Here is a 57,671-nt window from a genome sequence, read left to right as displayed (position 1 = left end):
ATGGGATGCCCTATTTGGTGGCATGCTGGTTGGTGCAGCCTGTCTGGCACTATTAGCGTTCAATGGCCGTATTGCCGGGATCAGTGGTATTGCCTCAGGCGCATTGTCATCGAATGTCCATGAAGCAAAATGGCGAGGTCTGTTTTTGCTGGGAATGGTCAGTGCTGGCATCTTGATGCCATTTATCGGTTTTGAATTACCTAACGACACAAGCCTTGCGCTTACACCTATGATTGCCGTACTCGCGGGGTTGCTGGTCGGGATAGGCACTCAATTAGGTAACGGCTGTACCAGTGGTCATGGCATTTGTGGCATGGGTCGCTTATCGAAACGGTCAATCGTGGCAACGCTCACGTTTATTAGTGCTGCCTTTGTCACTGTTTTTGTTCGTTTACATCTTTAAGGACCTTATCGCTTATGTTCCGCCTTGTTGCTTTACTCTCTGGCTTTATCTTCGGTATGGGTATGATGGTGTCAGGCATGGTCAATCCCGCGAAAGTGATTGGCTTTCTGGATGTGTTCGGCCAATGGGATCCCAGCCTCGCGTTTGTGATGGGCGGTGCACTGCTGATCTTTGTTCCTGGTTACTTTTTGGCCATACGCCAGCAGCAACAACCCATACTGGCCGATCAATTTTGCCTGCCCCAAACGCGAAAGATTGATAAAAAGCTCATCAGCGGTGCATTACTCTTTGGCATCGGCTGGGGACTCGCCGGACTTTGTCCAGGCCCGGCAGTCACGGCTATTGGCTCCGGTGCACTACCGATAAGCTTGTTTGTGATTAGCATGCTAGTCGGGATGCGGCTAGTAAACCTGTTCAATACCAGCTCAAACCGCACTGTCGCGGCTGAACGTTAAAAAACAACAGATGATTCCGAGCAGGCGGCGCAATCGCCACCTGCCTTCGGTTTATCTTCGTTCTACGAAAACAGTCCCGACGACAAATACCGATCGCGGCGATCGCAAACAATAGCCACCACGACCAAGACGAAGCACTGGAGCTATCGGATCGCGTGGTGGTGATGAGTAATGGGCAAATTGAACAAGTCGACAGTCCGGTCGATCTATATGCTGCGCCAAAAAGCCGCTTTGTGTTTGATTTTTTGGGGAGTGTAAATGTCTTTTCCGGCGCCTATCAACAAGGCGATACCGTGTATGCGATGCCGCACCGCGGATACTTTTTCAACGGTACAGACACTGAGCCACATCGCCTTAATTGGCCATTCTTGGCAGCAGATAGCTTGGTGTATGATATTTAGATGATTTAGCGAGTGGGTATTGGCGGTGCGCTATCAGTTATCAATTCAGCGTTTGCCTTTCAGACAGACATCGCCACTTTCAAGTCGGAGAGTGAAGCAGGGTAGCCTAGGTAATACCCTTGCGCATATTCGCAATCAAAGCTTTTCAATAGTGCAAGCTGAGTGGCGGTTTCCACGCCTTCAGCGACCACATTGATTTCTAGGCGTTTAGCAATATCGATAATGCCGGCTGTGATTGCTTTAGTACGGCTATCGCTTTCCATCGATTGGATGAAGCTACGGTCAATCTTGATTTCATCGACATTAATTCGATTAAACATTCCTAAAGAAGTATAACCCACACCAAAATCATCAATGGAAAAGGTCACGCCATGGCGTTTAAGGATATCAACCACTCGCGCGCACTCAAGAATATCATCAAGTGCCGCGGTTTCGGTTATTTCTAGGCAAAGGTAACGTGCGAATTTTGGGTTCAGTTGCAAGTAATCATCAATACGCCGAATCGCACTCTCACTATTAAACTCTACCGCAGAAATATTAACCGACACACGCTGAATGACACTTCCCAACAGATCATTATCGTGTAACCGCTTGGCGGCTTTTTCGAGTACGAGCGCCGTTAGGTCTTCGCAAAAGCCCTGTTCTTCTGCGAGAGGAATAAATATACTCGGTGGCACCACACCATAGGTTTCATGGGTCCATCTCGCTAAGACTTCTAAGCCAGTGAGCTCGCCTGATGCCAAGCGATATTGCGGCTGAAAAACAACCTCAATCTCTTTGTTATTGATTGCAACTCTGAGTGCTGAAACGAGCTGCCTACGCTTTTGCGCTTGTTCGGTCAAGTGAGCATCATGGTAGGTAACCGCTCCCTTGCGCTTTTTGGCATCATTAAGCGCACGTGTCGCCGCCGTCATCAGGCGTGCGGCACTATCACCATCTGGACCAAATAAAGCGACACCTATCGAACATGTCGCCTGTTGTTCATATCGTTGCAGATGCCGATTACATTCACGGTGTAGCCTATCAATATAAAGCGCCATATCACTGGCACTATCCAACTCAACGAGACATGCAAAGCGATCGGCATGGACGCGCGACGTGACTTTATCGAATAGCGTTGATACCTCAATGGCATGCGCCATGTCAGACAGCAGGTGATTGGTACGTTCAAACCCAAGTTTATTGGTGAGTGATGTAAACCCATCAATGTCGACAATCACCAAAACATACGAGGTTTGTTGATCCTGCGAGGCAAGCAAAGTATCCACATGACGCATAAACACCGAGGGGCTGTGCAACCCTGTGACACTATCAATGTCACTCGCTCGCTCCAGATCGAGGTTATTCTTTCTCGCCAAGCGCCAGAGCATAATCGATGTCACCACCACAAAGAAGTGCCCTTTGAATGATTGCGCTAATTCATGCATCTCTAGATTCGTGGATAAAGCAGTCACCACGCAATCGGAGAATAAGATCCACAAGGTCGCAAAAAAGAAATAGATAAACGCCAGCTTAAGTGCGTAGTAGTTCGTTTTTTCATTGTGGTTCCTGTACGATGACGCCCATTCAACCTTCTTGTCGACACCCTAACTCACGCCCACCGTGACGGAGGGAAAGCAGCAGCCATTAAATCCGCCTCTTTCAAACCATTATTAAAAATGAGACAGCGATTTTAAATTGTGTAGCTGCATATTAGGTCTAATGTTAGTTGTTCGCCAGAAAAAACGACAATAAACAACCTACTAATTGATAAACGCCTTCCATGTATATCAACCATCGCATCACTGATTAGGCGTTAAACCGACTAGCATCAATCCAACACAATCCGGCACAGCACCATACATTACCCCGCCGCGCCATCTGCGCGTGCCTGGCTCAGCATAGGGCCAAATCGCACCACAAACCAGCCATAGCTTATCGTCCAAAGTAGTGCCGATGCGGCAACCAGCTCTAGGGTATACACCGGCCAAAACCACATGCCAAATACGCGGACGAGTGCTGATATCAGTAAGGCATAAAAGAGCCAAGACACAGCGGGGCCCTGATAGACATTGCACCCAGTATGGCCAAGCGTGACTCGCGCAATCATGGCTAAAATCACTCCGCCAAGTGTGGCTATCGCAAAAAGGTGCCAAATGAGGTTTGATGCCCAAGGATTAATGACCACCGCTTTTAATATTAACCCCAGAGGTAAAAAGAGGTAGAACATGTGTAACGAGAACAGCATGGGTACCTGGTATGCTTTCCAGCCTTTCCAACAGTAGAGCCGAAAACATTGAGCAATACCCGCTATGAGCAACAGCCCTCTCGCGACCAAGTTGTCAGTGCCGGACACTAAAGTCACCCCAATCAGCAGCACAAACAGAGCGATAAGCGCTCGCTCTAGCCATACAGGTGTGCTGGACACTTGTATACCCAACTTCTTCTCCGTGAAAAACGGGATCACACGGCCACCCATTACGCTAATAAGCAGCATGAACCACAACAAGGTACTGTGCCAAACTTGATTAATAGGTAGTGAGACTTCCCCTAGCAGTACGCCGTAAGACAATGCGTTAAGTAAGGCCGCCACCGCTAAAATAGGAATAAACAGGTAATTGCGCTGACGCTTAGCCACCACCACGCGATAACCCAACGACCATGCCACACAGCCTATAAACAGGGTATCAAGTACAAGGCTCGACCAAATTGGGACATCCACCCAGAAGCTCGATCGCGCCAACAGCCATAATGAAAAAATAGCGAAAAGCTTCAGCCCACGTGTGCCCGGTACGCTGGTCCAATTTTGTACCGCTGTGATTAAGAACCCACCGACAATGGCCATCGAAAAGCCAAACAACATCTCGTGAGCATGCCACCAAAGCGAAGGAACCGTGAGTGAGACCATTCCCGGATGAGTATAAAGCCCACTCCATATAATAATGACCAGACAGGAGTAAAGCGCACCAAAAAGGAAGAAGGGCCGAAAGCCTAGTCGGAACAGCGGTGGGATCTTATCTTCTTTTTGTTTGTCGGTGACATTCAGTAGCATGGTAAAGCGCTCTACAGGAGAATTTCGATGATGTCACCCTAGCACACACGAAAACACTACCTTTGATATTAAACAAATCCAAACCACTTTAATGTGCTACAAAAAATAGGGTTATTATATCTATTGAGTAACCGATTTCCGTCTTGTCGTGTCAATCGGTCAAGGCCGTCGGCACTCCAAGATTGAGTTTATCGGTTGAAAGAATGGGACGATGACGTGATCGAGGACGCCGGCCTACAAGCTGCCTATGATCATCAGCTTCATGATGAAGAGGGTGAACCTTATCGTGGTGTGGAAATAGAAGAAGAGACCGAAATCGTTGAAGAAGACCATAACAATGAAATTTAATTACAAATATGTTATTTGAAACCGATGTAAATTTTAACATTGATCACGATTCAAACACGTACTATGATATAAGCAGACTAAAATGTAATTTAGTTACACATAAGGAGCGTGCTATGTTATCCGCGATTAAGGAACTTTTTACCCCTCATAAAGACTATGCAGGCCGAAATATCGACGCGGTTATCGATCGATTAGCGGCGCAAACCGGGACAGAGGCCCATGCCTGGTCTTACCTCCGCGAGCAAGCCGTGTATGAAAACACGCTCAATGGTATGCGGGTATATCCTCATGAGCTCAGAAAGTACGCGGCTTGATATTAACAAAAGGGGTAGCCGCCAATGATGAAAGCCGAAATGGTCAGCAGGTAAGCGCTATCGCTGCTTGTAGGAGCTCAAAACGCAAGAATGCGACTAGCGCGCATCCGGAAAAACAATCAGGCCTAAGCTTTCAAGTAGCTGAGATTGTTGCCAATCGGCGATTTTCACGCCCGACAGATCCACTTTGCGTGGGTCTAGGCCATCAATCTCAGCGTGACATAAATTCGCACCCTGTACACTAAACTGCCCCCATACATCGGACGAGAAAACACCGCCACTCAGATCAGCTTCTTTCAACGATGCCCCTAAAAGATGGGTTTCTATCCAACGGTTTTCAAACAGTTCGCACTTTTCTAAGCACGCTTGCGCAAGGTTGGCATAAGACAAGTTACAGCCGGTGATAAACGCTGAGCAAAAGTACACCCGATGGCTGACTTGATTGGCAAAGTTTGCGCGGGAAAAGTTCGCGCCCTTCAGATCGCATTCTCTCATCTCAATGCCGTAACAATTGGCAAAACTAAAATTAGCCATCGCCAATAGGCATTGCTGAAAACTGGCATCACGAAGGTTAGCAGCGGTAAAGTGGCACCCTTCGATATCACCCTGTTCGATAAATTTGCAACGCTTGAACGTCACATCGCGAAGGTTAGCGCGGGTAAAGTCACAACGGATAAAGGTACAGTCTTTAAATTCGAGCTCACTGAGGTCTTGGTGAGAAAAGTTCTCTTGGTGAAATGTCTGGTTATGTGTCTTCATATCATTCCCTCAATCAATGCGCCGCTAGGCTAACAACATAACCCTTTGAAATCACCAAAATAAAACCTTTCCCAACCAGGATCTTATAACCCCCTTATTTTGCCGATTTAAAGGGATAAACTAGCCTCAGAGAAAGCGCAAGAGACACAGTTAGATCGGCAACGATAAAAAAAGTTTTTCGCCTTACAAACCGGCTGACGAAGATAAAACCTGCTCCACAAACCTCGCTTTTCTTTCCCGATAGTCGTCTTGTTCAAACCCTTCACAGGCGCGTTTAAGCGCATTGTAGGAGTGAACCAGTTGTGGGTTAGCGCGCAGCGTGTCTCGAAAGGTCAGAAAGTCTTCGAACTCAGAGCCATTGGCCACCACTTGCAACGCAACATCGTCACCCTGTTTGGATTCCAACATACACAGCTCGGGCGTCCGTAACGTATCTTGCTTTTCTTGAAAGCCCAACTCAACTAGCCGCGCCACAGCCTCTTCATGCTGTAAGGCAGGTACACCAACAAAAATATCGAGATCGCCTTTCGATATTGCTGAAGGGATAGACGACGCGCCAATGTGCTCGACTCGCGCTTCAGGAAGTTGATGTTGGATAGCCACTCGCCATTGATTGAATAATCGCTCGCAAGCAGGTTGGTATTGGTCGGCAGCATAAAACTTCATCATGTCAGTGTTCCGATATCCTTTTCGAAAACGCATCATACCGCGGAAGGCCAGCGTACTCTTTACCGTGAACGTCTAACCCTCTCGAGATGTAAAAACTTTAATATATTGATAGAGCGAGCTTTTGTCACCAAACCCGCCAAGTGAAAAAATCAACGGGTCGCATCAAAGACGATTTCCCCTTGTAACAGGGTCATCAAAACTGACGTCTCTGGCACCTGCGCAATGGGCATGAGGGTAATGTCATCGCTGAGTATCACCAAGTCTGCGGACTTACCCACCGCAATAGAACCTGTGAGTGCCTCAAGCCCCAAGCTTTTCGCTGCATTAATGGTATACGCATCAATGGCAGCGTAAATATCAGGCAGCCCTGTCGCGTCCATAATGAGGCTGTTAGCGATGCCCACCAGCGGATTAATGCTGTGCACATTCCAATCGCTGCTTAACGTCACATTGGCGCCCGTTTTAAAAAGTGCATTCACGTTCATCAATGCTTTCGCTCGCTTGAGCCCCAAAAAGTATTCGGCCCACTGATGATCATGCGCGGCGACATAATCGGAGCCTACTTGAAAATCAGCTGTCACACTCAGCTGGCTAAACCGAGGTAGATCGCTGGGGGCAACCAACTCGACATGCGTTAATGTGTAAGGATGGCGACTGCCTTGGCGGCGCACGGAGTCAATCGCATTGAGCGAAGCATGCACTGCTGCGTCTCCAATCGCATGAATGTGTGCGCCGTAGCCTATATGCCGCAATGCACCCAACCAGTCGGCCATGGCTTGCGGCGGGATATAGTGAAGGCCATTAGGGTAAGTGGGCAGATAGGTGTTTAGATAGGGGGCCAGCGTTTTCGCCGTGCCATTAATGATAATGCCATCACTGTACATTTTCACTTGATCCACCCGCAGTAAGCGCTGTGGATCGCTGGATTGAATGCCTTTTAAGAACGCAAGCTGAGCTGACATCGGCTCTTGCGGGTAAATCCAAGGACGGAGCGACACACGCGCGGTGAGATCGCCATTTTGCTCGGCTTGCTGCCACACCTCAAACCAACCACGTTTCCAGTAAAGACGGCCATCGCCAATCGTGGTGATCCCATGCGCAGCAGCGGCATCCAAACCAGCGAGTAAACCAAGGTAGCTTTGTTCAAATTTTTCCTCGAGTTGGTTCCACGCAAGTTCCATGACGATGTCACCAGCATTATCGAGCAAAATACCATTGAGCTCGCCTGTTTTTTCATCTTTTAAAATCACGCCTCCTTGTGGGTTCGGCGACTGCTTATCGATGCCCGCCAGCGCTAATGCCGCCGAGTTCACCCACATGGAGTGCGACGTTTGCTCCATCAGAACAACCGGCCGTTTAGGAAAAATACTGTCTAGTACCTCTAATGGCGTGTGCGCTTGACCCGTGGTGAGAATTGCATCCAATGAAAATCCATACCCCATCAGCCAGCCATCCGACTGCGTTTGTTGACGGCAATAGGCCAGGTAGGGGATCTGCTCCATTAGGCCCGCATCTAGACTGAGCTCGCAATTTCCCCCAGCAGCTGATGCCGCTTCAAAAACATGATTGTGATTATCGATAAAGCCGGGCATCACAAATGCTTGTTCCACATCCAGCCAGACAGTATCAGGCGTGCGGTAGGTGCGGACCGCCTCCCCCTTTCCAATAAAGACTATCTTACCGTCATCGACGACGATGCTGTCGGCCTCATCGAGGCCATAAATCGTTGCATTGCTGATAATCAGATCCGCGGATTGCGCGGCAGCGCCGCCGGCGGCCAGAAAACAACATAACGGCAGAACAAAGCGTGCAAACCTGTTTATGAATCCATCCATGAGGGGGGCTATCCACGAATATGGGCCAGTACACTCAGTATAGGTGTTTTCATTTCCAATCTTTGTTCTGCTCATCATATCCATTACCCATTGTTGCCAAAGCCAAGAAAAAACCCGCCGACAGATTTTGCGTCGTGCTACTGTAAGGTTCGTGCTAGACTCCACGCCATTCAGTGTGTCTGGGCAGTAACACAGTCACACGCTTCTTGTTTGTTGAGTCTGTTATGCCATTTAAAAAACTAGGGTTAAGCGCCCCGCTTTGCCAAGCCATTGCCCAACGCGGCTTTACCACGCCAACGTCTATTCAAGCGAAAGCAATTCCGATCATCCAACAAGGGCATGATCTGATTGCCGCGGCACAAACGGGCACCGGGAAAACCTCGAGTTTTATCTGGCCTATCATCGATAAATTATCTGCCGGTGAAGCTGGGCGCAAAAAACGCGCTCGCGCACTCGTCATCGCCCCCACTCGCGAGCTCGCCCTGCAAGTGGCTGAGAGCGCACGTCAAGACAGCCAGTTTACGGAGCTAAAAATCTTGGCGATGGTGGGCGGCATGGACGAGCAAGCACAAAAACAAGCCTTAGTGGACGGCGTCGACATTTTGGTCGCCACCCCGGGACGTCTACGCGATTTACTCAGCCAACGTGCCGTCTATCTAGATGAAGTAGAAGTACTGGTTCTCGACGAAGCAGATCGCATGCTCGATATGGGCTTTATTGATGCCATTCAGAATATTCTTGACCGACTGCCTGCCAGCACACAGTGCTTACTGTTTTCGGCCACGCTGTCTAATAAAGTGCGCGATCTAGCTAAAGCCACCATTGGCGATGAAGGCAAAGAAATTAGCATTGCCGCACGAGATGCCTCGAAAGACAACATTACTCAGTGGTGTATTCCAGTCGATAAAGATAAGAAATCCGCACTGCTTAGTCATTTAATTAAAGAGAATGGCTGGACGCAGGCGCTAATTTTTATCGAAACCAAACACGGCGCTGCCAAACTCGCTACCCAGTTGGAAAAACGGGGCATTGCCGCTGAAGCGTTTCACAGTGGACGCAGCCAAGCCGTGCGGACCCAATTGCTGGAAGACTTTAAAAACGGTGACATCCAATTTTTAATTGCCACCGGTGTCGCTGCTCGTGGCATTGATATTGAGTCGCTTGAGCGCGTAGTCAATTATGATCTGCCCTTCCCAGCCGACGAGTACGTTCACCGGATTGGCCGTACCGGCCGTGCCAGTGCTCAAGGCGAAGCGATTTCATTGGTCTCAAAAGATAACACCAAAAACTTGCGTATGATTGAAGCACGTCTCGGGCATCCACTTGAACGTCACATCATCGAAGGCTTCGAGCCCAAAAAACCGGTGCCGCTGACTGCGCCCAAATAATTGTTACACATACAATGATCGCAATAAAAACGGCGAGCTTCATGCTCGCCGTTTTTGTTTGCTTTATGCCTGAGTCAGTGTTTGCCACAGCGCCTGCCATGCGTCTGGGCGGCGATAGTATTGGCTCACTGTGATGGCTTGCCATTGACCGTTTTGCTCCACCAGCATGGATGGAAAACCGCGTAAGCCATGCGCTGCCATCAATTGACGGGTTTGATTCACCGCGGGCATCACGTCATTTGCGGCGCGATTCATTGCCTGTTGCCAAGCCTCTGCCTCTATCCCCATCTCACTGGCAAGCTCTGCGAGCGTATCAGCTTCATAGACGGAGCGACCTTGCTGATAATGGCCACGCTGGATGCGTTTCAGCATCTCTGCCCCCTGACCATCAAGCTGCTGAGCAGCGAGGATGGCTTGCGCGGTCATAAAGGAGTCCAAAATTACCGGCTGGTTGCTTGCTACGCGGTCAAGATAAGCTTGACCAAATGTCTGTCCGGTTTGATCAGCAATGGTCTGATCTGCCGCCAAAATGTGTTGACGAAAGCTGTCTTCAATCGGCGCACGCTCACGCATACCACCTGGATGAAGCTGCAAGTTAATCTCAGGGTTGTTGCTCAGGCTTTCAATCAAGGTGGCGGCGCCGAAGCACCAGCCACACATTGGGTCAAAAATATAGTGGACGTTTACCATTCCATCTCTCCCATGTGCACTTTCGCACCAATTTCCAAAGCCATCGGCAGACCCGCTTTCGGATATTTCGCTTGCATGGTTTTAATCAGCTCAGCACTGTCTTTGCTGTTTGCTTTCGCCTCGGCAAAGTCTTGCAAGTACTGCTGGGCAAAGCTAATGGTGTCAGCGTTTAGTGCCGTCCCCGCGGTCATATGTCCTGGGATCACCACGTTAGGCTTCAGTGCTGCCATTTCTTCTAGTTGTGCGGCCCAACCTTCACGTGCTTGGTCAGATTGTGCGTCTGCCATCCAAAGGTGAACATTGCCATACACAGCGACGTTACCCAGGATCGCCTTGTTGGCTGGGATCCAAAGATACGGACGATGAGCCAACTCGCCTTTCGCGCCACGAATTTCAATCTTACGGCCGTCCAGTGTCAATGATGAACGAGTATAAGCAGCAGGAACTACAGGGTTTTGCGGAGCATTGTCACCCATTTTTGGGGCCCAAAATGCCATTTTTCCGTCCAGTTTTTCTGCAATCGTGGCGCGTACTGCCGGTGTGGTGATCACGTTTGCGTCAGGGAACATACCGTGCAGCACTTCCGCCCCAAAATAGTAGTCTGGGTCGGCTTGGCTAATAAAGATAGTGGTTAGCTCTTTCCCAGAGTCCAGCACCTTAGCGGCAATACGTAGCGCGTCTGCTTTAGTAAAGCCAGTATCAACCACCATGGCTTCGGTTTCGCCGTACACCACGGTTGAGTTTACGTAAAAGCTGTTACCATCCGCGTTATACACGTCTAGGTTCAAGGGTTCAGCATTGTTTGCTGCCATTGCGCTGCCGGTCAGTAATAAAGAGGCGGCTAGGGTTTTTATCAATTTCATCGTCGTGCTCCGTTGTTTTGCATTCGTTGTTGAGATGCTGTGCAGTTTACGGGCTCGACTTGTTCAGATATATAGCTAATAATTTACATCATTATTTCATAATTCGTGCATATTGATGCTTCGTCGCTATGCATCACACGATCGATATTGTTTATAGCCAACCTGGGAGCACACTCATGGACAAACTCACCGCGGCAAAAGTGATGATTGACGTTGCCCTTACACAAAGTTTTACCGCCACTGCCGAGCGGCTCGAGATGTCGCGCCCCATGGTGACTCGCCATGTGGAAGCACTGGAAGACTGGTTAGGCGTACGCTTATTGCAGCGCACCACGCGCAAAGTATCGTTAACCTCCGCCGGCGAGCAAAGCTTGCCACAACTGGAACAATGGGTTGAGCAAGCCAATGCCCTGACACAGCAATGGCAGCAAGAGACGGGCTTGACCGGCAAAGTACGGGTGGCGACCAGTATGTCGTTTGGTTTTGCGCAACTGATCCCCGCGGTAAAGCCCTTTATGGCCGCTCATCCCGGGGTAGACGTAGATATTGAGGTACAGGATAAAGCAGTCGACTTGATTGCGGAACGGGTTGATATTGCCATCCGCATTGCGTCTAACCCTGATCCTTCCCTAATTGGTCGTCCGATCGCCACGTGTGATTCCGTCTTGGTGGCGGCACCGGATTATTTAGCCGCCCATACACTCATCCTCTCACCGGAGGATCTCACCGCGCATAGCTGTCTCAGTTACAAACAGTTTGATCGGCCAATTTGGCATTTAGACAAAGGTGAGGAACACGCCGCTGTTGAGGTGCAAGGCAAGCTGTCTGCCAACGAGGCGACCACCTTACTCAGTGCCGCCATTCAGGGCATGGGCGTGAGCATGCAGCCGGTGTATTTGGCCCATAGTGCCATTGCGCGAGGTCAGCTGGAAGTGGTGCTCCCCGATTGGCAACCCAAAGCGATGGATATCTACGCCTTGTACCCGTCACGTCGCAATCAACCACCGGCGGTGCGAGCATTGCTAGATGCGCTGATTGCCCACTTCGCAGATAGCGAGTGGGCACCGGTTGCTATTTAGCCAGCAGAAAAAATTGAGTGATGAGAGAAAACGCGCGCCGGCTTAATCAGACGATTTTGCTTGCGCGGTATGATAACGCTGAGCTTTAACCAGCCATTTATCAAGCTGGTTAGCAAAGGCTTGTTTTTGCTGCGGACCAAGCGGAGCAGGCCCGCCGGTGTGCACGCCGCTACTGCGCATGGTTTCCATAAAGTCACGGATATTAAGCCGGGCACGGATGTTTTCTTTGGTCAGCAATTCGCCGCGGGTGTTAATCACCGTCACGCCCTTTTCAATCACTTCATCCGCGAGCGGAATGTCTTGGGTGATCACCAAATCGCCCGCTTCTGCCTCGGCAACAATTTGGTTGTCCGCCACATCAAAGCCTTTTTCGACCTGACGTGCGCTGGCATAGGGCGACGGCGGTATACGAATAAACTGGTTGGCAATAAAGGTGGCTTGAATGTGTGTTCGGTGTGCCGCGCGTACTATCATCTCGCGCATTGCGACCGGACAAGCGTCCGCATCTACCCATATTTGCATGCTGGTTCTCTTAGCGTTAGCGTCAATGCCTGCATTAAACCCCAATTCACCGCAAAATGAAACGTTACCCCTGCGTCGTATCCGCGTTTAGTGCTGGCTTTGAATCGCTTGCCCGCTCGGGCACGCAGATAGTTGTCGGCCTTGGTTGCCCACTCTTAAACTCTGCTAACCAAGCCGTTAAGCATGGCATCACACCATCGGCGAACGCTGCCTCCCCCTGCCACCAAATCCGTGCCAGCGTTAACCAGCGGTGATACTCATTGTGCGCATTGGCGATATTATCGGTGCGCAGTAGGCTGTGGTCGGCCTGTTCAAACACACGCACATGATAAAACGGCAGTGGCGCGTTAGCGAGCAGCTGGTGATAGGCTGAAGCGGTCTTATCCGAGTCGACATAAGCATCCCGAGCACCAAACAACGCTAACATGGGCACATCGAGATCGGTAAAATCCGCGGTCACATCCGAGGCCCAATTACATTGTACAAATTGCCAAAAGGCCTCGCTCATGGGCGCTTTGTCATCCTGATTTATATGGTCTAAATACTGCTGATACGACGCACCGGATTGGATCAAAGCATCCACTTTCTCTTCGGCAGCTTGCTCTGCCGCACTCTCTGACTCACTGTATCCGGTGGCTAATCGCCGTTGACGTCCAGAATACTGGGATTGCGCCATCCAGTTGACTGCCCCGCCGACACTGATCAAAAAGTCGATATCTTCCACTTGGTGCGCCACCTTGGGTATCACCCAGCCAGCTTGGCTAAAGCCCATCAAGCCCAACTTGCCATCCTTTAGCCCCAAAGTTTGGCGCAAATAGCGAATCGCCGCCGCGACTTCATCGGCCCGATCTTGCATCGATTGCGACCGCCAATCCCCGCTGGAATCCCCGACGCCCGGTTTATCCCAAGACAACGCACACCACCCATTCGCCGCTAACACTCGCCAAAGTGGGAGGTAATAACCAAACGCATCGGTCGGCACGTCACCCGAGCCATGCACAAACACCACACACTGATGTGGCGTCTCAGTACCCAAAGGTAAAATTAACTCACCGGCGAGCTGATTATCGCCAGCGTTAAAGTGAATGGCTTGACGCTTAAGCCCCGCATTTGGGTCATCCATGGCTATCACCACAAACGCGCCTATCAGCACCAGCGCTATCAAACCTCGCTTTAGCCACTTCATCCCCTTTATCCCTCCACCCAATTACCGCTAAAAGGTGTATAAATAGCCGGTATTGAACGACCAAAGATCGTCTCTATCAACAATCGGGCTGTCTGATACCTCATCGCCATAGTGGCGATAGCTTACCCCCAGCAACAGATGATGCGCGCGGCCAAGCGTGTAATAGAGGTTGAGATCAGATTGAAGCGTGCAGGTTTGATCAGGCTGATAAGTGGCTCGGCCGGCTTTAGCCTCTTGGGCTGACACGCCAACGTAATAACGACTCACCGCACTACCCACGCAAGTCAGTGACAATTGTGGGTCCACCACCCATTGGCCTTGCTCGATGGGGGCGCCATAGCGGGCCACTATCGCGCCGCTATTGTGGTTGTTCGAGATATCATGATGGTAGCCGAGCTCAAAATAGCCCACCGACGTTATCCAGCCGGTGGTTAGATTAGCGGTATATACCTTATCGAGGTTTTTCATATCCTTGAGGGTTTTGCTGTCACCGCGGGTGTGGTCGCCAAACACATCGTCGCCCACGCCCGCCGACACATACCAGCTGTCGCCCTCGGCGAGATACACTCCTAGGGTATCGTTACGATAAAAAATTCCCTCCCATTGCGCCTCAACAACCAGCTCAATGTCTTGGTCATCTTCACCGTCTATATAAATCGACGGCTCGGTATAGCCGACCAGACCGACGGTAAGATAATTATCCGCGGACATGCTGTCGGTTTTCGCATGCCCGGCCAAGGGCACCAAGGTCAAAAATAGACAGATAAGCGTAGCAAATGGCTTCACCGGCGATTCTCCATAATGGCGAGATAGTAACTGAGAGTTCGCCCTTATCTTGAAACAACCGGTATTAAGAAAACCTTAAGACTCTCCCGTCATTTTGTGCGCGGCTTCCCAATTGATAACCGCCCTCGCCATCTCAGCGTCGCACTGAAATTCAAAATGCCAGTTAAGCTGACCGGCAATGCGCTCAACAAGCTGCAGACCTAGACCAAATCCGATCTGATTCTCGTCGACGTCTGAATCAATAGGGTTGGCAATCGAAAACTGCCCGTTGGTGATCTCAATCTCAATCACGCCAGGCGCACTGTAGGTGAGCGCATTGCGAATCAGGTTGGCACTCGCAATGCGAAATAGGTCCCTCTCGATACAAATAGGATCACTGTGATTATCGATATGGACAGTCACTGGCTTATGCGCTGTAAGATACGCCAGCTCATCCACGAGGGTTGCGCAAAGCGATCCTAGGTCGACCTTTGATTGACGAACTTTATCCGGATGTTGCCGCGCCAGCCAAAGCAGTGATTCAGACAGCGCCATCATATTGGCGTTGGCACGCGAAGCGCGCTGCAAGGCCGGATAACTGGCATCCTTTTCACCGATGCGTAGTGACAAGGTATCCAAGGAAGCCTGCATAATCGCCAAGGGCGTGCGCAGTTCATGGCTGGCATGCTTTAAAAACTGCTGTTCTCGTTGGTTATGCTCACGCACCTGTTGCAGCGAGGCCATCAAGTGGTCGGCGATTTGGTTAACTTCACGGACCGAAAAGCGCACATCGATAGCTTGATCAGGGTGTGTTTTTACTCGCGCCGACCATGCCACCAACTCTTTCAGTGGCTTCAATGCATTGTTAAACAAAAGCCCAATCACGGTGACAAGCACCAGCATAAAAGCGGCAATTAACACGCTGGCATCGGCCAAAGAGCGCTCGACAATCATGGCGGCTAATGCCTCGATTTTTTCTGCCGCTTCAAATTCGACCAAGTACAGGCCTTGGGATAGATGATGGTCGGAGTACAACAAGTAGCCATATTCACGTGCTCCACTGTCATTAATACGCTGTATTTCAATTGGATCATCGGGTTGTATCGGCTCTGAGGAAAACAAATCACGCACCGATTTCGGGATAGCCTGCCAATCTCGATACGCACTGACAGTGTCGCTTTGGGGCAATGGATAGTTAGGATCGGCGGCCAGCTTTTGCTCGAGCTTGATAGCATCGAGCCGCATGTAGTTTTTGCCTGCCTGACTGATTTGATAAAAGCTAAACACGGTGACAAGCGCCAACAACCCAATAAAAATCGCCACCGCTATAGCGGCAAGCTGGCGACGCGATTGTGCCGCAAGGCTTCGAACAGGACTTTGGCTCATACTGGCGCGGCCTCAGAAAGAGACAAACCAATGCCGACATGGGTGTGGATCAGCGTTTTTGCAAAGGGCTTATCAACCACTTTACGCAAATGGTGAAGATGCACGTTAATGGTCCCTTGCCGCACATCCTCGCTAGCCCAAACCGCTTCTTCAATATCGCTTTTGGACACCACAGTGGGTGAGCGACGCGCTAACAACAATAAAATATTCCAGCCGATAGGGGTCAATTTAAGCGGCGTATCACCGCGCGACGCGATATGCTCTTTGGGGTAAATCGTCAGATCGGCAATGGTAATACACTCTCGCACCGGTTGATGACGCCGATGCAAGGCTTGTAAACGTGCGAGCAACAAGGGCATGGTACAAGGTTTGACCACATAATCATCCACACCAGCACGAAAACCCTCAAGCTGGTCGGTTTCTGCATCACACGCAGTCAGCATTAACACCGGGGTATCAATGCCCTGTTCGCGCAGCTCACGACAAACCGCCATACCCTGTGTTTTGGGCAGCATGTTATCGAGAATCACACAATCAAACGTCTGCTGGCTGGCAAGCTGAATACCCGTTTCGCCGTTATAAGCAAAATCACAGTCGATATTATGCAGCTCTAAGTATTCTGAAATCGCTAAGCTGAGATCGTGGTCATCTTCAATGATGAGTATTTTCATGCGACGTGCTCTTCTATCCATGTCGTTTTTAATCTACACGAATCCATTGGATAAAAAACACCCCTCTTAATCTCGTCCGATACAAAAAAAGCGCCCGCAGGCGCTTTCATTGAGATGCTTTCATGTGACTTACTTTAACAACGCCAATACCGCGTTAACACAGGCTTCAGATGACACCGGATTTTGCCCTGTCACTAAGTTGCCATCGGTGACCACATACGAGGTAAAGTCATCCGCTTTTTCATAAAGACCGCCGTTTTCTTTGAGCATATCTTCGACTAAAAAGGGAACTACCTCGGTTAAGCCAACGGCAGCTTCTTCACCATTGGTAAAGCCGGTGACACGTTTGCCTTTAACCAGTGGCTCGTCACGATCTGAACGCGTGTGACGGAACACGGCGGGACCGTGGCATACCGCACCAACGGGTTTGCCCTGATAATAGAAGGTCTCAATCAGCTGACGAGATGTTGGATCTTCCGCCAAGTCCCACAATGGGCCGTGTCCACCGGGATAGAAAATCGCGTCGTACTCGTACGCATTCACATCGCTCAGCTTGACGGTGTTATTAATCATATCTTGCAGCTCAGCATCGCCATCAAAGCGGCGAGTAGATTCCGATTGCGCATCTTCTGCTTCGCTGTTTGGGTCAATCGGTGCCGCGCCACCTTTAGGGCTCGCAACCACAACGGTTGCTCCTGCATCTTTAAACGCGTAATAAGGGGTGGTGAACTCTTCAAGCCAAAAGCCTGTCTTGTGTCCCGTATCGCCCATGGCATCGTGAGATGTCAGCACCATCAAAATTTTGTGTTGTTGCATCATCGCTCCTTATTGTCACGCGTTTGGGTAGTATTCACTTGGTTTTCATCGAGTAGACTAACAAGACATGACTACTAACGTAAAAGGAAGCCGATTAGATCACCATAATCTATTGACGGTTTCTTTACGTTGATTGTCTAACTCTGACTTAATGCTAGCGCAATAATGACACCCAAGCGCAACAAACACCTATCATGGAGCCATTCATCGCTGGTTCCCAGCACCAATTTAGCTTTAAACAATGATTCAACGAGGTAAACATGAAAAAAACCTATTTACTTGCACCACTGGCACTGGTTGTCGCACTTGTCGGCTGTGAACAGCAAACCAACGAACCCCAAGAAGCGCAGTCGCAAGTCGAATCTAGCTTAGACGATGCCCAAAATGCAGTGAAAGAAGGCACAGAGCAAGCGATGGATAGTGCAGAAAACGCCATCGATAGCGCAGAAAACACCGTTTCTGAAATGGTTGATCACCACAACGCTAAAACCTCACTAGACTGGAACGGTACTTACCAAGGTGTGGTGCCCTGCGCCGACTGTGAAGGTATTGATACCACACTAACACTGAACCCAGACAACACGTATACACTCACCAAAACCTACCTGGGGAAAGAGGGAGAAGCCCTTAAAGAATCAGGCACCTTTAAGTGGGATGAAACAGGCAGTGTCGTGATCCTTGAAGGCCTGACTGACAGCCCTAACCACTTCTTTGTGGCGGAAAACCAGGTGATCATGCAAGACATGAACGGCGAAACCATCAAAGGCGACCTTGCTGAGATGTATCACCTGAAAAAGCAGTAATCTATCAACCCAATCTTACTTAATAAGGGCCTGGCGCTTACGCCATAAACCAGCACCAGGCTCTTTTCGCGTATTTTATATCCCCTTCCCACGCTTTCCCGCTTCACTCCAACACTTGTCTATCTGCACAAATTGGCAGTTTAGTGACAAATTTGTTGCTAGTAAAACTTGACGGGGTTTCACTCTATGGTTTAACACTTAATTAGAGGCGAAACAAAATCTTATCCGGTGAGCAGGCCGAATGGGCTCACTGAGCAACAGTCGCACCAGACAGTAGAGTCGCCTAGACAGGACCGCGCAACACCAGCGCTTCCTCCGTTTGTTCGATAACAAGACCGAAAAACGGCACCTTTCTGCACCGGTAATCATACTTGATCCAAGTTTGATTACCGGTCAGTAGTACGTTTTATAAGCGCCACAGTCGTGGTATTGAACAGGAGTCATGCGTATGAGCGACGTTGTATTGAAGTTCTCTCACGAAGAATACAGCGCCCGTTTAGCCAAGGTTCGCTATGCCATGGAAGAACAAGAAATCGACACCTTGTTAGTGCACGATCCGTCCAACATGGCGTGGCTAACCGGTTACGATGGCTGGTCTTTCTATGTGCCTCAGTGCGTCGTTATTGGCGCAACGGGTGACCCGCTGTGGTTCGGCCGTATCCAAGACGCTAACGGTGCATTGCGCACTGTTTACATGAGCGCTGAATGCATTACTTACTATCCTGACCATTATGTGATGAACCCTCCCCTCCACCCCATGGAGTATTTGGCAAACTATGTGCTCGCCGAGCGCTATTGGGATCGCGGCCGCATTGGCGTTGAGAAAGATAACTACTATTTCAGTGCCACCGCGTTTGAATCGCTCAAAGAACATCTGCCCATGGCGACCTTGGTTGATACCACTGGACTGGTCAATTGGTGTCGCGCGGTCAAATCTGATCAAGAGCTGACCTACATGCATACCGCCGCGCGGATCGTGGAGAATATGCATCGTGTCGCCTTTGAGATGATTGAACCGGGTTTACCCAAGCACCTACTGGTAGCCGAAATCAATAAACACGCGGTGGTTGGCCACGATGGTCACTTTGGTGATTACGCGGCGATTGTTCCCATGCTCCCTTCGGGCGGTGATGCTGCTGCGCCTCATCTCACTTGGGATGATCGTCCCTTTAAACGTGGCGAAGGAACCTTCTTCGAAATCGCTGGGGTGCACCGTCGCTATCACTGCCCACTCTCTCGCACTATCTTCTTAGGAGAGCCGGGCTATGAATTTTTGCGTGCTGATGAGGCTTTACAGGCCGGTCTCGAAGCAGGTCTCGCGGTCGCCAAGCCTGGCAACACATGCGGAGACATTGCCAACGCCCTCAACGATGCCTTGTTACGCTATGGGTTTGATCGAGAAGGCGCGCGCTGTGGATATCCGATAGGATTAAGCTATCCACCCGATTGGGGCGAGCGCACCATGAGCTTGCGCCCAAGCGATCAGACGATGCTGCGTGAGGGAATGACCTTTCACTTTATGCCAGGGTTGTGGATGAAAGACTGGGGTATCGAAACCACAGAAAGCATTGTGATCACCCGTGATGGTGCGCAAACTTTGTGCGATCTACCGCGCCAATTGTTTGTCAAACATTAGCTTGGTACAACGAGTCAGAAACGGGGTACCCTGCTTGTGCCCTTTTCTGTTCAGCCTGATTATTGTTTTTAGCTACACTCATAAGGTGATGATTTAAAGATTAAACTTTACCCGTTTCCGCCGGATTGAGCGTCACAACAGATCACAAGGAGAGGTTATGGAACCCACCGCAATTGAAGCCACCGTCGATTTTCATGCCGATGGTGTACAGCATGGCTTTCTTAAACTGCCTCATTCACACGACCAATCCGCTTGGGGCTGTGTCACCATTCCGATCACTGTGATTAAAAACGGCGAGGGAAAAACGGCTCTACTCACAGGCGGCAATCATGGGGATGAATACGAGGGCATTACTGCATTACTCAATACCTGCCACCAACTGATGCCCAGTGATATCAAAGGCCGGGTGATTATATTGCCAATGATGAACGCGCCCGCAGTAACCGCAGGCACGCGTACCTCGCCTTGGGATCAAGGCAACATGAACCGCGCCTTTCCCGGCTCGCCCACTGGCAGTGTCACAGAGCAAATTGCCGATTACTTCACTCGATATTTGATCCCGCAATGTGATACCGCGCTTGATATTCATTCTGGGGGGAAAACCTTGGATCTGATTCCTTATGCCGCGTCTCATCGTTTAGAAAACCTGCAACAAGCAGAAGCCTGTGCGGAAGGCGCGCGCTTATTCGGTGCACCGTATCAAGTACAAACCACCGAAATGGATGCCACCAGCATGTACGACACAGCCGTGGAGCAGCAAGGGAAAGTGTTTGTGACTACCGAACTGGGAGGCGGTGGCACCAGTACACCTGATTCTATCGCCATTACTCAGCGCGGTATTCATAACTTTTTAGTGTTTTCGGGCATTCTACAAGACGATTATCGCCACCCACCGGCCGCGCCCGTCAAGCTCGAGCTACCCGACAAACACTGCTATGTGCAAAGTGAACACGCAGGCATTATTGAGTTCTGTGTGCACTTGGGCGATACCATCAAAAAAGGCGATTTGATTGGTAAAGTGCATAATATCGAGCGCACTGGCACCGAGCCTGTTCCCTACTATGCCGAACGCGACGGCATACTCCTGGCCAAACGTCACTTGGGACGGATTTATATCGGCGACACCTTTGCGGTGATTGCCGAACCTGTTTAGTTAACGGAGGTGCCATGAAGCTGGATAAATTTGATATCAAAATCTTGCAGATCTTGCAGCAAGATGGCCGTATAACCAAATCTAACCTTGCACAGGCCATCAATCTGTCTGTGAGCCCTTGTTGGGAGCGAGTCAAACGGCTCGAGCAAGCAGGTGTCATCGAAGGCTATGGCGCACGTATCAACCCAGACGCAGTGGTCAAACTTAACACCGTGCTGGTCGAAATCACTCTTGGCCAGCACGATGTCGACAGCTTTCAACGCTTTGAGCGCGCTATGCAAGCCTGCGACGATGTCAAAGAGTGTTGGGCAACGGGCGGCGGGATTGATTATATTGTTCGGCTTGGTGTCACCGATATTGATTATTATCAGCGCCTTATCGATAGCTGGTTGACTGACGATCTTGGCATCAAACAATACTACACCTACATCGTAACCAAGCAAGTGAAACGCCCCGCTCTTACCTTACCGCTTGAAACGCCAGACATTGCTGCTAATGGTTAAACCAGACTTATCCTTGCTTGCGCATGCTCAATGACGCTCGCGCATGCGTTGTTAACCTCTGAGTAATACCTGTCACCTGTCACCTGTCACCTGTCACCTGTCACCTGTCACATTATCACGGCAAATACCCGTTTCTCTTGTGACCAGAAAATTTTCTCCTGCTATTGCGCGGTTTCAGAAAAAATTTCATCAATTCGGCGTTTGAACAAAAAACCTCTTTTTCGCTCATTGCATACATTATCAGTATGCAAACGCTGACAGGCAGCGTGGCGATTTTGAATCAGGAGGGAGTATGACCGTATTCCAATCACGCGATCTTAACTACACTGGCAGCGCAGCCAATGCATTGCGCCACGACGTCGCCGGCAAAGCCAGCTCCGACGTGCTTGCCTACCTCGACGATCAGCGTCTTTTTCGCCAGCTCGCCTATTGCAACGGCAAATGGGTCAATGGTGATTCAGATACACCGGTGCTCAACCCGGCAACGGGAGAAATCCTCGGCTACACCGCATCACTCAACGCCACACAAATCAATCAAGCCATTGATGACGCCGACACCGCTTTCCATCTGTGGCGTGCCGAGTCCGCCGAAACGCGCGCCAGGCTACTAATGAAATGGCATGACCTCATCATGGACAACCAACACGATCTCGCGCATTTGATGGTGCTCGAGCAAGGCAAAACGCTGCGCGACGCCGAGGGGGAGATAGAGTACGGTGCCTCGTTCATTCGCTGGTTTGCCGAAGAAGCTAAACGTGTCTATGGCGAAACCATGCCCAGCCATATTCCCAACGCCCACCTAGCGACATTGCGTGAGCCCATTGGGGTGGCAGCTTTAATCACGCCATGGAACTTTCCCAATGCGATGATCACTCGTAAAGCAGCGGCCGCCCTCGCCATCGGCTGTAGTGTGATCGTCAAGCCTGCGGACGAGACGCCTTTCTCTGCCCTGGCGTTGGCCGAACTGGCCGAACGTGCTGGGATCCCTGCCGGTGTATTTAACGTGATTATGGGCGACGCGCCCATGGTCTCTACCCAGCTTTGTCAAAGTGACAAAGTTAAAGCGCTAAGCTTTACCGGCTCAACACGTGTCGGCCGATTATTGCTCGAGCAAAGCGCGCAAACCGTGAAAAAATGTGCCATGGAACTTGGTGGTAACGCCCCCTTCATTGTGCTGCCTGATATGGATATTCAACAAGCAGCGCGCGCGGCCATCGATGCCAAGTTTCAAACGTCAGGGCAAGATTGTTTGGCTGCCAACAAAATTTTAGTGCCACGCGACAAACACCAGGCCTTTGTTGATGCCTTCGCCGCGTTAATGGATGAGCTCGAAGTGGGCAATGGCTTGCTGCCCAGTACCGATATTGGCCCATTGATTTCATCTCGTGCCGTGGATAAGGCGCAAGCGATTGTCGATGACGCCATTGCCAAAGGGGCAACCGTTGTAGGCGGTAAGCTCAACCCCAACCTCGGTGAAAACTTCTTTGCCCCTACGCTTATCACCAAAGTGACGCCGGATATGTTGGTGTATCAAGAAGAAAATTTTTGCCCCGTAGCAGGCGTGATTGCCTACGACAATCTGGATGAGGCGATTGCGATGGGCAACGATACCGAGTATGGACTCTCAGCCTATGTCTACGGCAATGATATTCGTGATATTTGGCGCTGTCTGCGCGGCCTTGAGGTCGGCATGGTCAGTGTCAACTCAGTGAAGATGACTGGCCACCCGATTCCCTTTGGTGGCGTCAAACAGTCGGGCTTAGGCCGTGAAGGAAGCCGCTATGGCATCGACGAATTTAGTGAAATCAAATACTACTGTTTAGGTGGCTTGCCCACGGTGAGCGGCAGCTAATTCAGGTTTGCTGACGGATAAGGAGACTGATCATGCGTCCAGAAACAAAAGCCTTGTTGGAAAAAGACAGAAACACCGTATTCCACGCCTCAACGCACTTAAAGCAGTATGCGCATGGAGAGATGCCAGGGCGAGTGATTGAAACAGGTAAAGGCATTCGCATTACCGATTCAGAGGGCATTGAGCTGATTGACGGCTTCGCTGGCCTCTACTGCGTCAATATCGGCTATGGCCGTGAAGAAATGGCCGATGCCATTTATGAGCAAGCGAAAAAGCTCGCGTATTACCACACCTATGTTGGCCACACCAACGAAGCGCTGGTGACGCTGTCAGAGCGGCTGATCAACATGGCACCCGGCATGAGTAAAGTCTATTACGGTATGTCAGGTAGTGATGCCAATGAGTCACAGCTCAAAATTGTATGGTATTACAACAATGCGCGGGGCAAACCTGAGAAGAAGAAAATCATCTCACGAGATCGAGGGTATCACGGCTCCAGTGTGGCATCAGGATCACTTACGGGGTTACCCCTGTTCCATGCGCACTTTGATCTGCCCATTGAGCGCATCAAACATACTATGGCTCCCTACTATTATCGCCGTGAAGACAGCGGCATGACCGAGCCTGAATTCGCACAACATTGTGCCGATGAACTGGAGAAAATGATCCTCGCAGAGGGACCCGATACGGTTGCAGCTATGATTGCCGAACCGGTACTCGGTACCGGTGGCATCGTACCACCCCCCGAGGGTTACTGGGCGGCGATTCGTAAGGTGCTGGATAAATATGACGTCCTGCTGATCGCCGATGAAGTGGTGTGCGGTTTTGGCCGTATTGGGAGTGATTTTGGCTCTATCTACTACGACATGAAGCCTGATCTAATTACCGTTGCCAAAGGATTAACCTCCGCTTATCAACCGCTCTCTGGGGTGATGATCGGTCACCGGGTATGGGATGTTTTGGAAGACGGCACCGATGCATGGGGCGCGATTGGCCATGGTTACACCTACTCTGGCCACCCACTGGGTGCGGCAGCCGCGCTGTGTAACCTCGATATCATCGAGCGCGAGAACCTGACTCAGAATGCCGCGACCACAGGTGAGTATCTGCAAATGAAAATGAAAGCCGCCTTCGCGGACCATCCATTGATTGGTGACAGCCGTGGTGTCGGTTTGCTCCATGCTCTTGAGTTTTCACCCGATCGCACCAACCGCAGCCACTTTGACCCCAACCTAAAAGTAGGGCCACAAATCGCCGCCGCGTGTATGGAGCAAGGCCTAATTGCACGCGCGATGCCACATGGCGATATACTTGGTTTTGCCCCACCCTTGGTGGTGACCCCCAACGAGGTGGATGAGATTGTCGCCAAGGCGCAAGTCGCTGTCGATAAGGTGATGGATAAACTCGTCACCAGCGGACAATGGCAGCCCAAATAGCGCGATGATTCCTATCCATTAAGCAAAAAAAAGCGCCGACAATTCGGCGCTTTTCTCATTAATAGACTCAAGTCTTACTAGCTGGCAGTCGCCGGCTGTAATGCCAAGTTGGCTTCTTTTTCTTGCTGCATCCGCATCACCGCAATCGGGCCGGTGATAAAGGTAAAGGCAATCAAGAAAGACACAGGCACTGCAGTAATCACGATAAACGACTGCAAGGCATTCAAGCCACCGTCTCCGGCAAGCAGCAGTACACCGGCAACCACACCCATCACAATCGCCCAGAACAGACGATGACGGCGAGTTGGCTGGTTGTCACCTGATACGGCCATCGCAATCGAGTAAGCCATCGAATCGCCCGTGGTCGCCACGAAGGTGGTAGTCAGCAACATAAAGGCTGGGATCAGAACCACGCTGTAAGGCAGCTGCGATAGCGAGGCAATCAAGATAGCTGGCAAGCCTGCATCATTCATTGGGCCAGAAATGCTGCCAGGTGATTGCAACTCATAAAAGATACCCGTACCGCCTAGTACCGAGAACCAGAAGTTAGTCGCAATCGGCGCACAAATCGCAACGGCGAAGATCAGCTCACGAATCGAACGGCCTTTCGAGATGCGTGCAATAAAGATTGCCATCATCGGCGCAAAGCCAATAAACCAACCCCAGAAGAACCATGTCCACCATGCGTTCCAGCTACCGTTATCGGTATTCAGTGCTAGCGTGTGCATATTGTTGAGGTAATAGCTAAAGCCTGAGCCAAACTGCTCAAAGATAAAGCCTGTTGGGCCAAGTAGGATCACTACGCCTAACAATACCGCTGCACCGATTACGTTCATCCGGCTTAACCATTGCAAGCCTTTATCCATCCCGGTAAACGCGGAGATAGAATAAATCGCGACAACGGCGGCCAAAATCAGCATCTGCATTGGCATGGTGTTCTCGATACCGACAAAGCTTTCTAGGCTGTAACCAAGCTGAGTGGCCAAAAAGCCAATCGGACCGATGGTACCGGCAGCCACAGCAATGATAGAGCAGGCATCAATCACAGAGCCTAACCAGTGGTTTTCTAGCTTGTCACCGAGTAGCGGATACAAAAGCGCACGAGGACGCAGGCGCACACCCGCTTGGTGATGGGCATACATAAGTACGATGGTTGCCAAGGTACCTAACACCGCCCAGGCTAAAAAGCCCCAGTGGAAAAAGCTTTGGCTTAAAGCAGGGGCGACGGTTTCCATCACGCCCGCTTCCATCTCACCTAGCGCCGGGGGTGGCGTCATGAAGTGATAAATAGGTTCAGCCGCTGACCAGAACACACCACCGCCGGCAAGCAGGGTACACATGATCATCGCAACCCAACGGAAACGACTCATTGAGACGGTATCCGTGGCACCGAGTTTCAATTTACCAAATTTACTGCCGCCAATAGCAAGCGCCAGTACGAAATTGATCACCATTAACCACTGCCACCAGTAACCAAAAAGATTGGCAGACTCAGCAAACAGAGACTGGATAACAGATGAGAAGTGTTTCAGGTCAAACAGGGCAAAGGCAAGGAAGACAGCAACAAAGCCGATGGTAAATACGGCAACGAGACGGTCATTATTTTGTGTAGATTTAAGCATTAGTTCGCTCACAAGGTGTGTGAGGGACGGGACTCTATCAGTGTGGCGAATGAATGACCAGAACAAATTGTTACAGTCAAAGAAGGAAAAAACGTGACAAGCATCACCTATTCAGCCGTGGCGGGGGCTGAATAGGAATATGACATTTTTGTTAAATGGACAAAACTTACCCAACACTGTTTTGTCACGCTGGCGCTTTCGATTTCTCTGTCTTACTCGTCTTACCCGTTTCGAGCACTTTTTTATGCAACACCACGGTAGCGCGATACAGTTTAGGGTGGACCTGAGACTCGCCTTTTTTTGCACGATTACATGCCGAAATCACTGCCGCCGTTATGCAAGCGGCCACTTTCAGCTGTCCAAGCTGATAGGCATAGTTAGCAACCTTTATCGCCATAAAAATCGATTGGTCGCTGTGCTTATAATTGCGCACGGCAAATTTTTCGAACCGAAGAAAGTCTTTGTGATAACCCTTTAGAATACGATCAACGTGGCGATCGTAATACTTCTTGTACTTGGCGTAACTCCCTTTGGGGTTACTCGCCATGATATCTCTCACCCAGACAGACGATTGCAGCTGTTCTTTATCAAATAAGCCACTCAGCCAGGCAAACATAAACCCTCCCTACTGCTAGCTTAGCGGTCTTATTCTACTCAATTTCCGTGACTAATCTATGAAAAGGCGAAAGTAACTCATTGACTGGCGGTTATTTAATCAGCACTGAACGCTACCCGCGAACACACTTAACGGGTAGCGGCTAATGATAAAGGACGGTTAGGCTTGGGTATTAATGTTGATGGTGTAGGTGGCGTCCCCGACGGGGAGCATATGTAGGATCTGCTCTCCAAGCGCTGGATGGGTAAGCAGGTAATTGCCTTGCGGAAAGCGGGTATCGTCCGGCCCTTTCAATACCAAGCTGAAGTTTTCGACCGTGTGTCCGCCTACCTCATCACCGTGGCCAGGATGGGTGTCGACACGCGCCAACGTCATTGTATATTCCGTATCCGTTCCATCAATGAGCGTGATTGTTTCATCAATCAATTCATTGACATGCTGGAAAGATAGTACATTCATCGTCCCTCCCGCGCCCTCTCCTGGGTGACTGCGCTTGTTCAAGCATTACTGTTAAGATTAGATGAAAAATTCGACAATGCACAATAGCTTAGTGATTTTTCCAATCGCTTATAACGACAAAAGGCAACCCATCGGTTGCCTTACTCACGCTTGATCACACCGACCCAGCTGCTTTAACTTGGCGGGTCTTATTGGACTTCGTTTTGTAGTAATACCACAAACGTCTGCTTTTGTTGTTCATCGAACACCTCTCTATCAGATTAATGAACGATATTAATGCCTAACGCCGAATACGACGCCAATCCATAGTCTTATATTATTTCGTTCCGGAAAGCAAATTCGATCACTGTCAGGCAGCGATAAGGAGAGAAAACAGACGGATCAGGGCGCTAAATACGCATCCCATGTGTTAGGCGACAAGTCCACAAAAGAGAAAGCCGCTCTGCTGAGCGGCTTCAAGATGCATTCCTTGTTGGTTGTTGGTCAATGAACCTATTTTTACATTGCCCCGTGTGCTCACTACGTTGAGCGTCCTTACCGCATGGTCTTGTGTTAATTGCCTGGCTGGCGGCTAACAAGGTGTCGTCATGGGCGCCTGACATTAACGGGGACTTAACGCATTATGTGGCGCGTCACTGCGCGCTAATCATCTACCAAATTGTGTGTCAGCTCGGCTGACAATTTCAGTAAAGCACACTTTTGCCACTGTGCCACGGCGTGCCGTTTAAATTGTGAACAACGTAATAAATCTGACACAAACTGCGATTTCGCACAGCATACCGGCCTGATTTATGCGACCAAGCCACGCCAAGATAAAAAATTCTCGCATCACTAGACGACCGGTCTAATTTTGATTATGCTACCCCACATGAAATCGAGCAGCACACAAGAAACCAGCACTCACAACGCGACCCACCAACATTTGTTGGAAACGGGCGTGAGCGTCATGGCGCAATTTGGCTTTAGCGGCGTCGGCCTTAGCGCGATACTAAAACAAGCTGGCGTGCCCAAGGGGTCTTTTTACCACTACTTTGCGTCGAAAGAACAATTCGGCCAAGCGGTGTTAGACCACTATTTTGCTTGCTACATTGCCGATGTAAACCGCTTACTGTCAGATAGCACGCTCTCTCCCATTGCACGTGTACACAGCTACTTCAGTCGCTGGCAAGCACAATATTGTAGTTTGGATCCGGTGCAAACTTGTTTGGTCGTCAAGCTGAGTGCAGAGGTGGCGGATTTATCCGAACCAATGCGATTAGCGCTGCGCGATGGCACCGACCAATTAATTGGCAGCCTAGCTGATACCCTTGCACAAGCGGGTGATGTCTTTGACGATAAAACCGCACTGACCACTGCCACGACCTTGTATCAGTTATGGCTAGGCGCAAGCCTACTGACCAAACTGCATCGTAACGACAGTCATCTCACGCAAGCGATGACCATCACCGAAGAAAAGCTCGGGCTGATCGATTAACGACGCTTTGCTGTACCAAGCATCGCTTAAACAACAAATTAATCTCCGATGCGTGGCACTCACGACGGCACTAGTTGTTAGCGCACAGCCACCATCTACTCAAAACCCGCTAAGGCGGGTTTTTAACCGGCATTAACTAGACGACCGGTCTAATTTAAATAAACGCTTGATACCATCAAGCACAATAAAAGGAAGGATGAGCAATGAACAACTTTGAGTTCTACAATCCCACACGTATCGTTTTTGGCGAAGGTAAGATTGCCGAGCTGGATCGGCTCATCCCAGCCGATTCAAAAGTATTGATTCTTTTCGGCGGCCAAAGTGCTCGCAAAAACGGCACCTTGGATGAAGTAGAGCAAGCGCTGGGGCAACGTCAATTTGGCCTGTTTGGTGGCATTGAACCCAACCCGCGCTATGAAACCTTGATGAAAGCCGTCGAGAAAGTCAGCGCCGAAGGCTATGACTACCTCCTCGCCGTGGGCGGCGGCTCAGTGATCGATGGCACCAAATTCGTAGCCGCGGCCGCCAAATATGATGGCGACGCATGGGACATTCTCACCAGCATGGGCGGCAAAGTAGACGCGACACTGCCATTTGGTACCGTGCTCACCCTACCTGCAACCGGCTCTGAGATGAACAAAGGCTCGGTGGTTACCCGTGAGTCGATGCAAGCGAAACTGCCGTTTATGAGCGAGCTGGTCTTCCCCCAGTTCTCAGTGTTGGATCCGGTGAAAACCTACACCCTACCGATCCGCCAAGTGGGGAACGGTGCGGTCGATGCGTTTGTTCACGTGGTTGAGCAATACCTGACCTATCCAGCCAATGCGCCGGTACAAGACCGATTCGCCGAAGGCCTGCTACAAACCCTCGTCGAGCTTGGTCCACAAGCGCTGGAAACACCAGAAGATTACAACGTGCGTGCCAGCCTGATGTGGACAGCCACCTTGGCGCTTAACGGCTTAATTGGCGTGGGTGTCCCACAAGATTGGTCAACCCATATGCTGGGTCACGAGCTTACAGCTCAACATGGCTTAGACCACGCACAAACCCTTGCCGTGGTACTGCCTGCAATGCTTAATGAGAAGTTTGAGCAAAAACAGGCCAAGCTCGCACAATTTGCTGAACGTGTTTGGCATATTGACCAAGGCAGCGACGCCGAAAAAGCACAGCAAGCGATTGAGAAAACGCGCGACTTTTTCGAGCGCATGAACGTGAAAACGCGCATGAGCGATTACGATCTGGATGCAACCGCGATTGAGCCCTTGATCGAAAGCCTGACTCAACACGGCATGACCCAACTCGGTGAACATGGCGATGTTACCCCGGACGTTTGCCGTCGCGTGCTTCAAGCCGCGCTGTAATCGCCGGTTTATTTCATTGCTATTTTGAGGCGCGCTGAATCAGCCGCCTCTTTTCCCAACATCAAGGGAGGAACTAATGTCAGCATTAACCAATCAACGTTTTGTTCTCGCATCGCGCCCGGTTGGCGCGCCCACTACCGAGAACTTTCGCTTAGAAGAAGCCGCCATTCCCGCTCTGAGCAACCAAGATGTACTGATTGAAAATCATCACCTATCGATTGACCCTTACATGCGCGGCCGAATGAGTGATGCCAAATCATACGCTGAACCCGTAGCCATTGATGGCCTGATGGTCGGCGCCACCGTGGGTAAAGTGCTGGAATCTAACCACGCCGATTACCAAGCCGGCGATTGGGTGCTCGCTTACAAAGGTTGGGAAACCCATTCCGTGGTCGACGGCGATACCCTGCTTAAACTTAAACCTGATCTCGCGCCGGTTTCATACGCGCTTGGGATCTTGGGGATGCCCGGCTTCACCGCCTACATGGGCTTATTAGATATCGGCCAACCCCAAGAAGGCGATACCCTTGTCGTCGCCGCCGCAACCGGCCCCGTTGGTGCGACTGTGGCACAAATCGGTAAGCTGAAAGGCTGCCGCGTGGTGGCGATTGCCGGTGGCGAAAACAAGTGCCAATACGCTCGTGAACATCTCAGTGTTGATGCGTGTAATGATCACAAAGCCGATAACTTTGCCGAGCAACTTGCCGACGCCTGTCCGCAAGGCATTGATGTCTACTTTGAAAACGTCGGCGGCAAGGTATTTGATGCGGTGATGCCACTACTTAATACAGGGGCACGTATTCCCGTGTGTGGCTTGGTGTCACAGTACAACAACACCGCCCTGCCAGAGGGCCCAGATCGCCTTTCGCAACTGATGGGCACCATCTTGGTCAAGCGCCTCACCGTAAAAGGTTTCATTATCTTTGACGACTACGCGCACCGTTATCCTGAGTTCGCTCACGACATGGCCAAATGGGTCGGCGAAGGCCAAATCCATTACCGTGAACACGCGGTAGATGGCTTTGAGCAAGCGCCTCAAGCACTGATTGATGTACTTGAAGGCCGCAACTTCGGCAAGATGGTGGTCAATATTAAATAAAGCCTGCTTTATTTCGCAATCCCGAAAACCCTGCCTCCCCCTTAGCGATGGATCGCTAAGGGGGTTTTTATACGTTGATAAAAGTACAGATCTCGCTCAGTGTGTTTGCCATCACAACGCCATCATTACAAAGTCTAAGTCGCCAACTACACTAGAAGGGACGATTCGACCGCCCTCCAAATGATTTGGTAGGACTGGCTACAGATGCTTGTATTGGCACTTGCGTCGGCTGAGAAGAGAGGAAGTATCGACAATGGCCAAACCCGCTCTCATGATCCGCCATCAGATCAACCTTGGATTTGCGTTTGTTCTGATTATGGCATTACTGACGATTTTTGCGGTGGTGGAATGGAAAGTAAAACCCGAGCTTATTGAGCAGCGACAAGAGCGGATCAGCATCAACCAACACGCCCTGCTCGATTTACTCGACGCCAAACTCGGCCAAATTGAACTGTTAACCAGCACCATGGCGTTAGCGGGCACTAGTCTCCCCAAAGATGAAGCCCTGTTCCGCGCCACCTTTCCTGAGATACTCAATAATCATGGCGATCCGGCAATTGCCGGCGGGGGTGTCTGGCCCGAGCCCGGCACATTTACACAAGGGGTGGAGCGGCGCAGTTTTTTCTGGGGCCGAGCAGGCGCGACCATGGAGTACTACGACGATTACAATCATCCAGACGGGAAGGGGTATCACAATGAAAGTTGGTACATAGCGGGACAAACGGCCCCTGCCGATCATTGCAGTTGGTCCAACGCCTATATTGACCCTTTTACCAAAGAGCCGATGATCACCTGCACCGTACCGATGAAAGATGATACGCGCTTTGTGGGTGTCGCCACCGTCGATATGAGGCTTGCCGGCATCTCAGATATTTTGTCTCAATATGGCAAAGAAAACGGCGGCTATGTGTTTGCCCTCGACGGAGACAACAAAGCGATCAGTTTTCCCCAATCAGCCGTCACCTTTCAACCCTACAGGAGCACGCTATGGACGCGAGACGAACTGCAAGTGCAATTACCTTGGCTGCAATCGGCGTTAAAGGCAACCCAAACACTCAACACCAGCCAGCTAATCACGGTAGAAAATGACGGCATATTCAACGAAGCCGCGTATGTCCATTTGATTCGCTACCCTGAAGCCGATTGGGTGATTGGCCTCGCCGTTCCTAAAAGCAAAATGACCGCCGCTGCTGACAACATGGGGTTGTTTTTAATGATAGCGATTGGCGGCTTACTGCTGATTGTCGGTGTCATCGCGACGATCACGGCCCGCAATTTACTGGATAAAATTCGACAAACCACCCATCAGATCCGAGAGCTGATCGATGGCGAAACCACCCAAGCACTCGAGGTGGGGACCCTGAATGAAGTCGGGGAATTACGCCATGCCGTCAACGATTATGGTGATAAACTAAAGGCACTGCTGCTGCAGTTAGAAACACTCCAGGATGAATTGGTTCAGAATGAAAAACTGTCCTCGCTCGGCTCCCTGGTCGCGGGCATCGCACACGAGCTTAATACCCCCATCGGCAACGCACTGATGTCTTCAACCTCCATCTTGTCGAGGAAACAAGACTTTGTTCAACAACTCGAAAAGCCGATCACACGAGACGATTTAGACCAATTTCTCACCCATGTTGAAGATGGGACACGGATTGTTGAACGTAACATGTCACGTGCCTCCGAATTAATCCGGGCATTTAAACAACTGGCCATGGATCAAACCAACGACCACCAGCGCGAGTTTGACCTCCTCCATCTTATCAACGAAGTGCTTCTGTCTTTGCGTCCGACACTTCAGCACTCACCGCACCAGCTCGAGGTCGGTATTCCAGAGGGCATTCTGCTCAACAGCTATCCAGGCGCCCTCACCCAAACCCTGATCAACTTAATTAATAATGCGTTAGTGCATGCATTTACCACGCAAGATCAAGGTCATATTCAAATCCATGCGACTCAAGATTCACACGATCAGGTACATATTACCGTCCAAGATAACGGCGTGGGCATGACGCCAGACGTGCAAAAACACATTTTTGATCCCTTTTATACCACCCACCTCGGTCAGGGCGGATCTGGCCTTGGCTTACATATTACCTTCAACCTCATTACGAGTGTGCTCGGTGGCCGTATTCAGGTAAACAGCAAACCGCAACAGGGCAGTCGCTTCATTGTGACGATTCCACTGACCGCCCCCGAACGTGCTTCGTCGTCTTTATGACGATGGCTGGTAAATGAACATATCATTGTCCAGCCAACTGCAACGCCGTGGGCAAGGCGGTCATTGCGCCTTTTGCTGTGGTGGCCAGTGCGCCACAGCGGTTGCCTTGACGCACAGCTTCCGTTACCGCCTCGGGCGACTGCCAGTCGGGCAACTTGGCAAGGGCTGCCAATAAGCCACCCATAAACGCATCACCAGCGCCAGTGGTATCCACGACCTTGGCGGGTGTTGTCGCCACCTGCCAAAGCGCTCGGTTGAACGCAACTTGTGCACCTTCACTGCCTTGTGTCACCACCCATAACGACACATTGGGTGCGTGCTCGGCTAACGCTGCTAACCTTGCTTTCACTGAGTGCGGGTCGGTAATGAAGGGCTTAGTCAGTAAGGCAAGTTCCTCGTCAGACACTTTAACCACATCCGCCAGCGGCAAGGCTTGCCACACGGTTTCTAGCATTTGCGCCTCGCTTTGCCACAGATCCTCACGCAAATTGGGATCAAAACTGACAAAGCCACCATTATCCCGACACGCATGCATGGCACCGAGCGTGGCCGATCGCGAGGGTTCGTTAGCTAACGCGATGGAGCAAGCATGCAACCACTGCCCTTTTTCGAACAGTGGGAAGTCGTAAGGCTGCACAAACTGATCGGCACTAGGTTTGACCATAAAGGTAAAGCTGCGCTCGCCATGCTCATCAAGATCCACCAATACCGTTGAGGTACGTTGCGTTTCATCGCGATGCATAAATCGCGTATCCACGCTTTCACCCGCCAAGGTATTTTGCATAAAGCGCCCCAGCGGGTCGCCGCCCACTCGACCAATAAAGCCGGTTTCGCCACCCAGCCGAGCAATCGCCACCGCGACATTGGCGGGTGCACCACCCGGACATTTTAGGTAGTGGTGTTCACCCTCTGGGATCAAATCCACCACCGCATCACCGGTGACCCATACCTTACTCATCACACTTGCTCCTCGTTTCACGCTCAATTATGCCGCTGCAGCTTGTGCGTATTTTTTACGCGCACCCAACACATAGGTCACGGAAAACGCCACAACAAAGGCAATCGCCATACCAATGATATAAGGCACCACACCGTCAGGGCGAATCGAAATGATCCCTGGCAGCCCCGCGGCACCCAATGCTTGCGCTTTCACTTTAAAGAAGGTGACAAACGCGCCCGCGCAGGTTGCCCCTACCAGCGCCCCGATAAATGGATAACGATATTTTAGGTTAATACCAAACATTGCCGGTTCAGTGATCCCAAGCAGAGCCGTGACCCCCGCCGGCATCGCAATCCCTTTCGCTTTCACATCCGCGGTTTTCAGCCCAAACGCCAAACAAGCAGCGCCCTGTGCCACATTCGACATCGCGGCAATTGGGAAGATAAAGGTGCCGCCAGTGACCGCAATGTCTGCCAACAGTTGGGTTTCAATCGCGATAAAACTGTGGTGCATCCCGGTGATCACAAACGGCGCATACACAAACCCGAACAACGCACCGCCAATCATCCCAGCCGATTCATACACCCAGTTAAGACCATCGCCGAGCAAAAAGCCGAGATCACGGGTAAATGGACCCACCAAAGTAAAGGTGATCAGGCCGGTGATAAAAATGGCCAGCAACGGGGTCAGCAAGTTATCCAGCACCGAGGGAATAATACGACGTAGCCCTTGCTCGACTTGCGCCAAAATATAGGTGGCGACCAGCACAGGCAGCACCGAGCCTTGGTAACCGACTTTTTCAATCTCAAAACCAAAGATTTCCCACACCGGAATATCGCCGGACACTGCCGCACCGCCAAAGCCCCAGCCATTGAGCAGGTCAGGGTGGACCATTAACATCCCGAGTGCCGCGCCCAAAAAGGGATTAGCGCCAAACTTTTTACTGGCAGAAAATGCTAGCAGTACCGGCAAGAACACAAATGGCGCATTGGCGAAGGTATTGATCATATTGGCCAAGTCGCCCATTTGTGGGTAGGCCTCAATCAAGGACTTGCCATCAACAATCAAGCCTGGTGCAGTGAGGATATTGAAAATCCCCATCAGCAGACCGCCGGCGACAATGGCTGGAATAATGGGAACAAAAATATCTGATAGCCCTTTCACCGCGCGTTGTAGCCAATTTTGCTTTTCCGCTCCAGCCGCCGCCACGTCTTTCGACGACATATCGGATTGGCCGGTCAGTTTGCTGAACTCAGCATAAACACTATTCACAATGCCCGAGCCAAAAATGATCTGTAACTGACCGCTGACCTGAAATTGGCCTTTCACCCCCTCAATCGATTCAATCGCGCTTAAATCCGCCAAGTTATCATCATGGAGTGCGAGTCTTAGCCGCGTGGCACAGTGTGCCGCCGCCGCGATGTTTTCTTTTCCACCCAGTTTATCGAGTAGTTGTTGTGCTATTTTTTGGTAGTTCATGGCTACTTCCCCTGCACGCTCTCACCGTCTTTGCCACCGTCACTTTTATTTTCGTGTGGCGTCACACGCTCCACATTTTCGGGAACGATCCCGAAAATGATGTGCTGAATCCTGTCAAGCATCAAGTATGAGGGCTAATAGCTGTGAGATCGATCAGTAAACCAGAACCTAACCCTCACTTTAAACGTGATAAATGTCACTAAATAAGGGGCTTTCAGGGCGCTATGTTTGCAAAGGTTCCGTAAATGGAACGATCATAGCGCTTCCAGCAAAGGAGAACCCATGGCTAGCTTGAATGATGTCGCCCGTTTAGCGGGTGTTTCCAAATCCACTGTGTCGCGTGTAATTAACCAGGAATATGGCGTAAAACCCGCGACGATTGAGAAGGTGAATCGCGCCATTGAGCAATGCGGCTATGTGGTCAACCAAATCGCTAAGGATTTAAAATCCAGTAAAACCAATCTCATTGGCGTGATTGTGCCGCGTGTTTCCTCACATGCGATGTCAGCCAGTGTCGATGGTCTTAGCCATGTGTTTGATCAAAAAGGGAAACAAGTGCTTCTGGCCAATACTCGGCAAGATGACGCCCGTATTTGTCATTACCTTGATTTGTTCAATCAAAAACGGGTCGAGGGGATTTTGCTGTTTGCCTCTACGCTCAACCCTACCGTGGTACAGGCAATCAAACGCTCGAGTGCACCGGTGGTGGTGATTGGCCAAGACGGCTCCCCCTATAATATTCCCAGCGTGATCCATGATGATTTCCGGGTGGGCTTTTGTGCCGGCGAGCAGCTTATTAACGCGGGTTGCCGACAGGTGGGTTTTCTGGGGGTGCAAGCGGAAGACATTGCGGTTGATCAGCAGCGTTATCAAGGCCTTGAGAGTGCCTTGACCACACTTAGCCAAACGGCTCCCTTGTTCCATTACCAAGGCCAGTTCTCGATTCAATCAGGCCATGTCGCCATGACCGCCATGTTAGCGCAATACCCTGATCTTGATGGCGTATTTTGTGCCACCGACCGCATCGCCATTGGCGCTATCCAAGCCTTGCAAGCACAAGGGATCACCCCTGGACGCACCGTGAAATTGATTGGCGTGGGCGATGATGAGCTTGCCCAAGTGGTGTCGCCAAGCTTATCCACGTTTAACTATGCCTTTGATGCTGCAGGAGAAAGTGGCGCCAAAATGTTGCTCGAATTACTGGAAACCGGGCAAAGCCATGTGTCCAAATTGGTGATGGGCTTTAACTACATTAGCCGCGCTACCTGCCCTTAACACAGCGATCGTTAACCCAATACAGAGAAATTTTACTTGCGCCACCGCCGTCTTATTCGCTATTTTTGGAACGTTCCCGAAAATAAAATTGGTACGGATAGATGGAAATAACCCCAACAGGCCTGGTTGACGCATGTGGTGGCGCCGACAATGTACGTCGCGTATTGCGTCATCAAAACAAGGTGATCATTGAGCTCAGCGCGCTTGAGCGTGTCAATCAAGACGCCTTACCCATCCATGCGATTGACGTGTCGCTGCGCCAAATCACGCTTGATCAGCCAATCGATGAAGGGGTGCTAGCTGCACTGGGACGCCTTATCGACCAAAACCTGCGTGAACAAGCCGCGCCTCGCTATTCACCAACTAAAAGCATTGATTTCCATCGTCCTGCTTGGCACATCAGTCCCCCTCAAGGACTGCTCAATGACCCCAATGGATTTATTTACTTTCAAGGCCACTATCATCTTTTTTATCAGTGGTACCCGTTTGCCTGTGAGCACAAAGATAAATTCTGGGTACATCTCATCAGCCCTGATGGGGTGCAATGGCACACCGCACCGCTCTGCCTCACTCCCAGTGATTGGTATGACAGCCATGGGGTATTTTCAGGCCACGCCATGGTGATGGATGACGCCCTCTGGCTTTATTATACTGGCAACACCCGCATTGGCCCCGAGCGTTTGCGCCAAACCACCCAGTGTGTGGCACGCTCAACCGACGGTATTCACTTTGAAAAACTCGGCCCAGTGATTGATGCCCCACCGTCTGGCGTGACCGAGCATATTCGCGATCCCAAAGTCATTCACGACGGCAAAAAATATCGGATGCTACTGGGTGCGCAACGTGAAGATAAAATAGGTCGCCTGGCGCACTACTCCTCTACCGATGGCCTTACGTGGCACTATGACGGACTAAGCGGTGATAGCTTGGGCGAGCATGGTTATATGTGGGAGTGCCCGGATCTGTTCCAATTAAACGAGCAATGGGTTTGTATTCTCTGCCCACAAGGCAGCCCTTCACCAACGCCCGATCATCATGTTCCTCATCACAATGGTTACGCCAAAGCCACGCTAGAAGCGGACGACATCACGCTTGATAACTGGCAAGTGCTGGATCATGGGTTTGATTTTTACGCCCCGCAGACGGCGCAGACCCCGGACAATAAACGCATGCTCATTGCTTGGATGGGCCTGCCAGACGAAACAAACCAACCTAGCCTCGCCGCCGACTGGCTTCATCAGTTGACGTGTCCTCGCGAGTTACATTGGGAAAATGGGCAACTTTATCAGCGCCCTGCTACCGCGCTACAAAGCTTACGAGGCCCTCAGCAACTTTTGCTGATTAACACCGAATGCCACTCAACCACGGTGGATTTAGGCACCAAGCAGTTTGAGCTCAACACCACACTGCCCATTCCAGCCAGCGGCCAATACACGTTATATTTTCACAGCCGCAGCGGCATGATGACGCCAGCCTCATCCGGTTGTGCCCTCACCATTAACGGTGACAGCCGCACCCTAACACTGGATAGAAGCGCAAGCCTCGCCACAGAAGGCGATACCCGCCGCTGTATTCACTTGCCTGAGCAGTTGGAGGAGTTACCGCTACAAGTTCTCGCCGATACCAGCTCATTGGAGTTCTTTATCGCCGGCGGCCAGTGGACGATGACCAGCCGTTACTTTAGCGCCGTGGATGCAACCTTTTTAGCACTGACACGCGGTCACCACGACACGCCTTTGCCAAAACAGATGGATTGGTATGCGTTGAAAAGCGCCAGTGTTAGGTGAGTAGATGGGGATGTGAGAATAAAGGCAGGGCTCTCGCAAAGAAGCATTGCCCAGTGGTCCTGAAGAGGGGGTTACCTCTAACCACTCACTGGCATTGCTTCTTTGGGTTTCACACATAGTTACACAACGATGCGCGTTTGTGCTTTACATCGATTGCGGGTCGATGAACACTGCTTGGCAGAGTATAATGACACCGATATCACCTAGAGTTAGTCACACATTATGAGCAATACCACCGCGAAAAAGCCGAGTCCCTTGTTTGAGATCCTGTTCAACGTTTTCATCCCCTCGATCATCCTGATGAAGTTGAGCGGCGATGAATACCTAGGTACAGCCATGGCACTGGTCGTCGCTTTGGCCTTCCCTCTCGCTTACGGCGGGATGGATCTGGTCCGTAACCAAAAATTCAATTTTATCGCAGCACTGGGTTTTATCAGCGTATTACTAACAGGTGGGATTGGTCTACTCGAGCTCGATACCCGTTGGTTAGCCCTAAAAGAAGCGCTGATCCCCGGCATTATTGGCTTGGCGGTGTTAGGGTCAACCTTTACCCGCTACCCACTGATGCAGAAGTTAATTCTGAATGACACCGTGCTCAATCTCTCGTTGATCAATCAGCGGTTAAAAGAGAGCGGGCAATCCGCTGCCTTTGAGCGCTGTTTGATGTGGTCAAACTATCTGTTCGCCAGCACCTTTGTGTTCTCATCGGCGATGAACTACTTCCTTGCCACGTGGATTGTCACCAGCCCTGCCGGCACGCCCGCGTTTAACGAGGAGCTAGGCAAGATGACGCTGTACAGCTACCCAATGATTGCTATCCCTAGCATGTTGATGATGTTTGGCATCTTTTACTACATTTGGCGCCAGATACGCGCGATGACATCGCTAGAAACAGAGCAAATCTTCCATTTGAAATAACACGCGCCACGCGTGACGTTCAGAACAGATCAAAAAAGGGAGGATAGCCTCCTCCCTTTAGTATCACTTCCACCCTTGACGCCACTTCTCGTCACTTTTGAGCTCACGCCAGTCAATAGGATATTCTTTTTTCGACAGCACCGACTCAAGCACGCATAACACCACCACTCCGTCTTCATCATACTCAACGTCGGAGACCAAAAAGTGCTTCTCACGATTAATGGGTTTAACCGCCGTCCACTTGCTATTTCGTAACTTAGCTGGATTGATTTGATTCACGCTCACCCCGTTAGATACTGCGTCGGTTAAAAACAACGATCTCCATTACGAACGTGGTTCGGTTTGGTTCAGTGGTTGGGGGTGGTGTGCTGATGTTAGTATCGAAGAGTTATTATGCAAAACCCGATAAAGCTGACTTATAGGCCTTTCTAGCCTCATCGCTTAAAAAGCTGTCCATGCTCTGAAACAACGTCCAAAGCTCAGCGCCGTGCTGAAGTTTAAAGTCGTTGCTGCTATATACTAGCTCTAGTTCGTTAGCGACAGTTAACTCACAAAACAGCCTCGCGATTTTATCTTCAAGTTTGAAACATGAACCACTAAACCTGTCTTTAAACTCTATCTCAGCCCTTTGACCAAACTGAGGAAAAACATAGTCTCGGTCACATGAACAATATAAATAAACTAATGCCTCTTCTTCCCGACCAATCACCTGTGCGATTTCTTGACGCTGTTGCAGTGAAACCATTTTCTCATCGAAACCCGCCGTACCATACGCTGCATGAAAAAGGCCTGCTGTTTGAAGTAGCTCGGCGCTCCCCCAACGGGCTAAAAGGCTCGCCGTTCCTTTTAAATGCGATTCCAATGACCCATTGAGATGTCGAAAGTCTCCTGCACCAAGCTGTTGAAGAGCCCTAAATTTGTCCATAAAGCGAATTCCCTGTACTAGGTCATAGTTGACGGTTTGTTTCACATAGCGTTTTTTCCTTTCCCTCGCTACTGCGTGGGAACGAGAAAAGTGTCAGACTCAGCGCCTACCTATGCACTTTCGAGCTATATGTCACATGATTGGCAGGCGGCGGTGAGACCGCAGTAAGAGACCTTCTATATGTGTTTGCCGTAAGTAATGACTTAATGGCGGAAATGACAGAACTAAGTAGACGACTTTGTTGTTCGAGAGCATTGGCTGCTAGCGCAGCCAAAAAAATGCTATTGCCTACTGACCAGAGAAGGGCTCATATGTGTTAAGTTTCTTTCTTTGGGCGTACGTCTTGTATATGTGGGCTGTAGAAGAAGTTAAGATTATCAACTGAATAATCTAAGTCGGCAGGTAAGGGGTTACACAAATAAATCTGCTCAAGAACAGCTCCAAAAACCATTAATGATTGATAAACTGTATTTTGGAAAACACCACCACTGCTGTGACTAGCCTCATTACCTAACCATTTTATAGCCTCTAACGCACTTGCACATTTGCACGCTATTTTTCCTTTCTTACTATATTCTCTCAAGCGACTTTGCAGTGAAATTGGTTTGGGATGTCCTTTATCACTTAAAATGGGCACTCCTTTTTTAGCTTGATATTGCTCGATACCTAACTGAGTTAATAGTTCTTCTAACGCAGCACGAACTTTATTTCCGCATGAATCAGAATCTACCCAAAACAACGTAAAAGCATGTACCAATAACTGTCTAATTTTGTATGGGTACTTTTCACTTAATGGAAAAATGTTAGGAGCTGGATAGGCATAGATAGGAGTAAACAACATCTCATTGCCACCCTCGGGATCCCAATAAAACTCTCCTTGCATAACAAGAGAGCCCACTTCAGCACAGATATGATTATTACAGATTAGATCTGTACTAAGCAGTACTCTCGTATCTCCTCCTGTACTATATTCTGACATTTCACGACAATTTGCCTCACCCTCTGGCTGCATATCACCTTCATTGCAAGAAGGACACTTAAACGATGGAATTTCGTTTTTCTGATAGAGTATTCCGTGTTTCAATTAATCACCTTTGTAAAAAACTTAACGCCCGCCTAACACGCAATGTGTTGGCATGGCTTTTTACGTTGTTTGTCAAAACCATGACAACTTTTCATTGTCGGAGTTTAGGTGCTTGTTATGTGCCAACATACTCACCAACAATACAATTTGTAGGGCGTGTATCACTCCACGATTTGATTAACAACTCTTTGGCTTCTGAATGCCAAAACTTAATTACCTTATAATCTTTTCCACTAATTTCACCCTCTAGCTTTTCACAGTTTTCAATGTCAAAACTTGCGTCAATATTTGGCGACTTTACATGGAAATGAGGAGGTGGGTGCTCATTAGAGTAAACTTCTATTTTTAACGACTTTATCTTTGCAACGAGCTGCTTTGTTTCTATTAAGCACAGCTCGCCGTCGTATTCTTCGACATAACATGGACCGTGTAACAGAGCGTCAAGCCACTCAGCAAATCCATTGATATCTTCAAGTTCATCCGGAGAGACTTTGTGAAAACGGTCATATTGCCTAGCAATATCCTTTGGAACACTCACGGAACCTCCTTGAAATATAACGCCTCTCTTAACCGGCGCAAAATAGCAGGCTAAAATTAGTGACGAAGGAGCGCAAGCCTACTATTTTGTATCCCTTGGTTAAAGCGTTTGTTATGCGTGTGGTATTACAGGCAAAAGACTTTTTCTACCCAGTCATCTTTTTCGAACGGACCGTGAATTGATTTAAAGCACCCTCGGCTTTCTTCAATATTACGATCCAAGTTTGTCGCAACCCAATCGACAGTGCATATAACGCGGTCAGTATCAAGAATGACCCCTTTTACAATACCAAGGTGAAGTATTTTGATGCCGGTTTGACCTCGACCTTTCATTCTTTTGATCGCTATACGATCACCTGATTGGATTTGTGACGCATTTTTATACTGCGCAGGTTGAGACTCTTCATCCCAACCAAGCATCCATATGCCCTGTTCAAGGAACTTAGTATCTTGATGCTCAGTTCCGCCCCAAGATGCACCAACAACCCAATAATGACTCATAAATTCTCCATTTTTGATAAAACGCATAACGCTCGGTTCTGGGGCTGTATGGAGCGCAGCGTAATGCAGTCCCTAGCAGCCGCTTGTTAAAACTAATTCCCCACATTCTCAAACTCTTTAAGCATTTTTAGACCCATGTATATTGCTTCATGTGCATGACCTTCTGATATTTTCTGCCCATGAATTGCTGCATTACAAACTTTAAGAATGTAATCAAAGGAGCTATGTAACCCTTTGTAATCTGGATACTGTGATACCAGCTCACGAAATAGCTGTCTTGCTGATAGATATTTTGACTTCATAGCTAGAGGATTAGCAGTTTGAGTTCGTCGGCCAAGAATCTCTCTGAGAGACCTCTCTAACTCCATACGAAGTCTGGCTAGTGCAAAATTTACATCATTCCCAGATTGATTGAGATAGGCCTCAAGCTCATCTTCCATAGTTTCTTGAGACTCTTTGTCTTTTAGAGTTGAATCAAGTTCTTCCTTGGCCTCTCGAACCTGCTCTTTACCTGGTAGGTGGACATTGACGGTTTGATTAACTGTATTTGAAATGGCGGTGATCATATTACTGTAAACGCCAAGAAACTCTCTTGTCTCTGCCTTGAACTCACTAACTTCAGTTTTTACTTTTTCAACTTCCTTTTCGTAAGTTAGAAGCTTCCCAATACTCATCTTCTTGGCGATTGGCAAAAGGAAAAAGAATGCTGAAAACACAAGCAAGGTAATTGCCGATGGATTTAACTCTTTTTCCGGTGGAAACCCTATTGCGTAGAAAGCCAACAGAATTAGCGCAGCGGCAATCAGCCTACATAAGAAGGGGAATACATCGAAGAATAGAATTTTTTTGAATACTTCCAACGCTATGTCCTTGCTAGTGAGTTTTAACATTGTATTAGTGCGCGTGCTCAGTTACCCAAAATCGTTATACGCACTCTTAACTTACTAAATAACTGTTATAAAGAGAATTTATTGCATATCATGTATATCTCTTTTCCGCGAAAGTGTGCATGCCGCCTATCTCAACTCAGGCATTCACACTATCCCCAAGTATCAAGCTGTAACTTCATGACTTATAGACTCTTGTAATCATCCATTCTGGGATAGTGTGAATCTGTCACGGATAAACGTGCACGCTTTTGCCTGTATCTAGCCGATAAGCTGGTTAAGCATCCAGTGTTTAGCCACACGCTACCGCCGATCAGTTGTCGGCACCTAACACGCCATTTATTGGCTACTTTGCGGGTTAGTGTATCAAGCGCTGTTTTGCTTTTCGTGCGCTATTGTCCAAAGTGTTAGCCAAGCCTTGTTTTGTGAAATAGGTGCAAAAAAAAGCGGCCTGGGTGGCCGCTTGGGGTCTCGACGTGGTTTGTGCCTTACCGCGCAAAGCGGGTGGCGTGGAAAGCGAGGTGTTCATCAATAAAAGTACTGATGAAAAAGTAGCTGTGGTCGTAGCCGGGTTGCATGCGCAAGGTGAGCGGGGAGTTGTGTTTCTCTGCCGCTTGCTTTAGGGCTTGCGGGTTAAGCTGCTCGGCTAAAAAGCCGTCTTTGTCGCCTTGGTCCACCAGCATCGGCATGGCGGTGGGGCCTTGGGCGAGCAACACGGTGGCATCATAAGCCTGCCATGTTTGTTCGTCTTCGCCTAAATAGGCGCTAAAGGCCTGTTTGCCCCACGGGCACTCAGTGGGATGACAAATGGGGCTGAACGCGGAAATGCTGCTGTAGCGTGATGGGTTACGCAAACCAATCACTAACGCGCCGTGGCCGCCCATGCTGTGTCCGGCAATCGCGCGCTGGTTGTTGACCGCAAAGTGCGATTCAATCAGCTCCGGCAGTTCGTAAGCAACGTAGTCGTACATCTGGTAGTGCGACTGCCACGGCGCTTGGGTGGCATTAACATAAAACCCCGCCCCTTGGCCGAGATCGTATTGATTGGCATCCGCCACGTCATCGCCGCGCGGGCTGGTGTCCGGTGCCACAATCGCCATGCCCAAGGTGGCAGCTTGTTTAAAGGCGCCGGCCTTTTGCATAAAGTTTTCGTCGGTGCAGGTTAGGCCCGAGAGCCAATAAAGCACCGGCACGGGTTGTTTTTTCGCTTTCTCAGGCAGAAAGATCGCAAACGTCATTTTGCCGTTGATGGCGCTAGAGTCATGTTGCCAACGTTGGTGCCAACCGCCTGCGACTTTGTTTTCGCTTATTTTTTCTAGTTGCATGGTTATTTTACCGCCGCGTTGCCACGGCGGCCGTCCTGTTATTTATCCATGTGGATCACGCTGCGAATGCTTTTGCCCTCGTGCATCAGGTCAAAGGCACGGTTCACTTCATCAAGGCCCATGGTGTAGCTAATAAATTCTTGTAGGCCAAATTCACCATCGAGGTAGCGCTCGACAATACCGGGCAGCTCCGAGCGGCCTTTAACGCCACCAAACGCCGAGCCTTTCCAAACGCGCCCTGTCACCAACTGGAACGGACGGGTTGAAATCTCTTGGCCTGCACCGGCAACCCCAATGATCACTGACTCGCCCCAGCCTTTATGGCAGCATTCCAGTGCTTGACGCATCACATCGACATTGCCAATACATTCGAACGAATAATCAACGCCGCCGTCGGTCATCTCCACAATCACTTGTTGGATTGGCTGATCGTAATCTTGCGGGTTAATCACATCAGTGGCACCCAATTGCTTGGCAAGGGTGAATTTGCTCTCATTAATATCAATGCCGATGATGCGACTCGCGCCGGCCATGCGCGCGCCAATCACCGCGGATAGGCCAATACCGCCTAAACCGAAAATCGCCACCGTGTCGCCTTTTTCTACTTTGGCGGTATTCATTACCGCGCCCATGCCAGTGGTCACGCCACAGCCAAGCAGGCAGACTTCTTCGAGCGGTGCGGCTTTGCTCACTTTCGCCAAAGAGATCTCGGGCAGTACCGTGTATTCGGAGAAGGTCGAGCAGCCCATGTAGTGGAAAATGGTCTCGCCGTTAATCGAAAAGCGTGAGGTACCGTCTGGCATCAAGCCTTTGCCTTGGGTTTCACGCACCGCACCGCATAGGTTGGTTTTACCCGAGCGGCAGAATTTACACTCGCCACATTCGGCGGTGTAAAGCGGGATCACATGGTCGCCCACTTCTACACTGGTCACGCCTTCGCCGACCATTTCGACGATCCCGCCGCCTTCATGGCCGAGAATGGAAGGAAATACCCCTTCTGGGTCGTCGCCCGATAAGGTGAACGCATCGGTATGGCACACACCGGTAGCGACGATTCTGACCAACACCTCGCCCGGCTTGGGCAGTTCAACGTCAACCTCTTCCATTTTCAGTGGTTGGCCTGGCCCCCATGCGACGGCGGCTTTGGATTTAATGTGGGTTTGTCCCGGCTTGATGGTTAGTGCCATTGCAGAATCCTTTTGAGTTCAAGGGAGTAATTCGTGTCACGCTATACTAGCTAAGTTGCTTTTCGTTATAATCCAGCAAAATTGAAAATTATTATTTCACTCACGTAATAATGTATATGGGTGAATAATGACAGGATAGACAGCAATGGCGCCCCATTGGGAAGGACTTAACGAATTTTTATCCGTCGCCGAGCATGGCAGCTTTACCCAAGCGGCCAATAAACTCGATACCACGGTGGTGTCAGTCAGTCGCCGGGTGGCTGCGCTCGAGGCGTATTTGGGGGTGAAGCTGTTTCATCGAACCACCCGCAAAGTGTCACTTACCGACGAGGGGGAACTTTATTATCAGCGTTGCCGTCCGCTGATCGCGGCGTTGGTGGATGCCGAACAAACCATTACCCAGGCTCAATCTTTACCCGCGGGGCAAATTCGTGTCACCGCACCGGTAAACTTTGGTGAGCAATATATCGCCCCACTACTCGCGCCATTTATGGTGGCGTATCCACAAGTGGCGGTGGATTTACATCTGACGAATCGGCGAGTGGATATGACCGATACCGGCACCGATGTCGCGATCCGTATTGGCCACTTGCCCGACTCAAGCCTTAAAGCCAAGCGATTGGGCTCACGGCAATTAACCATCTGCGCCAGCCCAGGCTATTTGGCTTTAAATGGCCGCCCCGACTCGCCCAGTGCGCTCAGTCATCACAGCTGCTTAGTGGGATCCAACGAGCATTGGCACTACCAAAGCGGCGGCAAGATGCGCACGTTAACCGTATCAGGCCGGTTGCGCTGCAATTCAGGCGTCGCCTTGCTCAATGCCGCCAAGCACGGTTTAGGATTGGCGCAACTGCCGCATTATTACGTGCAATCCGCGTTGGCAAGCGGCGAGTTAGAAGAAGTATTAACCGATTATCGGGTAGACGATGAGGGCATTTGGGCGCTGTATCCAAGTGGGCGTCAATTGCAACCCAAAATAGCCGCCTGGCTGGCATATCTTGCCGAGCACTTACCCGCCCAGCAGCTACGGACAGGTGTTTAGTAACCTCTACTTTTTTAATGATTACGCAAAAAATCGCCAGCACAGGGCTGGCGATCAAGGTTACTGGGGTACACGCTGAATTAGTCGCGCGCTGCCCGCAATGTGTTCCCAGTGGGTTTAATTGCCGAGATTTTAAATGCCCCGACATGGTGGTCCAAGGTGCGCGCCAAACCGGCCAAGTCTTGGCTGCTCGCCTCAAGGCTGTGGCTATCATCCAGCCCTGCTTGCGCCGCTTGATTAACCGTATCCATGTTAACGTTGATTTCATTGGCCACGCTCGATTGTTCTTCGGTCGCTGTCGCCACATGGGTGTTCATATCCAAGATGGTGCTGACTTGCGTGGCAATGCTTTCCAGTGCGGTCAGTGCTTGCTCAGTAGCACGGTTGCCCTCGGTAGTCAGCGCTTTGCTGGTATCCATGGCATCAACCGCATTTTTCGCTTCTTGCTGAAGCTGATCGATGGTCGATTGAATCTCTTCGGTCGATTGCGAGGTTTTGGTCGCCAGGCTGCGCACTTCGTCAGCCACCACCGCAAAGCCACGTCCCGCTTCGCCCGCGCGCGCTGCCTCAATGGCTGCGTTTAGGGCAAGCAAGTTCGTTTGCTCAGAAATCCCCCGGATCACATCCAGAATCGACACAATCGATTGGGTGCGTTCAGCCAGCGAGGTGATCACCGTCGACATATTGTCCATCTCAGTGTCGAGCTGGTTAATCGTCGCGGTTGCTTCGCTCAAGGTTTGCTTACCGGCTTCGGTTTCACTGTTGGCCGACGAAGCTGAATCTGCCGCATTCGAGGCGCTTTGTGAGATCTCATTAATGGTAGCAATCATTTCGTTCATTGAGGTGACCACCAGCAAGGCTTGTTCGCTTTGCGACTCGCCACGTTTCAGCGAGTGCGCCGCTTTATCACGCAGCGATTCGGCCGAGCGCCCCAGCTCTTCGCCGGTTTCCACCACATTGGCAATGATTTGGTCGATTTTTTCCACAAAGGTATTAAACGCCACCGAAATCCGGGTAATTTCGTTGTTACCATTGACCGGCAGGCGCACCGTTAAATCACCGTCGCCTTTGGAGATATCGGTCAGCGCATGCTCGAGGCCTTTGAGTGGCGCGAATAAACGGCCCAACAGCCACACTAACACCAGGGTACAGCCAATAAAAATCAAGCCAATTGCGGTGAGCTGGGCAATGGCGATACCGTTAGCAGCGGCATCGACCTCCGTAATCGGGATGCCAACATCAAACGCGCCCCACAGGCGGCCATCAACATAAACCGGCATCATGATGTCGTATACCCACACCTCTTGCACATCGGCATACCAGCGCGAATGCTGCGGTTGGCCTTGGCCAGCACCCGCGACGGTATAGTTATCGCTATACACCTTGCCAAGCTTTTGGGTGTCGCTGTGGGCAATGGCTTTAATGTTCTTATCAATCATCACCGCATAGCTGATGTCGTCGCGACCTTTAAGATCCGACACCATGTCTTGTAAATCGGCGGTGGGGGTGGAAGAGTTTTCTAGAATGTATTCAGCACGATCGGCCAGGAGCTCAGCCTGTGCTTTCGAGCGCTTGAGAATAATGTTGTCAATCTCGTCATGCGAGATAAAGGTGGTTGCGGTGATACTGGCAATTGCCGCAACGGCAAACATGGCGCATACCACGATCAGGATGAGTTTTTTCACTTCGCTGACTTCCTATCTGTGCATCATAACTGCCAAGGAGCATAGCGACAGGTCGGAGGAGAAACAAGCGATACCTCGCAAAAGTCAAATTAGGATGGGATATTTACCGCAAAAATAATCATTATCAATTGACTAAAGCGAGGAAGATATTCAGTAGTTCAAACGCTTACGCGGCACCAAACCGGGTCGCGGAAAAGCAATTAAGCAGCTTGTGCACCATAAAACACAACATCAAGGTGAGCACAATCGCCACCAAGTTGCTACTCACTCTGTATAAGGCATCATACATGAAGTCTTGGTTGGGGCTTAAGTATTGCCCGAATAAGATCCCAAGCGTAGCCATGGCACCAAACCCCACACCTGAGCCACCGGCCTCTTTTAAGTGGGCCTTGGCAAACAGCATGGTGCCTATCCATAGCAGCGGGATCACTAAAATCAGCACGTTAAACCAATCATATAATATGACTTGGCAGCCAATGCCGTAGGCGACGCCGAGCACTGTGCCTATCGCCCGTTTTCGGGCATAGCTGAGCGAGCCATTCCAGTGCATCGGAAACAGTAGCAACACAGTGGTGGCTTGTGCTGAAATCGAATCGCGCAAGTCAAATATCTGGAAGATGAAAAACGAGACCGTCGCCAAGGTCGCGCCCATCAGCGCTTCGTGGCGCATCCGGTGTGATTGTTTCCCCCCTGCCGGTGCAGCAGGCGGCTGACGCGGCGTCACATCGGGAATTAACCAAGTCACTAGATACGCCACCGCGACCGATAACACATTGGCGCCCAGGTTACCGAAAATTAAGGTATTAATCGGTAAATCGGGATAGCTGGCAAAGTGCAGCATAATGCTGAGGCTTAACACGCTGTTGGCGCCAAAGAGAAAAAAGCGCCCTTTGGACATACAGGCGAACTTATAGGTGAAAAGCAAAAACACCAGCGGTGTCATTAGCCCAGGGTGTGCACCAAACAATCCCCCTAGCAGCCCGACCTCTATCCCACTGATCACCGCCGAGGCGAGCAATTGCCGTGCCGCGCGACCGTTAATCACTGGGACAAGGCCAAGCAACAACATCGGCGTGACAGTAAAAAACACCCCGAAGCTAAAACCGAAAAACTTACACACCGCAAAACCGAGCGTCGCACCTGTGGCAATGCGCGCGCACTGGCGCACATCGTTATCGCTTAAGGGGTGATGCCATAACCTCATCGTCAGCTCCCCTTAGTAGATGTAGTGCAGCATACTCAAAAAGCCGACTTGCGCACGGGCTAGCCACTGCGTCACCGCGCTTTCAGGCATTATCTGAACCGTGGCGCGTGCGCCTGTTGGCAAGGCGTGATCAGGCCATTCGTCGAGTTGAATGTGTAAACGCATTCGCTGTGCATCACGCACCCAGCGGTTGGAGTTTGAAGGCGACGCCAGTTGACCATTGGCGTCGATTTGTCCGGCACTGACTCCGGCATCAACACTGCTCACGTGTCCCGCGTATAGTTTGCCCGGCTCGCTATCAAATGTGACATTCACTGCGGTGCCCGTCTGTACATCGCGCACACTTTTTTCACGAAAATCGGCAATCACATCGGCGCGCTCAGACACCAAGGCCATCAGCGGTTTACCCGCACTGGCATAAGCCCCCACATCCAGCTGCAAATTAGTCACCACCCCATCATGGCTGGCTCTAACAGTGGTATAGGATTGGTTAAGCTGGGCGCTTTTTAATTTGCTCAGCGCCACTTGTTCAGCGATATTGCTGGCACCGTCACCACCCCGTTGAATTTGAAGCGCACTAACACGCGCTTTCGCCGCTTCCCATTTGGCCCGAGCGGTATTAGCGGCGCTGATTGCATCATCACGCTGCTGCTGGGAGACACCATTTTTGGCAAACAAGGCTTTTAAGCGTTTTGCTTCACGCGCTTTTTGCGCCAAGACCGACGCCAATGCTGAGACATCTTGCCGCGCGGCCATCAGTGAGGCATCCAACTGGGCGTTCGTTTGTCTCGCCTGAGCCAGAGCGAGTTTGGCTTGGTCGACCGCAATGCGATAAGGCGCACGTTCAATTTCAAATAGGACATCGCCTTTTTGAACACGCTGGTTGTTTTCTACTGCCAAGGCACTAACCGGCCCGCTCACCTGTGGTGCGACTTTGGTCACGGTGCGTGTCACCATGGCGTGAGGCGTTAGTGGCATCAGGTTATCGGCCGCCAAAAAGTAGCCAAAGATCAACACAAAACTGAGGGCGGCGACTTTTACCCAACGCGCAAATTTTTCATCCGGTGTCATTCGTACTTCTTACCTCTATTACTTATTGTTCAGTGCCGTGGTCGTCTGCGGTGGTAGCGGTATAGTCCATCGCATTTTGATTAATAGTGACCAACACCCGCTCAAGGGCGTCAAAATCTTCAGGTGCGATACCCGAGAGCAAATGCTTGCGCACCCGCAACACTCGCGCTTCGATGCGAGACATGAGCTCACTGCCACTGTCGGTGACATGCACGGTACGGGTGCGCTTATCCTCGGGCGAGCAGCGCCGTGTGATCAGCCCTTGCGCTTCCAAATGCTTCAAGGTGCGCATTAACGAGCCCAGTTCAATTTCCAACGCCAGTGCCAATTCACTTTGGCTGATGCCATCCCCCAGCCGGCACAACATCCAAAGCGCACTCCAGCGCGGATAGCTCAGCCCCAAAGGTTCAAGCTCTGAATTCGCCACACGGCGCCATAATCGCGCCGTGCGTCCTAAGTGCTCAGCAATAGACATGTGTTCGGGATTGGGCGATGTCATCGTGTCTTCCTTCCATCGTGAAAATACTTAGCAGGCTAAGTAATGCCAGGTAGACACTATAAAATAGTTAGCAGGCTAAGTAAATAGAAAGGTGATGTGCATCACAAAAAAGTGACAGGCTGGCTGAGGGAAACGTGCTCGCTGCTCCCCGCCATCTCTGGTAATCTAGCGTCCGTCATCTTTCTGTTTGTAAAGGAATTACCATGCAAGACCTGTGGGATCGCCACCTCCGTTATCGCAGCCATCATGTTGATGTACCGCTGGACCATAGTGACGCTGACAGCCCCTCAATCTCGATTTTCGCCCGCGAAGTGGTGGATACGCGTAAAAATGAACAAGACTTACCTTGGCTGGTGTATTTCCAAGGTGGTCCTGGCATGGAGTCACCTCGCCCTAATGGGGCGAGCGGTTGGTTAAAACGGGCACTAGACGATTACCGTGTATTGCTGCTCGATCAACGCGGCACGGGCTTAAGCTCGCCGGTGAATCACCAAACGCTTGCCCATCTCACGCCTGCGGAGCAAGCTGACTATCTGAGCCATTTTCGTGCCGATAGCATCGTGAAAGACGCCGAGTGCTTACGTGAGGCGTTAGGCATCAAGCAATGGGCGATCCTCGGGCAAAGCTTTGGTGGGTTTTGTGCCCTTACCTATTTGTCGTTGTTCCCGCAATCGCTATCGCGCGCGTTTGTCACCGGTGGCATTCCACCGATTGAGGGACATGCCGATGCGGTGTATCAAAAAACCTATCAGCGCGTGGAAGATAAAAACCAGCAGTTTTTCGCCCAATTCCCGGACGCACAAGCCCGCTGTCACGAGATTGCCCTGTATTTGCAAAACAACGCGGTGACGCTGCCAAACGGTCAGCCGTTTACGGTGGAGCAGTTCCAAACCATTGGCCTGAACCTTGGCCGCGGCCATGCTGGGCTGCCGCTTTATTATTTGCTGGAACGTGCGTTTATTGAGGTGAATGGCGAGCGTGTGCTCAGTTATCCATTCCTTGATGCGATGCAGGCAGAGCAAGGGTATTTAACCAACCCGTTTTACGCTATTTTGCATGAATCGATTTACTGCCAGCAGCAGGCCTCGCAGTGGTCAGCCCATCGGGTACGCGATCAGTTCCCGCAGTTCCACTATCAGCCCGATCAGCCGTTTCGATTTACCGGAGAAATGGTCTATCCGTGGATGTTTGACCAACTCGCCACGCTCAAACCACTCAAAGACGCCGCCATGCTACTGGCGGAAAAAACCGATTGGCCAGCGCTTTATGATCTCGAGGTACTCAAGCACAACACGGTGCCGCTCGCCTGTGCCACCTATGTGGACGATATGTTTGTCGAGTTCGATTATTCCCGCCAAACCTTGGCGAAGATTGCTAACAGCCAAGCGTGGATGACCAACGAGTACGAGCACAACGGCATTGGCGTCGATGGCGAGCGTATTTTGGATCGCTTAATCGATATCGGCGATAACCTAGCCGCCCTTAATGGTTAATGACGCTCCGCTTACCTAATGACGATGGCCATGCCTTTGCTGCTTTGGCATGGCCGCATCACGGTTACCAATCTGATGTAGCGTCTGCGGACATTTTCACTGCAACAAACTGTGATCTAATTCAAATCAATTATTGGCGCTGACAAAGCTGATACGCTGACTGTTAATACGGTGCACACCGGTTAAACGTATAAAAATGTTCGCTTACGGCTGTCTCGTTAATGTATCGCTTACTCCCGCGGATTTTGTCTTTATCACTAGACAATGAGGCATCGGTCAAGCGCTTGCATGTTGCGTTAATTGGCGTAGTATAAATGCGTTCTCTCAGGGAACAGGACGTTCCCAGCACGATGTTGGCGTAGGAAGTCGTGCCACCGTACATCGTCACTTTTCTTTTCACACTTTGCGTTCACACAGATGAAAATTGTAAGTAAAACAGGCAAGAAGAGAGCCATTTTTTACAAATCTAGTGTTTTCTTTGATAAATTATGGTCTCGCGATAAAACGCCCGTTTCTATCCTTTTACTCGCGGTAGTCATTGGCTTTTTAGGCGGCGTGGTAGTCACCCTTTTCGAACTCGCCATCCATTCACTGTCTCAATCCAGAACCGACTGGCTAGACAGCAATATCAGCTCGATGCTCCCACTAGGCGTACTCGCGTTTCTCATTAGCGCAGGACTCGCCTTGGTCGGCTATTGGCTTGTTCATCGTTTTGCCCCTGAAGCGGCAGGTTCTGGGATCCCAGAAGTTGAAGGCGCGATGGAAGGCATTCGCCCCACACGGTGGTGGCGGGTTATCCCAGTGAAATTTTTTGGCGGCTTAGGTGCGTTAGGCTCGGGGATGATTCTCGGCCGCGAAGGTCCAAGCGTGCAAATTGGTGCCAATATTGGCCGAATGGTCACCGACACCTGCCGCATCAAAGACAGAAACAGCAATCAAACACTGCTCGCCTCTGGTGCCGCAGCCGGGCTGGCGGCCGCTTTTAACGCGCCGCTGGCCGCGATCATGTTTGTGGTTGAGGAAATGCGACCGCAATTTCGCTATACCCTGATTTCAATTAAAGCGGTGATTATCGCCGCGATTGTCGCGGACATTGTTTTTCGCTATATCAATGGCCAAAACGCAGTGATTGTGCTGCCGCAATATGAAACGCCGCCATTGATCTCGCTTTGGTTCTTTCTCGCCCTCGGTTGTTGCTTCGGCGTGTTTGGCGTGCTGTTCAACTTTTTGATTATTCGCTTTCAGGATTTTTTCCAGCGCTTTTATCAAAAAAGCCAAACACGGATTTGGCTTGTGGGTGCCACGTTAGGCGGCTTTTTTGGTCTGCTACTTGTCTACGCCCCTGAGCTGACCCACGGTGGCATTAACTTGGTGCCGGACTTCGTCACCCTCAATTACTCAATCAGTGCCCTGCTGTTTATCTTTATGGCGCGCACATTACTGACGGTGATTTGCTTTAGCTCTGGTGCGCCTGGCGGCATCTTTGCGCCTATGCTGGCGCTAGGCACCTTGTTAGGCACTGTTTATGGGTTGGTGGTTGCCAATATGTACCCCGAAATGGGCATAGAGCCGGGGATGTTTGCCATTGCCGGCATGGGTGCCTTATTTGCGGCCACGGTACGCGCGCCGATTACCGGGATTTTATTGGTGATAGAAATGACCAATAACTACTATCTGATTTTACCGTTAATCATCACCACCCTCGGTGCCACCTTGGTCGCACAGTTGCTGGGCGGACAACCGATTTATACAGAACTATTGCGACGTAAAGTGCGCGAGCAAAAACTGCGGATAGAAAACGCGTCTCAATGAGTGGCGCCATGTTTCTCGAGTAAAGCAGCCATTTCACCGCTCTTTTTCATTTTACCTATGCTGGCGTCCAATCGTCCAAGAAGTGCCTGATGCCGCTGATGAATCGCCAAATAGATGGGGATGGACTCGATAGGGTTATCCCCCATGCGCACATTAGCTAGTTGCTCTTTTTCAATAATGCTTGCCACGCCCACATAAGCCACCATGGCTTGTACCCGATTGCTATTGACCATATTCAACGCTGCGCGTTCACTCCTCGCATCGACAACTTCCCACTGGTACTTATCCGCAATCATTTGTGCTACTTGGTCACCAATCACCCCCACTACACGTTGATAGTCTTGAGGATTACCAACATATGTATGCCCGAACAGATGATAATCGACGGAAAACAGTGATTCACGAGGATAAAGCGCCTGAGGCGTGTCCTGATAGACCAACCGCGTGCGCCCAAAATCAATATCAATGATCCCTTTAGCAAGTGCGTTCTCAGCCCGCGCTAACGGCATTTCTATCCAAGCGAGTTCGATTTGTGGGTCCATCGAGTCAAAAACCCGCTCGACGATCGCTTTGGTCGCGGATGACATTGCACCCGTATGATCGCGATATGCAACAGTGAGTGTGTTTGCCAGTGCACTCAACGGCAACCAGCAAAGCATTAATATCCACCATCTCGTCACAGTGCTACCTCAGATTGTCTTTGCACTCTTAGAGATTAGAAGACAGAAGAAGCATCGTCCATGTACAGCAAGTGACACTGTCACTATATATCGATGGCTATGCACTCGAGATATGCTTTACTATCGCAAGACATGACGCACGACTGGGTATCTCACCAAATTCGGCGCGAACGATCAGCCCTTCTAATAGCGTCATCACGATGTCAACATCCTCAGACTCGACGATACCTTCAATCATATTGCGAATTTTGCGCTTATGCGCTTTGGCAATCTCTGTAATTTGGCTGTCTGTACTGCTCTTAAATTCTCCAATCGCGTGCATGAACATACAGCCTTTGAAGTCGTCTTGTTTAAACCACGCCAGATGCCAATCGAGGAGTGCCGTCAATTGGGCTTCTTTATCCTGATGTGCATTAATAGCCTGCTGTAGCCCTTGCTCGAACCTTGCATGACGCGCTTGAAGCACCGCCTCAATCAAAGCCGACTTAGCACCAAAGTGGCGATACATCGAGGTCTTCGAGACCGCGGCTTCATCGCGGATTTTGTCGACACCCACTGCGGTGTAGCCAAACTGATTAAATAACGACTCGGCCACCGCCAAGATGTGATCGCGCTTACTCATCATGCTCTCCAAGAAAAGACTTGCCATAAAGTGTACCGATCTGTACTCTTTAAAACAACGTGTACAGATCGGTACACTTTAATCAACCATTGAAGGAACGACCATGAAACGATTAAAAGGTGGCGGTGCGTTACCGCCTAAACCCACTTGGATTCAACTGACAAAAGGCTTACTGGGTGGGTTTTTTGGCATTCTCACCTTAACAGTGCTGAATCAAACCACCGGCGTGCCGTGGCTGATGGCTCCCTTTGGCGCAACCTGTGTGATTTTGTTTGCAGCACCTCAATCACCACTCGCGCAGCCGAGAAATGTGATTGTGGGTCACTTACTGACCGCCAGTGTGGGGTTGGCGATGCTGTATGGCGTAGGAAGTGAGAGTTGGATGATCGCACTAGCAGTTGGCCTTGCAATTATGTTGATGCAAGCCTGTCGCGCCGTCCATCCACCAGCAGGAGCGAATCCACTGGTAATCATGCTAGCGGGGACTCAGGTGGTAGGGATCGATTATTTATTTACGCCAGTACTCGCAGGCAGTGTCGCACTGGTAACCATTGCAGCAGTAATTAATAACCTCGGTGAACCGCACCATTGGCCTGTGTATTGGCATGGGATCAAGCGGGGCTAAAACAGTTCAGTTCCTAAGTCGCGCAAGGCTTAGGAACCACTTTTAAAAGCTCAAGAAATTAGCGCCTTTTCTATGAGTACCGTCCCCGACGCATCCGACTCATCCGTAATAAAAATACAAGTGTGATATTTATCACTTGATGAATCATTATTGGCCAGGCTGATAGTGTGAGATTCATCACTTCAGTTTTTTATTTTACTATTCTAAAAAAATAAAAAGCGATCTATGTCACTCTAAATTTTATAAGCAAAAACACAAAAGCGTGACGATTGTCATC

Annotated in this window: 55 protein-coding genes and 1 pseudogene (1 of these 56 running past the window's edge); 24 read left to right on the top strand and 32 right to left on the bottom strand. The window is 50.3% G+C overall.

What is annotated here, in order from left to right; all coding sequences use genetic code 11:
• The 3 genes and pseudogenes from BZG74_RS12755 to BZG74_RS15860 form a co-directional block, all read left to right on the top strand.
• Positions 1–403: the 3' portion of a YeeE/YedE family protein gene (locus BZG74_RS12755; RefSeq protein WP_077772953.1), read on the top strand. The gene continues 17 nt to the left of window position 1, outside the view; 403 of the gene's 420 nt are visible here — the last part of the coding sequence; its start codon lies off the left edge, out of view; the stop codon is at positions 401–403.
• 14 nt (positions 404–417) lie between these two features.
• The gene (locus BZG74_RS12750) at positions 418–858 is read left to right on the top strand and encodes a YeeE/YedE family protein (protein WP_077772952.1); all 441 of its coding nucleotides are present in this window, start codon (positions 418–420) and stop codon (positions 856–858) included.
• Between the two features lie 119 nt (positions 859–977).
• Positions 978–1,259: pseudogene (locus tag BZG74_RS15860) on the top strand (hypothetical protein); the annotation flags it as partial.
• Positions 1,260–1,318: 59 nt separating this feature from the next.
• Here BZG74_RS15860 and BZG74_RS12740 read toward each other — a convergent pair.
• Positions 1,319–2,686, bottom strand: coding sequence for a putative bifunctional diguanylate cyclase/phosphodiesterase (locus BZG74_RS12740; RefSeq protein WP_077772950.1), 1,368 nt, complete (start codon positions 2,684–2,686; stop codon positions 1,319–1,321).
• Positions 2,687–3,102: 416 nt separating this feature from the next.
• Positions 3,103–4,290, bottom strand: a complete 1,188-nt coding sequence (locus tag BZG74_RS12735) for an NnrS family protein (RefSeq protein WP_077772949.1) — start codon at positions 4,288–4,290, stop codon at positions 3,103–3,105.
• 195 nt (positions 4,291–4,485) lie between these two features.
• On the opposite strand from BZG74_RS12735, the gene BZG74_RS15620 reads away from it, so the two are divergent.
• Positions 4,486–4,638 carry a hypothetical protein gene (locus BZG74_RS15620; protein ID WP_158020656.1) on the top strand — a complete coding sequence of 51 codons (153 nt, stop codon included), beginning with the start codon at positions 4,486–4,488 and terminating at the stop codon, positions 4,636–4,638.
• Between the two features lie 113 nt (positions 4,639–4,751).
• Positions 4,752–4,952: a hypothetical protein gene (locus BZG74_RS12730; RefSeq protein WP_069363105.1), complete on the top strand. Its 201-nt coding sequence runs from the start codon at positions 4,752–4,754 to the stop codon at positions 4,950–4,952.
• A gap of 96 nt (positions 4,953–5,048) precedes the next feature.
• Here BZG74_RS12730 and BZG74_RS12725 read toward each other — a convergent pair whose 3' ends face one another.
• From BZG74_RS12725 to BZG74_RS12715, 3 genes are all read right to left on the bottom strand, one after another.
• Positions 5,049–5,711: a Qnr family pentapeptide repeat protein gene (locus tag BZG74_RS12725; protein WP_077772948.1), complete on the bottom strand. Its 663-nt coding sequence runs from the start codon at positions 5,709–5,711 to the stop codon at positions 5,049–5,051.
• A gap of 183 nt (positions 5,712–5,894) precedes the next feature.
• Positions 5,895–6,377 (bottom strand): GrpB family protein, encoded by a 483-nt coding sequence (locus BZG74_RS12720; protein WP_077772959.1) that lies wholly within the window; start codon positions 6,375–6,377, stop codon positions 5,895–5,897.
• Between the two features lie 152 nt (positions 6,378–6,529).
• Entirely contained in the window at positions 6,530–8,215 is a 1,686-nt protein-coding gene (locus BZG74_RS12715; RefSeq protein WP_077772947.1) for an amidohydrolase, read from the bottom strand.
• Between the two features lie 224 nt (positions 8,216–8,439).
• Here BZG74_RS12715 and BZG74_RS12710 point away from each other — a divergent pair, with 224 nt between their 5' ends.
• On the top strand, positions 8,440–9,603 hold the full coding sequence (locus tag BZG74_RS12710) for a DEAD/DEAH box helicase (RefSeq protein WP_077772946.1): 1,164 nt from the start codon (positions 8,440–8,442) through the stop codon (positions 9,601–9,603).
• A 63-nt stretch (positions 9,604–9,666) separates the two neighbouring features.
• Here the strand turns inward: BZG74_RS12710 and BZG74_RS12705 are convergent, their stop codons facing one another.
• Both BZG74_RS12705 and BZG74_RS12700 read right to left on the bottom strand, forming a co-directional pair.
• Positions 9,667–10,293: a DsbA family protein gene (locus tag BZG74_RS12705; protein WP_077772945.1), complete on the bottom strand. Its 627-nt coding sequence runs from the start codon at positions 10,291–10,293 to the stop codon at positions 9,667–9,669.
• Positions 10,287–11,156, bottom strand: a complete 870-nt coding sequence (locus BZG74_RS12700) for an MBL fold metallo-hydrolase (RefSeq protein ID WP_077772944.1) — start codon at positions 11,154–11,156, stop codon at positions 10,287–10,289. The genes BZG74_RS12705 and BZG74_RS12700 overlap by 7 nt, the downstream gene beginning before the upstream one ends.
• A 176-nt stretch (positions 11,157–11,332) precedes the next feature.
• On the opposite strand from BZG74_RS12700, the gene BZG74_RS12695 reads away from it, so the two are divergent.
• Positions 11,333–12,235: a LysR family transcriptional regulator gene (locus tag BZG74_RS12695; protein WP_077772943.1), complete on the top strand. Its 903-nt coding sequence runs from the start codon at positions 11,333–11,335 to the stop codon at positions 12,233–12,235.
• Positions 12,236–12,277: 42 nt separating this feature from the next.
• On the opposite strand, the gene BZG74_RS12690 is transcribed toward BZG74_RS12695, so the two are convergent.
• From BZG74_RS12690 to BZG74_RS12665, 6 genes are all read right to left on the bottom strand, one after another.
• Positions 12,278–12,757 (bottom strand): YaiI/YqxD family protein, encoded by a 480-nt coding sequence (locus BZG74_RS12690; protein ID WP_077772942.1) that lies wholly within the window; start codon positions 12,755–12,757, stop codon positions 12,278–12,280.
• A gap of 64 nt (positions 12,758–12,821) precedes the next feature.
• Positions 12,822–13,943 carry an alpha/beta hydrolase family protein gene (locus BZG74_RS12685; RefSeq protein ID WP_077772941.1) on the bottom strand — a complete coding sequence of 374 codons (1,122 nt, stop codon included), beginning with the start codon at positions 13,941–13,943 and terminating at the stop codon, positions 12,822–12,824.
• A gap of 27 nt (positions 13,944–13,970) precedes the next feature.
• Positions 13,971–14,729: a MipA/OmpV family protein gene (locus tag BZG74_RS12680; protein WP_077772940.1), complete on the bottom strand. Its 759-nt coding sequence runs from the start codon at positions 14,727–14,729 to the stop codon at positions 13,971–13,973.
• Positions 14,730–14,804: 75 nt separating this feature from the next.
• Positions 14,805–16,094: a sensor histidine kinase gene (locus BZG74_RS12675; protein WP_077772939.1), complete on the bottom strand. Its 1,290-nt coding sequence runs from the start codon at positions 16,092–16,094 to the stop codon at positions 14,805–14,807.
• Complete coding sequence (locus BZG74_RS12670) at positions 16,091–16,765, bottom strand: response regulator transcription factor (RefSeq protein ID WP_077772938.1); 675 nt, start codon at positions 16,763–16,765, stop codon at positions 16,091–16,093. Before BZG74_RS12670 ends, BZG74_RS12675 begins: the two co-directional genes overlap by 4 nt.
• A 129-nt stretch (positions 16,766–16,894) precedes the next feature.
• Entirely contained in the window at positions 16,895–17,581 is a 687-nt protein-coding gene (locus BZG74_RS12665) for a type 1 glutamine amidotransferase domain-containing protein (RefSeq protein ID WP_077772937.1), read from the bottom strand.
• Between the two features lie 260 nt (positions 17,582–17,841).
• Here BZG74_RS12665 and BZG74_RS12660 point away from each other — a divergent pair, with 260 nt between their 5' ends.
• The 6 genes from BZG74_RS12660 to BZG74_RS12635 all read left to right on the top strand — a co-directional run bounded on the left by BZG74_RS12660 (position 17,842) and on the right by BZG74_RS12635 (position 24,964).
• Complete coding sequence (locus tag BZG74_RS12660) at positions 17,842–18,384, top strand: copper resistance protein NlpE (RefSeq protein WP_077772936.1); 543 nt, start codon at positions 17,842–17,844, stop codon at positions 18,382–18,384.
• Between the two features lie 448 nt (positions 18,385–18,832).
• Positions 18,833–20,020, top strand: a complete 1,188-nt coding sequence (doeA, locus tag BZG74_RS12655; RefSeq protein WP_077772935.1) for an ectoine hydrolase DoeA — start codon at positions 18,833–18,835, stop codon at positions 20,018–20,020.
• A 157-nt stretch (positions 20,021–20,177) separates the two neighbouring features.
• Positions 20,178–21,173, top strand: coding sequence for a N(2)-acetyl-L-2,4-diaminobutanoate deacetylase DoeB (doeB, locus tag BZG74_RS12650; protein WP_077772934.1), 996 nt, complete (start codon positions 20,178–20,180; stop codon positions 21,171–21,173).
• Positions 21,174–21,187: 14 nt separating this feature from the next.
• Entirely contained in the window at positions 21,188–21,676 is a 489-nt protein-coding gene (locus tag BZG74_RS12645; RefSeq protein ID WP_077772933.1) for an Lrp/AsnC family transcriptional regulator, read from the top strand.
• A 292-nt stretch (positions 21,677–21,968) separates the two neighbouring features.
• On the top strand, positions 21,969–23,528 hold the full coding sequence (locus tag BZG74_RS12640) for an NAD-dependent succinate-semialdehyde dehydrogenase (RefSeq protein ID WP_077772932.1): 1,560 nt from the start codon (positions 21,969–21,971) through the stop codon (positions 23,526–23,528).
• A 32-nt stretch (positions 23,529–23,560) separates the two neighbouring features.
• Positions 23,561–24,964, top strand: coding sequence for an aspartate aminotransferase family protein (locus BZG74_RS12635; RefSeq protein ID WP_077772931.1), 1,404 nt, complete (start codon positions 23,561–23,563; stop codon positions 24,962–24,964).
• Positions 24,965–25,041: 77 nt separating this feature from the next.
• Here BZG74_RS12635 and BZG74_RS12630 read toward each other — a convergent pair whose 3' ends face one another.
• The 3 genes from BZG74_RS12630 to BZG74_RS12620 form a co-directional block, all read right to left on the bottom strand.
• Positions 25,042–26,586, bottom strand: coding sequence for a BCCT family transporter (locus BZG74_RS12630; protein WP_077772930.1), 1,545 nt, complete (start codon positions 26,584–26,586; stop codon positions 25,042–25,044).
• Between the two features lie 184 nt (positions 26,587–26,770).
• A complete protein-coding gene (locus BZG74_RS12625) occupies positions 26,771–27,202 on the bottom strand; it encodes a hypothetical protein (RefSeq protein ID WP_077772929.1) in 432 nt (143 codons plus the stop codon).
• A 159-nt stretch (positions 27,203–27,361) separates the two neighbouring features.
• Positions 27,362–27,661, bottom strand: a complete 300-nt coding sequence (locus BZG74_RS12620) for a DUF6916 family protein (protein ID WP_077772928.1) — start codon at positions 27,659–27,661, stop codon at positions 27,362–27,364.
• Between the two features lie 868 nt (positions 27,662–28,529).
• On the opposite strand from BZG74_RS12620, the gene BZG74_RS12615 reads away from it, so the two are divergent.
• The 4 genes from BZG74_RS12615 to BZG74_RS12600 all read left to right on the top strand — a co-directional run bounded on the left by BZG74_RS12615 (position 28,530) and on the right by BZG74_RS12600 (position 33,816).
• Complete coding sequence (locus BZG74_RS12615) at positions 28,530–29,135, top strand: TetR/AcrR family transcriptional regulator (protein ID WP_101494706.1); 606 nt, start codon at positions 28,530–28,532, stop codon at positions 29,133–29,135.
• Positions 29,136–29,338: 203 nt separating this feature from the next.
• Complete coding sequence (locus BZG74_RS12610; protein WP_077772926.1) at positions 29,339–30,496, top strand: iron-containing alcohol dehydrogenase; 1,158 nt, start codon at positions 29,339–29,341, stop codon at positions 30,494–30,496.
• Positions 30,497–30,572: 76 nt separating this feature from the next.
• Positions 30,573–31,595, top strand: a complete 1,023-nt coding sequence (locus BZG74_RS12605; RefSeq protein ID WP_077772925.1) for an NADP-dependent oxidoreductase — start codon at positions 30,573–30,575, stop codon at positions 31,593–31,595.
• A 253-nt stretch (positions 31,596–31,848) separates the two neighbouring features.
• On the top strand, positions 31,849–33,816 hold the full coding sequence (locus tag BZG74_RS12600) for a sensor histidine kinase (RefSeq protein WP_077772924.1): 1,968 nt from the start codon (positions 31,849–31,851) through the stop codon (positions 33,814–33,816).
• Positions 33,817–33,838: 22 nt separating this feature from the next.
• Here the strand turns inward: BZG74_RS12600 and BZG74_RS12595 are convergent, their stop codons facing one another.
• Positions 33,839–34,774, bottom strand: coding sequence for an aminoimidazole riboside kinase (locus tag BZG74_RS12595; protein ID WP_077772923.1), 936 nt, complete (start codon positions 34,772–34,774; stop codon positions 33,839–33,841).
• Between the two features lie 27 nt (positions 34,775–34,801).
• Positions 34,802–36,235, bottom strand: coding sequence for a sucrose-specific PTS transporter subunit IIBC (locus BZG74_RS12590; protein ID WP_077772922.1), 1,434 nt, complete (start codon positions 36,233–36,235; stop codon positions 34,802–34,804).
• A gap of 282 nt (positions 36,236–36,517) precedes the next feature.
• Here BZG74_RS12590 and BZG74_RS12585 point away from each other — a divergent pair, with 282 nt between their 5' ends.
• From BZG74_RS12585 to BZG74_RS12575, 3 genes are all read left to right on the top strand, one after another.
• On the top strand, positions 36,518–37,510 hold the full coding sequence (locus BZG74_RS12585; protein WP_077772921.1) for a LacI family DNA-binding transcriptional regulator: 993 nt from the start codon (positions 36,518–36,520) through the stop codon (positions 37,508–37,510).
• Between the two features lie 101 nt (positions 37,511–37,611).
• On the top strand, positions 37,612–39,297 hold the full coding sequence (locus BZG74_RS12580) for a glycoside hydrolase family 32 protein (RefSeq protein WP_077772920.1): 1,686 nt from the start codon (positions 37,612–37,614) through the stop codon (positions 39,295–39,297).
• A gap of 222 nt (positions 39,298–39,519) precedes the next feature.
• The gene (locus BZG74_RS12575) at positions 39,520–40,215 is read left to right on the top strand and encodes a VC0807 family protein (RefSeq protein ID WP_077457203.1); all 696 of its coding nucleotides are present in this window, start codon (positions 39,520–39,522) and stop codon (positions 40,213–40,215) included.
• A 63-nt stretch (positions 40,216–40,278) separates the two neighbouring features.
• Here the strand turns inward: BZG74_RS12575 and BZG74_RS12570 are convergent, their stop codons facing one another.
• The 8 genes from BZG74_RS12570 to BZG74_RS12535 all read right to left on the bottom strand — a co-directional run bounded on the left by BZG74_RS12570 (position 40,279) and on the right by BZG74_RS12535 (position 46,661).
• Positions 40,279–40,494: a TIGR02450 family Trp-rich protein gene (locus tag BZG74_RS12570; protein ID WP_077458442.1), complete on the bottom strand. Its 216-nt coding sequence runs from the start codon at positions 40,492–40,494 to the stop codon at positions 40,279–40,281.
• A gap of 112 nt (positions 40,495–40,606) precedes the next feature.
• On the bottom strand, positions 40,607–41,140 hold the full coding sequence (locus BZG74_RS12565; protein WP_077772958.1) for a DUF6817 domain-containing protein: 534 nt from the start codon (positions 41,138–41,140) through the stop codon (positions 40,607–40,609).
• Between the two features lie 316 nt (positions 41,141–41,456).
• Positions 41,457–42,224: a DUF4145 domain-containing protein gene (locus tag BZG74_RS12560; RefSeq protein ID WP_077772919.1), complete on the bottom strand. Its 768-nt coding sequence runs from the start codon at positions 42,222–42,224 to the stop codon at positions 41,457–41,459.
• Positions 42,225–42,339: 115 nt separating this feature from the next.
• Positions 42,340–42,762 (bottom strand): DUF4160 domain-containing protein, encoded by a 423-nt coding sequence (locus BZG74_RS12555; RefSeq protein WP_158020655.1) that lies wholly within the window; start codon positions 42,760–42,762, stop codon positions 42,340–42,342.
• 125 nt (positions 42,763–42,887) lie between these two features.
• Positions 42,888–43,262, bottom strand: coding sequence for a hypothetical protein (locus tag BZG74_RS12550; protein WP_077772917.1), 375 nt, complete (start codon positions 43,260–43,262; stop codon positions 42,888–42,890).
• A 92-nt stretch (positions 43,263–43,354) separates the two neighbouring features.
• Complete coding sequence (locus BZG74_RS12545; RefSeq protein WP_101494707.1) at positions 43,355–44,122, bottom strand: hypothetical protein; 768 nt, start codon at positions 44,120–44,122, stop codon at positions 43,355–43,357.
• Positions 44,123–44,637: 515 nt separating this feature from the next.
• Complete coding sequence (fghA, locus tag BZG74_RS12540; RefSeq protein WP_077772915.1) at positions 44,638–45,474, bottom strand: S-formylglutathione hydrolase; 837 nt, start codon at positions 45,472–45,474, stop codon at positions 44,638–44,640.
• A 38-nt stretch (positions 45,475–45,512) separates the two neighbouring features.
• Entirely contained in the window at positions 45,513–46,661 is a 1,149-nt protein-coding gene (locus tag BZG74_RS12535; protein WP_077772914.1) for an S-(hydroxymethyl)glutathione dehydrogenase/class III alcohol dehydrogenase, read from the bottom strand.
• 145 nt (positions 46,662–46,806) lie between these two features.
• Between BZG74_RS12535 and BZG74_RS12530 the strand changes: the two genes are divergently transcribed.
• The gene (locus BZG74_RS12530; protein WP_077772913.1) at positions 46,807–47,703 is read left to right on the top strand and encodes a LysR family transcriptional regulator; all 897 of its coding nucleotides are present in this window, start codon (positions 46,807–46,809) and stop codon (positions 47,701–47,703) included.
• Between the two features lie 80 nt (positions 47,704–47,783).
• Here BZG74_RS12530 and BZG74_RS12525 read toward each other — a convergent pair whose 3' ends face one another.
• From BZG74_RS12525 to BZG74_RS12510, 4 genes are all read right to left on the bottom strand, one after another.
• Positions 47,784–49,388 carry a methyl-accepting chemotaxis protein gene (locus BZG74_RS12525; RefSeq protein ID WP_077772912.1) on the bottom strand — a complete coding sequence of 535 codons (1,605 nt, stop codon included), beginning with the start codon at positions 49,386–49,388 and terminating at the stop codon, positions 47,784–47,786.
• 166 nt (positions 49,389–49,554) lie between these two features.
• Positions 49,555–50,592: a DUF2955 domain-containing protein gene (locus BZG74_RS12520; protein ID WP_077520664.1), complete on the bottom strand. Its 1,038-nt coding sequence runs from the start codon at positions 50,590–50,592 to the stop codon at positions 49,555–49,557.
• Between the two features lie 12 nt (positions 50,593–50,604).
• On the bottom strand, positions 50,605–51,663 hold the full coding sequence (locus BZG74_RS12515; RefSeq protein ID WP_077772911.1) for an HlyD family secretion protein: 1,059 nt from the start codon (positions 51,661–51,663) through the stop codon (positions 50,605–50,607).
• Between the two features lie 22 nt (positions 51,664–51,685).
• On the bottom strand, positions 51,686–52,162 hold the full coding sequence (locus BZG74_RS12510) for a MarR family winged helix-turn-helix transcriptional regulator (RefSeq protein WP_077772910.1): 477 nt from the start codon (positions 52,160–52,162) through the stop codon (positions 51,686–51,688).
• 203 nt (positions 52,163–52,365) lie between these two features.
• Here BZG74_RS12510 and BZG74_RS12505 point away from each other — a divergent pair, with 203 nt between their 5' ends.
• Complete coding sequence (locus BZG74_RS12505; protein ID WP_077772909.1) at positions 52,366–53,655, top strand: alpha/beta fold hydrolase; 1,290 nt, start codon at positions 52,366–52,368, stop codon at positions 53,653–53,655.
• A gap of 417 nt (positions 53,656–54,072) precedes the next feature.
• Positions 54,073–55,467, top strand: a complete 1,395-nt coding sequence (gene clcA / locus BZG74_RS12500) for a H(+)/Cl(-) exchange transporter ClcA (protein ID WP_077772908.1) — start codon at positions 54,073–54,075, stop codon at positions 55,465–55,467.
• On the opposite strand, the gene BZG74_RS12495 is transcribed toward clcA, so the two are convergent.
• Both BZG74_RS12495 and BZG74_RS12490 read right to left on the bottom strand, forming a co-directional pair.
• Positions 55,461–56,126, bottom strand: coding sequence for a substrate-binding periplasmic protein (locus tag BZG74_RS12495; protein WP_077772907.1), 666 nt, complete (start codon positions 56,124–56,126; stop codon positions 55,461–55,463). The genes clcA and BZG74_RS12495 overlap by 7 nt on opposite strands.
• A gap of 118 nt (positions 56,127–56,244) precedes the next feature.
• Entirely contained in the window at positions 56,245–56,769 is a 525-nt protein-coding gene (locus BZG74_RS12490) for a TetR/AcrR family transcriptional regulator (RefSeq protein ID WP_077772906.1), read from the bottom strand.
• Positions 56,770–56,872: 103 nt separating this feature from the next.
• On the opposite strand from BZG74_RS12490, the gene BZG74_RS12485 reads away from it, so the two are divergent.
• Positions 56,873–57,394, top strand: a complete 522-nt coding sequence (locus BZG74_RS12485; protein WP_077772905.1) for an HPP family protein — start codon at positions 56,873–56,875, stop codon at positions 57,392–57,394.
• Positions 57,395–57,671: the final 277 nt, after the last annotated feature.

Source organism: Salinivibrio sharmensis, from assembly GCF_001995985.1.
In the GTDB taxonomy this organism is placed as follows: domain Bacteria; phylum Pseudomonadota; class Gammaproteobacteria; order Enterobacterales; family Vibrionaceae; genus Salinivibrio; species Salinivibrio sharmensis.
The sequence above is the reverse complement of the archived record's forward strand: the minus strand, read 5'-3'. Positions and strand labels throughout refer to the sequence as shown.

Excerpts from the sequence above, each read along its gene's own strand:
- BZG74_RS12750 (WP_077772952.1), top strand. The coding sequence starts at position 418 with ATGTTCCGCCTTGTTGCTTTACTCTCTGGCTTTATCTTCGGTATGGGT.
- BZG74_RS12740 (WP_077772950.1), bottom strand. The coding sequence starts at position 2,686 with ATGCATGAATTAGCGCAATCATTCAAAGGGCACTTCTTTGTGGTGGTG.
- BZG74_RS12735 (WP_077772949.1), bottom strand. The coding sequence starts at position 4,290 with ATGCTACTGAATGTCACCGACAAACAAAAAGAAGATAAGATCCCACCG.
- BZG74_RS12730 (WP_069363105.1), top strand. The coding sequence starts at position 4,752 with ATGTTATCCGCGATTAAGGAACTTTTTACCCCTCATAAAGACTATGCA.
- BZG74_RS12725 (WP_077772948.1), bottom strand. The coding sequence starts at position 5,711 with ATGAAGACACATAACCAGACATTTCACCAAGAGAACTTTTCTCACCAA.
- BZG74_RS12720 (WP_077772959.1), bottom strand. The coding sequence starts at position 6,377 with ATGAAGTTTTATGCTGCCGACCAATACCAACCTGCTTGCGAGCGATTA.
- BZG74_RS12715 (WP_077772947.1), bottom strand. The coding sequence starts at position 8,215 with ATGGATGGATTCATAAACAGGTTTGCACGCTTTGTTCTGCCGTTATGT.
- BZG74_RS12710 (WP_077772946.1), top strand. The coding sequence starts at position 8,440 with ATGCCATTTAAAAAACTAGGGTTAAGCGCCCCGCTTTGCCAAGCCATT.
- BZG74_RS12705 (WP_077772945.1), bottom strand. The coding sequence starts at position 10,293 with ATGGTAAACGTCCACTATATTTTTGACCCAATGTGTGGCTGGTGCTTC.
- BZG74_RS12700 (WP_077772944.1), bottom strand. The coding sequence starts at position 11,156 with ATGAAATTGATAAAAACCCTAGCCGCCTCTTTATTACTGACCGGCAGC.
- BZG74_RS12695 (WP_077772943.1), top strand. The coding sequence starts at position 11,333 with ATGGACAAACTCACCGCGGCAAAAGTGATGATTGACGTTGCCCTTACA.
- BZG74_RS12690 (WP_077772942.1), bottom strand. The coding sequence starts at position 12,757 with ATGCAAATATGGGTAGATGCGGACGCTTGTCCGGTCGCAATGCGCGAG.
- BZG74_RS12685 (WP_077772941.1), bottom strand. The coding sequence starts at position 13,943 with ATGAAGTGGCTAAAGCGAGGTTTGATAGCGCTGGTGCTGATAGGCGCG.
- BZG74_RS12675 (WP_077772939.1), bottom strand. The coding sequence starts at position 16,094 with ATGAGCCAAAGTCCTGTTCGAAGCCTTGCGGCACAATCGCGTCGCCAG.
- BZG74_RS12670 (WP_077772938.1), bottom strand. The coding sequence starts at position 16,765 with ATGAAAATACTCATCATTGAAGATGACCACGATCTCAGCTTAGCGATT.
- BZG74_RS12665 (WP_077772937.1), bottom strand. The coding sequence starts at position 17,581 with ATGCAACAACACAAAATTTTGATGGTGCTGACATCTCACGATGCCATG.
- BZG74_RS12660 (WP_077772936.1), top strand. The coding sequence starts at position 17,842 with ATGAAAAAAACCTATTTACTTGCACCACTGGCACTGGTTGTCGCACTT.
- doeA (WP_077772935.1), top strand. The coding sequence starts at position 18,833 with ATGAGCGACGTTGTATTGAAGTTCTCTCACGAAGAATACAGCGCCCGT.
- doeB (WP_077772934.1), top strand. The coding sequence starts at position 20,178 with ATGGAACCCACCGCAATTGAAGCCACCGTCGATTTTCATGCCGATGGT.
- BZG74_RS12645 (WP_077772933.1), top strand. The coding sequence starts at position 21,188 with ATGAAGCTGGATAAATTTGATATCAAAATCTTGCAGATCTTGCAGCAA.
- BZG74_RS12640 (WP_077772932.1), top strand. The coding sequence starts at position 21,969 with ATGACCGTATTCCAATCACGCGATCTTAACTACACTGGCAGCGCAGCC.
- BZG74_RS12635 (WP_077772931.1), top strand. The coding sequence starts at position 23,561 with ATGCGTCCAGAAACAAAAGCCTTGTTGGAAAAAGACAGAAACACCGTA.
- BZG74_RS12630 (WP_077772930.1), bottom strand. The coding sequence starts at position 26,586 with ATGCTTAAATCTACACAAAATAATGACCGTCTCGTTGCCGTATTTACC.
- BZG74_RS12625 (WP_077772929.1), bottom strand. The coding sequence starts at position 27,202 with ATGTTTGCCTGGCTGAGTGGCTTATTTGATAAAGAACAGCTGCAATCG.
- BZG74_RS12620 (WP_077772928.1), bottom strand. The coding sequence starts at position 27,661 with ATGAATGTACTATCTTTCCAGCATGTCAATGAATTGATTGATGAAACA.
- BZG74_RS12615 (WP_101494706.1), top strand. The coding sequence starts at position 28,530 with ATGAAATCGAGCAGCACACAAGAAACCAGCACTCACAACGCGACCCAC.
- BZG74_RS12610 (WP_077772926.1), top strand. The coding sequence starts at position 29,339 with ATGAACAACTTTGAGTTCTACAATCCCACACGTATCGTTTTTGGCGAA.
- BZG74_RS12605 (WP_077772925.1), top strand. The coding sequence starts at position 30,573 with ATGTCAGCATTAACCAATCAACGTTTTGTTCTCGCATCGCGCCCGGTT.
- BZG74_RS12600 (WP_077772924.1), top strand. The coding sequence starts at position 31,849 with ATGGCCAAACCCGCTCTCATGATCCGCCATCAGATCAACCTTGGATTT.
- BZG74_RS12595 (WP_077772923.1), bottom strand. The coding sequence starts at position 34,774 with ATGAGTAAGGTATGGGTCACCGGTGATGCGGTGGTGGATTTGATCCCA.
- BZG74_RS12590 (WP_077772922.1), bottom strand. The coding sequence starts at position 36,235 with ATGAACTACCAAAAAATAGCACAACAACTACTCGATAAACTGGGTGGA.
- BZG74_RS12585 (WP_077772921.1), top strand. The coding sequence starts at position 36,518 with ATGGCTAGCTTGAATGATGTCGCCCGTTTAGCGGGTGTTTCCAAATCC.
- BZG74_RS12580 (WP_077772920.1), top strand. The coding sequence starts at position 37,612 with ATGGAAATAACCCCAACAGGCCTGGTTGACGCATGTGGTGGCGCCGAC.
- BZG74_RS12575 (WP_077457203.1), top strand. The coding sequence starts at position 39,520 with ATGAGCAATACCACCGCGAAAAAGCCGAGTCCCTTGTTTGAGATCCTG.
- BZG74_RS12565 (WP_077772958.1), bottom strand. The coding sequence starts at position 41,140 with ATGGACAAATTTAGGGCTCTTCAACAGCTTGGTGCAGGAGACTTTCGA.
- BZG74_RS12550 (WP_077772917.1), bottom strand. The coding sequence starts at position 43,262 with ATGAGTCATTATTGGGTTGTTGGTGCATCTTGGGGCGGAACTGAGCAT.
- fghA (WP_077772915.1), bottom strand. The coding sequence starts at position 45,474 with ATGCAACTAGAAAAAATAAGCGAAAACAAAGTCGCAGGCGGTTGGCAC.
- BZG74_RS12535 (WP_077772914.1), bottom strand. The coding sequence starts at position 46,661 with ATGGCACTAACCATCAAGCCGGGACAAACCCACATTAAATCCAAAGCC.
- BZG74_RS12530 (WP_077772913.1), top strand. The coding sequence starts at position 46,807 with ATGGCGCCCCATTGGGAAGGACTTAACGAATTTTTATCCGTCGCCGAG.
- BZG74_RS12520 (WP_077520664.1), bottom strand. The coding sequence starts at position 50,592 with ATGAGGTTATGGCATCACCCCTTAAGCGATAACGATGTGCGCCAGTGC.
- BZG74_RS12515 (WP_077772911.1), bottom strand. The coding sequence starts at position 51,663 with ATGACACCGGATGAAAAATTTGCGCGTTGGGTAAAAGTCGCCGCCCTC.
- BZG74_RS12510 (WP_077772910.1), bottom strand. The coding sequence starts at position 52,162 with ATGACATCGCCCAATCCCGAACACATGTCTATTGCTGAGCACTTAGGA.
- BZG74_RS12505 (WP_077772909.1), top strand. The coding sequence starts at position 52,366 with ATGCAAGACCTGTGGGATCGCCACCTCCGTTATCGCAGCCATCATGTT.
- clcA (WP_077772908.1), top strand. The coding sequence starts at position 54,073 with ATGAAAATTGTAAGTAAAACAGGCAAGAAGAGAGCCATTTTTTACAAA.
- BZG74_RS12495 (WP_077772907.1), bottom strand. The coding sequence starts at position 56,126 with ATGCTTTGCTGGTTGCCGTTGAGTGCACTGGCAAACACACTCACTGTT.
- BZG74_RS12490 (WP_077772906.1), bottom strand. The coding sequence starts at position 56,769 with ATGAGTAAGCGCGATCACATCTTGGCGGTGGCCGAGTCGTTATTTAAT.
- BZG74_RS12485 (WP_077772905.1), top strand. The coding sequence starts at position 56,873 with ATGAAACGATTAAAAGGTGGCGGTGCGTTACCGCCTAAACCCACTTGG.